Origin of the sequence: Corynebacterium sp. NML120713 (genome assembly GCF_001875735.1) — a bacterium.
GTDB lineage: Bacteria > Actinomycetota > Actinomycetes > Mycobacteriales > Mycobacteriaceae > Corynebacterium > Corynebacterium pseudogenitalium.
In genome coordinates this window covers 226,239-283,909 of record NZ_MLCR01000013.1, presented here as the reverse complement: position 1 = coordinate 283,909, position 57,671 = coordinate 226,239, and the positions used below count along the sequence as shown (strand labels likewise).

Here is a 57,671-nt window from a genome sequence, read left to right as displayed (position 1 = left end):
TCAACAGCACAAAGCCACCACCAATACCGACCCCCATCAATACAGCCCAAAGACCTGGCGCGCCGCTCACGGCCCCCCATGCCATCAGCGAGATGATAAGCAGCGCCAGCAATGCCAACGTTCCAAAGCGCAGTGCACGCAGCAGCGGCCGCCGTTGGTTCTCATACTGCTCAGTGTCTGACACTTCCAGGTTCGGCGTCACAGGGTTCTTTGGAGTATCCACGATTGGACATCCTACACAGATACAGGGCCAATCTTGCCTTTCAGCCATGGAATGAGCGTCGCAACAAAGGCCACCACCAACGAAAGGACGGTAAAAGCTACAGCAAATCGGGTGGGGACGATCGAAAAGCTCACCGCACCGAGGGCTACTGCAGAAATCCACATATAGAGGACCAAAACAGTGCGTCTGTGTGTATGCCCGAGGCGAAGCAGTCGGTGGTGAATATGTCCGGCGTCTGCCTCCCACGGTCGCTGTCCACGAATCACCCGTCGAATAACCGCCCAAATCAGGTCAAGCAACGGCAAGGCAATTGCAGCAAGCACAACGATGATTGGGCTCACTAATGCCACCATGTCCGCAGCCCCATAGAGTGACATGTTGATCTTGCCCGACGCTGACGTCGACGCGGCTGCCAGCAGCAATCCAATAAGCATCGCGCCTGAGTCCCCCATGAAAATTCGGGCAGGCTCGAAATTATGCGGCAAGAACCCGGCACAAATTCCGACGAGAATCGAGCAAATGATCGCCGGCGGGTAGGCCGAAACAGCACCACCCTGGTCGTGGAGCACAGTGAGGGAGAAGAGAAGGATAGCTCCCCCGGCGATCATCCCCAGGCCAGCAGCGAGTCCGTCAATGCCATCAACAAAGTTCACAGCGTTGATAATCAACACAGTGAAGAACGCGGACAACAACATACCCTGCACTTGATCGAGGATTAGCGTGGTCCCCTCCCCAAACGGGACGTAAAAGACGGTAAAGACCAGTCCAAGAAAGCTCATGAGGCCAGCTACCAAGAGTTGTCCGCACAGCTTTACGACGGCCCCAAGCTCGTAGAGGTCGTCGATAATTCCAAGAATCACGATGCCGCTCGCACCAGCGAAGACTGCCGTCATCTCGGGCGTCACCGGTGCGAACCCACGTGTGAGCGCCGGGAGCTGCTGCGCAAGAAAAAGGGCGCACACGAGCCCTGTAAACATGGCAAGGCCACCGACAGAAGGCGTCGGCTGGGTATGCACATCGCGTTTGCGGATCTCTGCCACCCTGCCCGTCCGAACGAGCGCTGTGCGCACCACGCCTGTGAGCAGGTAGGTGATCGCTGCGGCAACAAGCAGAACCAAGCCCAATTCACGCAGCGGGACTCCGGCGCCGCCCATCTACTTCCTCCGCAACTGCTCTGGGTCAAGTTTTAGGACTTGAGCAATGCGTTCCGTGCTGATAGCTCCCTCTCGCAGGATGACTGGGCTAGGGCCAGAAATATCGATAATCGTTGACGGGGTGCCAACTTCGGCGGGCCCACCCTCGAGATACACGCCGACTGCCTCCCCGAACTGCTGGCGTGCAGCAGCCGCGTTGAGCGCTGGTGGATTGCCCGTCAGGTTCGCCGACGAGACCGCCATCGGGCCAGTTCGCTGCAGAAGTTCAAGCGCCAGGGGTTGATTCGGCATCCGCAACAACACGGTGCCACGAGTGTCGCCGAGATTCCAGGGAAGGCTCGGGGCTTCCGGAACGACGATCGAAAGCCCTCCCGGCCAAAATGCTTCAACAAGAGTTTTAGCGGTGTCCGTGAACTCCCGCACGAGCCCCTGGATAGTAGTCCAAGACCCTACCAACACTGGCACCGGCATATCGGGGCCCCGCCGCTTCGTTGCCAGCAGTGTCGCCACCGCCTGGTTATTAAATGCGTCGGCGCCGATGCCGTAGACGGTGTCAGTAGGAAGGACGATGCAACGCCCCTCTTTCACTGCGGCTTCTGCTGCCTGCAGTCCTTGTTCGCGTTCTTCTGGTTCGAGGCACTGGAAAACCCTACTCGCCATAATGCTCCTCGTCTCCTTTGTTCAGTACCGGACTAGCTTACTCGCTCCGCTTCCGGGCACAGACAAAGCGGTGCTTTCCGGTGAGGTCCGCTAACCGCTCCACTCTTTCGAACGTGCCGGATGCTGTAACGGCGTCGACAGTCAGGTCAGAAGTTGCGTCATCATGCTCAACTGCAAATACTCCGCCCGGTTTCAATAGCGTCGCAGCCACCGGCACCAGGCCACGTATCGCGTCCATACCGTCGTCTCCGGAAAAGACTGCCTCCGGTGGGTCTACGTAGACCTCTGGGTCCAGACCGTCGGTATTGGGAACGTACGGCGGGTTGCTTACCACCATGTCTACGGTGCCATGCAGCGTAGACAACAAGTTGTGATCAGTCATGTCCCCTTCGACGATCCGGACGTTCAGGCCGAGTTCATCGCGATTTCGTTGGGCATACTCGCGAGCAGCTTCGGACCGCTCCACCGCGATCACCTCGGCGCACGGTACCGCATTCGCGATGTAGAGCGCGAGCGCGCCCGAACCAGTGCCCAGATCCACGACAGTGGGCGCCTGCGAAGTGGCGGACTGCTGCAATGTCTTCACTGCCCAATCGGCTAGGACCTCGGTCTCCGGCCGCGGGATAAACACACCCGGTCCGACACGCAGCGTCAAAGGCCCAAACGGCGCGACTCCAACGATGTGCTGGAGTGGTTCGCGCGATGCCCGGCGTTGAATCGCTGCTTCAAACGCTGTTTCAAACTCCTGGTCAACGTCGAGGAACAGTACGTTCATCGGGGTGTCGTCGAGAAGCCAGGCAGCGATCAACCTCGCGTCGACTGCTGGCGTGGCAACGCCCGCGGCCGCAAGCATCTGCGCGCCACGGGCGATGACCTGTTGAGCGGGGAGTTTACTCGGCTTCAAGTCGTTCCTGCCGCTCGTGCGCCTGAAGCGCTGTAATCAGATCGTCCATGTTTCCGTCAAGCACGGTGTCAAGGTTGTTCGCCTTGTAGTTGATGCGGTGATCCGAGATACGATTCTCGGGCCAGTTATAGGTCCGAATGCGCTCGGAGCGGTCCATCGTCCGCACCTGGGAAGCGCGTCCCTCGGCGGCTTCGGCCTCGGCCTTCTCGCGCTCGAGCTGGTCAAGGCGAGCTTGCAACACCTGCATTGCGCGGGCGCGGTTCTGAATCTGCGAGCGCTCGTTCTGACAGGTCACCACGATATTCGTCGGCAGGTGGGTAATACGCACGGCGGAGTCAGTGGTGTTCACACCCTGGCCGCCCTTGCCGGAGGATCGGTAGACATCAACGCGAATGTCTTTCTCATCAATATTTACCGACGCCACTTCGTCCGGCTCCGGGAACACATATACACCCGCGGCCGACGTCTGAATGCGGCCCTGCGACTCGGTGACTGGCACGCGCTGCACACGGTGTACGCCACCCTCAAATTTCAGCTTGGACCATGCACCGTCACGTGACGGCGTCTTCGCCTTCACCGCGACGGTCATATCCTTTACGCCGCCAAGGTCCGACTCAGACAAGTCGAGTACTTCCCAGGTCAAGCCGTGCTTCTCGCAATACTTTTGGTACATGCGGGCGAGGTCACCAGCAAAGAGGGCCGCCTCTTCACCGCCAGCACCGGCCTTGAGCTCCATGATGATGTCATCACCATCGTGCTCGTCGCGAGGTGCGAGCAGGTCCGCGAGTTCCTCCTCAAGCGCGACGATCTCTTTCGCAAGGCGTTCAGCTTCTTCGGCGAACTCTTTGTCTTCGTACGCCATCTCAGCCGCAGCTTCGTGATCTTCCCTCGCCTGGTTCAGCGCGTCGTTGACCTTGATGATCGGCTGCAGTTCGGCGTAGCGCTTTGAAAGCTTCCGGAATTTATCCTGGTCGCCCGCAATATCTGGGTCGCCCATCTGGGCCTGAATGCCCTCGTATTCGGCGACGTAGTCGTCGACAAGCGAAACTTCGCCAGCCATTAGATGTACTCCTCTGCGTCTTGATCAGCCACCATTGGTGCCGAGTTGGCAACGCCCATCAGGAACTCGCCGTTGCTCTTCGTCTTCTTCAACTGCTTGATCAGCATGTCGATGGACTGCTGCGGGTCAAGTGCCGACAGGATTCGACGCAACTTGTGCATCACGCGCGCTTCATCCGGCCCCATGAGCAGGTCATCCTTGCGGGTACCGGACGGGTTGACGTCGACAGCTGGGAAGACCCGGCGTTCCGCGATCTTACGATCAAGCTTCAGCTCGGCGTTACCGGTGCCCTTGAACTCCTCAAAGATGACGGTGTCACCAGCGGAGCCCGTCTCCACCATCGCCGTAGCGATGATCGTAAGCGAGCCACCCTCCTCGATGTTGCGCGCAGCACCCAGGAAACGCTTCGGCGGGTACAGTGCGTTGGAATCAACACCACCGGACAGGATACGGCCCGATGCCGGCGAAGAATTGTTGTACGCGCGACCCAGACGCGTGATCGAGTCGAGGAGGACAACAACGTCTTGCCCCATCTCAACGAGGCGCTTGGCGCGTTCAATCGCGAGCTCCGCGACAGCGGTGTGCTCTGACGGCGGGCGGTCGAAGGTGGAGGCGATAACCTCACCCTTCACACTGCGCTGCATGTCCGTGACTTCCTCAGGACGCTCGTCAACGAGAACGACCATCAGGTAGCACTCTGGGTTGTTCTTCGCGATTGCGTTCGCGATGTTCTGCAGAATTGTCGTCTTACCAGCCTTTGGAGGGGAGACGATCAGTGCACGCTGACCCTTACCAATCGGCATGACCAGGTCGATCACTCGCGTGGTCAGGATGTTTGGCTCTGTCTCCAGGCGCAGACGCTTATTCGGATACAGCGGGGTCAGCTTGTGGAATTGCTTGCGCTGCTTAGCGTCCTCTGGCGTCATGCCGTTCACGGAATCGACACGGACCAACTGGTTGTAGCGCTGGCGGTTGCGGCCAGAGCCATGCTGGTGACCCTGCCCGTTCGCGCGCACCTGACCGATGACCGCATCGCCGGAGCGCAACCCATTCGCCCGAACGAGGCGGTTGTTCACGTACACATCTGCGCTGCTCTGACGGTAACCAGTGGTGCGGATAAATGCAGCATTGTTGTCAATGACGTCGACGATGCCGGCTACTTCCTGCAGCTCTTCTGGTGGGATGTTCTGGTTATCCTGCTGGTCACGGTTGTTGTCACGGCCGCGGCGTCCACGACGGCCACGGCGTCCACGACGGCCTCCCCCGTCTTCGTCATGGTCGCGGTTGTTACGACCGCCGCGGTCATTGCGTTGGTTGCGGCCGCGGCCGCCGTTGCCGTCGTTGTTGTTTTCAGACTTCTCGTCGGCCGAGCCGTTACCGTGCTTTTCGGGCTTATCGTTCTTCTCGTCGTTCGAGTGCTTCTGTTCTGCGTCGGCATCGTGGGACTCATGATTGTGTCGCGCACGGTTTCGGCGAGCACGGCGTGCCGCAGATCGGGACTCATAGCGCCCCTCGTGCTGCCCGGACTGCTGCTCTTTGCCCTTTTCCTCTTTGCCCGTCTTGTCGCCTTGTTCCTCACTATTTTCAGCGGGATCTGCGGCCTTGCGGGTGGCGCGGCGACGGTTGTCGCTGTGAGTTTCCTCTTCTACTGCCTTCGCAGGTTCTACTGCCTTCGCAGGAGCCTTTCCAGGCACGGTGCCAGTAGTAATTGCTTGGATAAGCTCGCCCTTCCGCAGACCGGAGACACCTTTGAGGCCTTTTTCTGCAGCAAGTTTGCGCAGTTCAGGAATCTTCAGCGCTTGAAGGTCAGTTCCTGCTGCGTTTCCCGTATCTGTCACGGATGTCCTTTCGTCACTTCGCCAGCAAAGAGAGTGAACACTGATTCGAAGCTTTCGTGTGCATTGTGTCGTTTCGTTCACTGTGCGCTGCAACTTCGTTAGCAGTAACTGAATTGCCTGCGCGCTCCCCCATGGTCAGTGAAAACCATGTAATAAAACTACGCCACTGCACGTAGATTGCAAAAAGGGGAAGCGGATCGATGAGGTTGGCTGCGCAGCAAAGTTCGTGCGATGCGCATGATCCGCCTCGTATTGTATCGCATGATTGAATTGCGCGTGCTTCATTCGCGCTAAAGTGGTGCCCATGCTTTCAACGATGCAGGAAGTGCCGTTTTCCGTCGGTCGCATTTTGGAGTATGGGCGCACCGCTCACGCCTCGACGAAGTGTACGACGTGGGGGCCCACGGGCGCCGAAGAGTGCACGTTTGCGGACATTGGCGCGCGGGCCAGCGCTTTTGCCAACGCTGCGGAAAACTTGCTGGGCATTGACGGGGACCAGCGCGTGGCTACGTTCATGTTTAACTGCTCCGAGCATATTGAGGTGATGTTTGGTACCGCCGCGAAAGGCGCCGTCTTCACCCCACTGAATATTCAGTTGATGCCGGATCAGATTGCCTATGTGGTGAACCATTCAGAGGCGAAGGTCATTGTGGCTGATCCGCGGCTAGCTGAAAAGCTTGGCCGAGTGATGGAGATGTGCCCGCTGGTTGAGCACATTGTCTTTATTGGCGCTCTGCTCAGCGACGACGTCCTTGGGTTGTCGTTCGGAGCTGCCAAGGTGCATAGCTACGAGCAGCTTCTCGACGGCCAAGCAACACGGTACTCGTGGCCGGAACTGCCAGAAAACACTGCAGCCGCACTGGTGTATTCGACAGCAACGACTGGCGCGCCAAAAGGCGTGGCGTATTCGCACCGCTCTCTTTGGCTCGAGGCGATGACGCTTCGCTCAACGGATTCACTAGCGATTACGCACGGCGAGTCTTTCCTGTGCTGCATCCCCATCTATCACGTGTTGAGCTGGGGCGTACCGTTCGCAGCGTACGTCACCGGCGCACCGATGGTACTACCAGGTGCCGACGTTTCCGCACCGACGCTTGCAACGATTATTGCCTCGACGCACCCACGCGTAGCGCACGGCGTACCGACGCTGTGGATCCAGCTAATGGTGCACTATCTGCATACGCCGCCTGAGCGCATGAGTTTGCAGGAGATCTTCGTCGGAGGCTCTCCTGCCCCGCCTGCACTGATCAAGGTGTGGGAGGAACGCTACGGTGTCGACGTCGTCCACGTGTGGGGCATGACGGAAACGTCTACTGTCGGCACGGTGGCACGCCCGCCATCAGGCGCTTCAGGCGAAGCTCGCCAGGCGTATCGCGTGTCCCAGGGACGGTTTGTGCCATGGCTGGAATACCGCGTGGTCAACGATGGAGAGGTGATGGCATCAACAGACCTTTCACAAGGCGAGATGCAGGTACGAGGAAATTTGGTTGCCAACGGCTACTACCACTCGCCAACCCAAGAAAAGGGCGAGTTGGCCTCGACGTTCCGCGGCAAAGAGATCAATGACGCCCGCCACCACTTCACTGAAGACGGCTGGCTGCGCACTGGTGACGTCGGAACAGTCACCGCCGATGGCTACATGACGTTGTACGACCGTGCACGCGACGTTATCCGATCTGGCGGCGAATGGATCTATTCCGCACAGGTGGAAAACCTCATCATGGAAGCCGAAGATGTCATCGAGTGCGCTGTGATTGGCTTCCCCGACCGCCAGTGGGGCGAGCGCCCACTGGCTATTACCGTGCTTTTGGACGATATCCCGCGCACCGCGGAAACAGCGGAGCGGCTGCGAAAGAATCTCGCCGATGTGTTACCAACATGGATGGCACCTGAGTATTGGACGTTCGTCGACGTGATCGACAAGACTTCGGTGGGCAAGTTTGACAAGAAGGACCTAAGGAAACACCTCGCCAAGGGCGACTATGAGATTATCGCGCTACCTGGCCCCGGTAACCGCGGAAGGAAGGCACAAACACCCGAGCAATAAATACGGGTTTTTCACTGCTAATTCTTGACCTGGCGTAATTCGTACTTATTATTGACAGCACTATGCCCATTCACCTTCCTCTTGCATCGCCGTTAGCGTCCCGCGCAGCTTCCGACGGTCCGCTCGCACCAAACGCCAGCTTGGACCCAGGTGAGCAGCCCGCCCCGCGCACGCTCGACGATCGTTTTGGGCGTACGGCACGAGACCTCCGGGTCAGCCTTACCGACCGCTGCAACCTGCGTTGCACGTACTGCATGCCTGCAGAGGGCCTTGAATGGATGCCAACTGAAGAGGCACTCACCGACGAGGAGACTATCCGGCTGATCCGCCTGGCTGTGGAGCACCTCGGCATCCGCCAGGTGCGTTTCACAGGGGGCGAGCCACTGCTGCGGCGCTCGTTGGAACGCATCATCAGTGAGACGAAGACCATGCGCACCGACGAGGGCGTCGCACCCTCAACTGCGGTCACCACGAATGCCCTGGGCCTTGCGCGCCGGGCGCAGGGGCTTGCCGACGCCGGCCTCGACAGAGTGAATGTTTCGCTCGATACCACGGATCGGGAGCTTTACGCACAGCTCACCCGCAGAGACCGCATCGACGACGTGTTTGCGGGCATCGACGCCGCAGTGGAAGCAGGCCTTCAGCCGGTGAAGGTCAACGCGGTAGTGATGCCGGGCATCAACGAAGACGGTGTCACAGACCTCGTACGCTTTGCGCTGGAACGCGGGCTGCAGCTGCGTTTTATCGAACAAATGCCGCTGGGCCCACGCGAGCAGTGGAAGCGCACCGACATGGTGACGGCGCATGACTTGGTTGAGCGTCTCCGCCACGATTTCACGCTTGCACCTGCCGTCGAGCCACGGGGTTCTGCACCCGCTGCCCTATGGGATGTCACAGACGGTACTCGCAGCGGCAAGCTTGGGATTATCGCGTCTGTGACACACCCTTTCTGTGGCGCCTGCGACCGAACCCGCCTCACGACTGACGGCTCCATCCGGTCCTGCCTGTTCTCGAAAGCGGCCGACGAGGTCTCGCTCCGCGACGTCATGCGTGGGGGCGCCTCCGACGCGGAGCTCGCGGACCTCTGGTCGAAAGCCATGTGGCTGAAGAAGCCAGGTCACGGCATTGATGACGAGGGCTTCCTGCAGCCGGAGCGCCTCATGAGCGAAATCGGTGGTTAAGAACTAATGAACACTCTTCCTTCTGTCAACGAACATTTGGCCCGTGTCCTGGCTGCGGCGCGGCCCCGCGTTAAGCGCGATGTCCCATTAGGTGACTGCGTAGGCCAGGTACTCGCAGCCGACGTCGTGGCACGGTTCCCAGTGCCACCTTTTTCAAACTCGGCGGTCGACGGCTTCGTAGCCCACGAGTCGGATCTATTCGGTGACGGGCCGTGGGTACTGCCTGTAGCTGGTGAGATCCCGGCCGGACATGACGCAATCGATTGCCCAGCTGGCCATGCAGTCCGAATCATGACTGGCGCACCGATGCCGCAACAGGACAGTCTTCATGTCGTCCCAGTCGAGCAGACGAATATCCCCCGAGGCCCTTATCCTCTCCCTAACGAGGTCCAGATCACTTCTGTTGACCTTGGCCGTTCCCACATCCGACACGCTGGTGAGAATGTCGGCGTCGGTGAAGTCGTTGCGCGAGAGGGAACACGGATTGATGCTGGCACACTCGCCGCACTTGTCGCCACTGGTGTCCGCACTGTGGACGTTTTCGAACGCCCGACCGCCGCAGTCGTCTCTACTGGCGACGAGCTCGTTGCCTGGCCCGGCGACATTCGCGGCGCGCAAATTCCCGATTCAAACCTGCCAATGGTGGCGACGCTTCTGCGCGAAAGCGGCTACGCCAAGGTATTCACGATGCACGCTGATGACGATACGCAATCGACCGAGGTCTTACTCCAGCAGGCCGCGCAGCAGGCAGACATCGTGGTCACTACCGGCGGAGTCAGCGCTGGAGCGTACGACGTAGTCCGCACTATCACAGCCTCCTCACCAGATATGTGGTTCGGCCATGTCGCCCAGCGCCCGGGAAGTCCTCAGGGCGTTGGACGTTGGTCTGACGCTGCATTTATTTGCCTGCCCGGAAATCCAGTTGCGGCGTTCGTCTCGTGCGCGCTGTACGCGATCCCGTTACTGCGTGCGAGTGCAGGAAACCACACGCGTTGCAGCATGGACGAGCGAACAATGGTGGAAGCGGACGTCGATACGCACTTCCCCGCCCCGCGTGCTGATCGTCATGTATTCGTACCTGTGCGCCTGCACACCGAACACGGTGCTGTCCGCGCTGAAGCCTTTGCCGGCGGACATGGCGGCTCCGGATTCGTTGCTTCCCTACCTGCAGTGGACGGAATCGCGGTCCTTGCCCCTGGAACCGACGCCCCCACTCGCATCCCAGTGATGCTGTTTTAAAGAAAGAAAGACTCAACATGAAATTTACCCATCTCAATGCTGCTGGCCAGGCCTACATGGTTGACGTTACGGAGAAGCAGCCAACCGTTCGGAATGCAACCGCGCAAGGTGAAGTCGCTTGCTCGCCTGAGGTGATGAAGGCACTGCGTGAAGGCACCGTGCCGAAAGGCGACGTGTTAGCCGTTGCACGCGTCGCAGGCATTTCGGCTGCGAAGCGCGTGCCGGACTTGCTGCCACTCGCCCACACGATTGGCGTACACGGTTGCGCGGTAGACGTGGAGTTGCGCGAAGACCACGTTTTCATCGAGGCCACCGTTCGCACGGCGGACCGCACCGGTGTCGAGATGGAGGCGCTGACCGCTGTCAGCGTTGCGGCACTTGCCATCGTGGACATGGTCAAGGGTGTCGACCGTTCGGCTTATGTGCACCGGATGGGGATCGTGGCAAAGTCTGGTGGCCGCTCTGGCGACTGGTCGCGCGAGCTTCCCGAGACATAGCGTGCGAGGCGTGCGAAGCGTGCAACACAAGTGGGAGGGTGTTGGCGTCATTGTGCTCGCTGGGGGACGCTCGACACGAATGGGCGCCGATAAAGCCCAGGTGAAAGTGAATGGCACCCGCCTCGTTGATGCGGTGTGCGCCCGCATTCCTGATGATGTGCCGCGCATCGTCGTCAGTCCGAAACCGCTGGGAATGCCTACGGTGAGTGAGGATCCGCCGTTCGGGGGTCCCGTCGCAGGGATTGCTGCAGGGCTCTCGCGTATCGACGCCCCCTTCGTCGCTATCGTCTCCGTCGACGCACCACGATCCCCTGAACTGATCCCGGTACTCTCTCGAGCCGCTCGCGACGGTGCGGACGTTGCGGTCGTTGAAGCTGCGGATGGGTATCTGCAACCGTTATGTGCGGTGTGGAACCGGGCCTCCTTAGTAGCTGCACTCGACGCTGCGGGCTCACGCGACATTCCCGCGAAGCGCCTCTTCGACGCGGTTGAGCACGTAGTACGAGTCCAGGGCACTGGCGCTGAGCGCGACTACGATACGCGGTTGGAACTCGACGAGCTTGGGGACGTCGAGTTTCCCGCTACCGAGTAGCGTCTGGTTAGCGAACCCACTCTGTCAGACTCGGCCACAGCGCAAGGATGACACCGAGGGTGTCTCGCACGCCACCGTGCGAACTCGGGGCGTTGACGATGAGGCTTGCACCAGGCTCCCGGGAAGTGAGACCAATGAGGCCTCGGCAAAGTCCGGCGCGCGGTGAATGCTCCAGCCCGTCGATCAGTACTTGGGTTTCGATGCCGTGGAGCCGTGTGGAGATGAACTCTTCGCTTACTTCCGGGGTGAGGTTTCGGGGCCCCAGTCCGGTACCACCACAGGTGAGGATGAGCGAGTTCCCGCCTTCCACCGCTTGTGCCATTGCATTGCGGAGCGCTTCGTCGCCTTCTGGAATAATCACGGGTTGTGCGACCTGAAATCCAGCTTCAGTGAGCAACCGACTAGCTTCGGGGGACGCTTTGTCTTTTCGCTCACCCCCAAAAACCCGGTCAGAAACGACGATAACTACCGCTGTAGGGGCCGTAGTTGATTCCATGAAGTGTTCCTTCCCTGCACAAACACCAGCATCTGTACAAATCACCGAATTACGACACACATATGTTGCGTAATAATACACGGCTTTTCTCGTGGATAAGTTGATAGTAGCAGTTCACTGCCACTATCCTTAATAGTAGTTTCGGGTATTTCTAACATTTTTATCCACCCGGACCACATAGACCTTTATCGTATTTTTGAAGAGGATTTCACCCCATGTCCAAGCTCGACACCTCCCAACGGGTACTCACCGGTTGGGACACTGAAGATCCAGAAAAGTGGGACGCCGGAATCGCATGGCGCACACTTTGGATCACCACAATTTCGATGTTCTTCGGGTTCGTCACCTGGTACATCGTTGCGGCGGTCGCGCCGCGCCTCAATGAGATCGGGTTCGACCTCACTGCTGCACAGCTTTACTGGCTGACTGCAGTCCCAGGACTGGCGGCTGGTATCTTCCGCCTGATTTGGATGTTCTTGCCACCAGTTCTTGGTACCCGAAAGCTCATTACGCTTTCGACAGCACTCTTCCTCATCCCACTGGTCGGCTGGTATTTTGCGGTCCAGAGTCCTGAGACTTCATTCGCGACGCTCATGATCCTGTCCTTTATGACAGGTATCGGCAGCGGTATCTTCTCAGGCTTTATGCCGTCGACGGGGTACTTCTTCCCGAAGGCAAAGTCCGGTACGGCGCTCGGCCTCCAGGCAGGCCTGGGCAACCTCGGCATGTCGTTCGTACTGTTGCTGGCGCCTTGGCTCATCGGCATCACGATGATCGGCACGATCGAGGCTTCGGATGGTTCAGGTACCGCGATCAACGTGCATAACGTTCCGGCCTTCTTCGTCCCTTGGGTCATCATCATGGTCATCGTGTCCTGGCTGATGCTGAAGGACGTTCCGGTGAAGGCAAACTTCCGCCAGCAGATCGATATTTTCGGAAACAAGAACACTTGGATCCTCACCATCATTTACGTGATGACGTTCGGCGCCGTCTCCGGATTCGGCGCTCAGCTCGCGCTCTTGATGAAGAACTCCTTCGGCGACAACGCGACGAAGCTGCTCGGTTGGGCATTCATGTACGCCCTGCTCGGGGCCCTGGTTCGCGCACTGTGGGGCCCACTGTGCGACAAGTACGGCGGCGCAATCTGGACGTTCGTCGCTGGTGTTGGCATGACGGTCACCACTGCAATTGCCGCAATTTTCCTTGCCCGTGGTGGTGACGCCGCGGCACCGTTCTTTTACACCATGCTGGCCATGTCTGTCTTCGCTGGCATCGGCAACGCTGGCACATTCAAGCAGATGCCAATGATTCTGCCAAAGCGTCAGGCAGGCGGCGTCATCGGCTTCACCGGCGCAATCGCCGCGTTCGGCCCGTTCATCGTCGGTGTTCTGCTCACGCTGATGAGCGCTCCAACGTTCTTCTGGGGCTGCGTTGTGTACTTCATCTTCGCAACAGCACTCGCGTGGATTTACTACGCCCGCCCGAACGCTCCGTTCCCGGGATAGCTTCTTCCCTCTTCACGACCCCGTTTTCTCACTTTCATTCAAGGAGATTGTGAACCATGACTGATGCGACACAGTCCAACCCGCTGTTCAAACTCGGTGGGTTCGTTCGCAAAGGCGACGTCACGCCTTCCGGCCAGCAGATTTTCCTCGAGGGCGGCCGCCAAGCTGACGTGTTTTACCGCAACCGTTGGTCTTTCGACAAGATGGTGCGCTCCACGCACGGTGTGAACTGCACAGGTTCCTGTTCCTGGAAGGTCTACGTCAAAGATGGCGTCATCACCTGGGAGTCCCAGGCTGTCGACTACCCCACCACTGGTCCTGACTTCCCAGAGTACGAACCTCGCGGATGCCCGCGTGGCGCTTCATTTTCCTGGTACACCTACTCACCGACGCGTATCCGCTACCCGTATGTGCGCAGCGCGCTACTGGAGATGTACCGCCACGAAAAGAAGCAGCACGACGGCGATCCAGTACTTGCCTGGCGTGCGATCCAGGAAGACCCGGTCAAGCGCCGCGCATACGTCGGCGCCCGTGGCAAGGGCGGTTTGGTGCGCGTGGCCTACGAAGAGGCTGTCGAGATCGCGGCAGCAGCGCACGTGTACACCATCAAGCAGTGGGGCCCAGACCGCATCGCTGGCTTCACAGTGATTCCTGCGATGAGCCAGGTCTCCTACTCTGCCGGTACCCGTTTCTTGGGTCTGATCGGCGGCGCGATGCTGTCCTTCTACGACTGGTATGCGGACCTCCCGCCTGCCTCCCCGCAGACGTTCGGCGACCAGACTGACGTGCCAGAGTCCGGCGACTGGTTCAACTCTTCCTACCTGATGATGTGGGGCTCCAACATCCCGGTGACCCGTACTCCGGACTCCCACTTCATGACTGAGGTGCGCTACAGGGGCACCAAGATCGTTGTGGTTTCTCCGGACTACAACGATGCAGCGAAGTTCGCCGACGAATGGATGCGCATGTCGCCGGGCACTGATGGCGCCCTCGCCTTCGCGATGGGCCACGTCATTTTGAGCAAGTTCCACGTTGCGCAGCAGCCGCAGTACTTCATGGACTACATGCTCAAGTACACGGATGCACCGTTCCTGGTGGAGCTTGATCAGCTCGAGGACGGCACCTTCACTCCAGGCAAGTTCCTCACCGCAGACAAGCTTGATGACGCCGCCCTGGCCAACAGCGATAACGCCCAGTACCGCCTGCTCAACATTGAAGCAGACGGCACTGTTGTCGATCCAGGTGGCACCATCGCGGACCACTACAAGACCGAACCTGGCAAGTGGAACTTGCGTCATGACAACGCCAACCCGGTGATGTCCATGGCCGACACAAACTCCTTCGGCACCGCCGAAGTATGCTTCCCACGCTTCGACATGGATGCTTCGCGTGAGGCATTGAACTCGGATGGTCCTATCGGCGCTGGCGTATACCGTCGCGGTGTCCCAGTCCGTAAGATTGCTGGCCGCACCGTCACCACCGTGTACGACATCATGCTTGCGCACTACGGCGTGAACCGCCCGACGCTGCAGCTGCCAGGCTCCTGGCCGGCTGACTTTAACGACGCCTCCGAGGTCGGCACCCCTGCTTGGGCCGAGGAGTTATCCAATGTTCCAGTTGCGCAGATCGAACGCATCGCCACCGAGTTTGCGCAGAACGCACTGGACTCGAAGGGCCGCTCCCAAATCATCATGGGCGCAGGCGTGAACCACTACGTCCACGCGGATTCCATCTATCGCACCTTCCTCGCACTGACTTCTATGTGTGGCACCCAGGGTGTCAACGGTGGTGGTTGGGCGCACTACGTGGGCCAAGAGAAGCTGCGTCCGCAGTCGGGCTGGAGTCAGTACGCGTTCGCAAATGACTGGAACCGTCCACCGCGTCACATGATCACCACCGGGTTCTACTACCTGACTACCTCCCAGTGGCGCTACGACAACTCGAAGGCCTCCAGGATGGCCTCGCCTCTGGCGCGTAAGGGTGCGTCGGAAGATAAGTTCTTGTCGGAGACGCTGGTCGAGGCCATGAAGCGTGGTTGGATGCCGTCGTACCCGCAGTTCAACCGCAACCCACTGCTGCTCGCTGAGCAAGCCAAGGAGGCGGGCATGGATGTGAAGGACTACATCGTCGACCAGCTCGAGTCGGGTCAGATGGAGTTCGCTGCTGAGGATCCGGATGCCCCGGAGAACTGGCCTCGCATCCTGCTGAACTGGCGCACGAACCTGATGGGATCGTCGGCGAAGGGCACCGAGTACTTCCTGCGCCACATGTTGGGCGTTGATTCGGATGTCTCCGCGGAGGAGCTGGCCGAGGGTGAGCGCCCGAAGTCGATTCGTTGGCGCGACGAGGCACCGATGGGCAAGCTCGACCTGATGATGACTACGGACTTCCGTAATACCTCCACCACCCTGGTGTCTGACATCGTCTTCCCTGCGGCTACCTGGTACGAGAAGAACGACTTGTCTACGACGGATATGCACCCGTTCATCCATACGTTTAACGCTGCGATCAACCCGCCGTGGGAAGCCCGCAGCGACTGGGAGATCTTCCGCGACATGTCCGACGCTGTTTCCCGCATGGCCGGCAAGTGGCTGGGTGTGCAGACGGACGTCGTCACTGCGCCTATCTCTCACGACGCTCCGGATGAGATCAACCCGAACATGGCAAACGGCGTGGTGCCCGATGTCAAGGAAGTCGGCATGGTTCCGGGCCAAACGATGGCAAAGTTGGTTCCAGTTGAGCGTGATTACACCAAGATCTTCGAGAAGTGGATGTCTTTCGGCCCACTGACCGAGAAGGCTGGCACGAATGTACACGGCACGCCGTTTAACGTCGAAAAGCAGGTTGGTGAACTCTTCGGCATGAACGGCGTCGCTGAAACTGCCTCTGCGGGTGACCGGCCTGCACTGAACTCCGCCGTGAAGGCAGCACAGGCGATCCTTCACCTTTCGGGTGTGTCCAACGGTGAGGTTGCGCGCAACGGCTTCGAGAATCTGGGCAAGATGCTCGGCTCGGACACAAGCGAGTTCTGGGAAGGCACCGAGGACGCCCAGATCGTCTGGGACAAGGTCAAGGAACGCCCGCAAGAAGTCATTACCTCTCCTGAGTGGTCCGGCGACAAGCGTGATGGACGCCGCTACACCGCGTTCTCCCTGAACCTGGCGATGGATAAGCCTTGGAACACGCTCTCCGGTCGTATGCACTACTTCATCGACCACGACTGGTTCATCGACTACGGCGAGCAGCTTCCTGTGTTCAAGCCACCGCTTGACCGCATGCGTCTCAACGGCGAGACTCGCCCAGGCGAGGTCCTCAAGGGTGAGGACGGCAACCCGGAGATCACGGTGCGCTACCTCACCCCACACAACAAGTGGTCGATCCACTCCCAGTACTTCGACAACCTCCACGTCCTCTCCATCTCCCGCGGTGGGCAGGTTGTGTGGATGTCTGACACGGATGCACAGAAGATCGGTGTCAAGGACAATGAGTGGGTTGAGCTCTACAACCGCAACGGCGTTGTCTCGGCGCGTGCTGTGGTCACCCACCGTATTCCGGAGGGGACGGTCATCATGAACCACGCGCAGGAACGCACAGTGGGCACACCGCTGAACGAGCGCTCCGGCCGACGTGGCGGCACGCACAACTCGCTGACCCGCATCACCATTAAGCCACTGCATGTGGCTGGTGGCTACGGTCACTTGACTTACGGATTCAACTACATTGGCCCAACCGGCAACAACCGCGACGAGGTTACCCGCATCCGTCGTCGCTCCCAGGAGGTGCAGTACTAATGCGAGTAATGGCGCAAATTGCCATGGTCATGAACCTGGATAAGTGCATCGGATGCCATACGTGTTCGGTGACCTGTAAGCAGGCATGGACCAACCGTGAAGGCACGGAGTACATCTGGTTCAACAACGTTGAAACCCGTCCCGGCGTGGGCTACCCGCGCTCGTGGGAGGACCAGGACAAGTGGAAGGGCGGCTGGAAGCTTGACGGCAGCGGCAAGCTCAAGCCACGCCAGGGTGGGCGTATCAAGCGTCTGGCCACTATTTTCCACAACCCGAACATGCCGACGATCGAGGACTACTACGAGCCGTGGACCTATGAGTACGAGAAGCTCATTAGCGCCCCGGCTGGGCAGAAGACGCAGCCGACTGCGCGTCCGAAGTCGCAGATCACCGGCAAGCCAATCGACACAATCTCCTGGTCTTCGAACTGGGATGACAACCTTGGTGGCTCGACTGCGACCATGGACGAGGACCGCGTCCTGGAGAAGATGAACCTGGAGGTCAAGAAGGAAATTGAAGAGTCCTTCATGTTCTACCTTCCGCGCATCTGCGAGCACTGCCTGAACCCAACGTGTGTGTCTTCCTGCCCGTCGGGCGCGATGTACAAGCGCACGGAGGACGGCATCGTCCTGGTCGACCAGGACAGCTGCCGTGGCTGGCGCATGTGCGTCTCGGGCTGCCCTTACAAGAAGGTGTACTTCAACCACAAGACAGGCAAGGCCGAAAAGTGTACGTTGTGCTACCCGCGTATTGAGGTTGGCCAGCCGACGGTGTGCTCGGAAACCTGCGTGGGCCGCCTGCGCTACCTTGGTGTGCTGCTCTACGACGCGGACCGTGTTGCCGAAGCGGCGTCGACACCCGATGAGAAGGATCTGTTTGAGGCGCAGAAGTCGCTCTTCCTCGACCCCCGCGACCCTGAGGTCGTCCGGGCTGCGACCGAAGAGGGCATCCCTCACTCTTGGATCGAGGCTGCGCAGAACTCCCCGATCTACGATCTGATCTTCACGTACGGTGTGGCGCTGCCGCTACACCCAGAGTTCCGCACACTGCCGATGGTGTGGTACATCCCGTCGCTATCGCCGATCGTCGATCAGGTGACCAAGACTGGCGCTGACGGCGAAGACCACAAGGTACTGCTCAGCGCGATCTCCAACATGCGTATCCCACTCGAGTACCAGGCTGGCCTGTTCACTGCAGGTGACACCGTCCCAGTCGAGCTTTCGCTGCGTAGGCTCGCCGCGATGCGTTCCTACATGCGCGACATCAACCTAGGCCAGCCGACGAACGAGGCGATTGCGAGCGCAGTCGGTATGACTGGCAAAGACCTGGAAGCGATGTATCGCCTGCTGGCGATCGCCAAGTACGACGACCGCTATGTCATCCCGACCACCTCGCCGGAGACCCCGCGTGGTGTTTCCTCGCTGGATCCGTTTGGTGGCGTCGACCCTGCCAGTGGCGACCTGATGGCCAACCTGGGCATGGGTGCGCCGAGCGCCTGCCACGAAGAGGCCGACAACGCGCAGCCTGGCAAGGTGTCCCTCATGTCGTGGACCGGCGACCGTCCTGACGCGATGTTCCCTACCGCGTTGAAGACTCGCGAGCCGAAGACTGCAAGCGAGAACTACCGCCCTGCTGCTCCGGAAGCATCGACTCCAACGCCGAACCCGGTCGAGGAAGGACCGAGTGCTGACGGCAACGTCGCGCGACGCGAGGGTGAGCAGTAATGAGCACCCGAACCCAAATCGGGGTTGTACCCGAGGAACTAGTGGCACCAGTGGCGTGTGATACGCAGCAGCGTCAGATCGCAGCGATGGCGCTCAGCCTCACGTTGCGGTACCCAGAAGAGGAGTTCTTCTCCACGTTGGAGACCATCGAGGAACAGCTCGGGCTGCTTCCAGGCCCTATTGCTGCGGAAATCGCGGAGTTCATCGGCAGGGCACGTAGCCTCGGACTTCTGCCACTCCAGGAGCACTACGTCGAGACCTTCGACCAGCGGCGTCGCTGCGCGCTGCACCTCTCCTACTACTCGGTTGGTGATACCCGCCAGCGCGGTGCCGCGATCTTGGCGTTTCGTCAACAGTTGGAAGGTCTAGGGATGGAAGAGATCTCGGAGGAGCTGCCGGACCACCTTTGCGTCGTCCTGGAAGCGCTTGCGTTCGCTGACTCCGACTCCCAACAGCACGCGTTAGAGATGATTGCCGCGCACCGAGACGGCCTCGAGGTGCTGCGTCACGCTCTGGTCGGACTGGGTAGCCCGTACGCTCACTTGCTCACGGCTGTGTGCATGTTGCTGCCCAGCATCGACGAGGAAACTATCGCTCGCTACATCAACCTGATTCGCCAGGGCCCTCCTGCGGAGATGGTCGGTATTGAAACTACTCCCCTGCCGTTTCCAACGGCATCTCCCAACCACAGTTAAAGGACTGAACTCACTATGACTGGTATTGAAGAATTCCTGTGGGTGGCCTTTCCCTGGTTGGCCATCGCTGCGTTTGTCATCGGCATTATCTGGCGCTGGCGCTATGACCAGATGGGCTGGACTACCCACTCGTCACAGATTTACGAATCGAAGTTGCTGCGGCTCTCCTCGCCACTGTTCCACTGGGGCATGGTCTTCGTGGTCATTGGCCACCTCATGGGTCTAGCGATTCCGAAGACTTGGACCCGAGGCATGGGTATCAGCGACCATGCCTACCACCTCATCGCAACGATTCCTGGCACGATTGCGGGTATCGCCGTGGTGTTGGGGTTGCTCGGCTTGCTCTACCGTCGTGTGGTCAACCGTTCGGTGTTCTTATCGACGGCCACCTCCGACAAGTTCATGTATGTGTTCTTGACAATCGCGATCTGCTCCGGCTTTATCGCGACTGTCTCGACGCAGGTCTTCGGTGTGCCCGGCGGATACGATTACCGCGAAACGATTTCGCCGTGGCTGCGCCAGCTGCTGATTTTCAACCCGATGCCGGACCTGATGGTGCAGGCTCCGTGGCAGTTTAAGGTCCACGTGCTTGCTGGCTTCACATTGATTGCATGTTGGCCATTCACCCGCCTCGTCCACGCATTTTCTGCACCGGTCGGCTACTCCACCAGGCCGTACGTGGTCTACCGCTCGCGCGGTGAAGAGGTCCAGGGCCGCCGCTCTGAGGCCCAGTGGGAGCCGATCCGCTCGAACGGACGTCAATTGAAGCGTTAGTGCTTCAACCCGCTCGCCAGTGCTGCCCCCGGAGCTCTTCTTCCGGGGGCATTCTTCGTGTCTACCCCTTTTTTAAGATAATTTATATTCATATTCAAACCAGTACTCGAAGGAGTTCTCATGCGCTCTACTCGCCTTGCCACATTGTTCGTGGCTGCCCTGGCCGCGACCGGTCTGACCGCCTGCGCCGGTGGCACCGATTCCGAAAGCGCCGCCTCAAAAGCACCGACCGCTGAGGCACCCAGCGACCTCATCGTGATGGGCGCGGCTTCCACGCGCGTACTCAACGAGGACCTTTCGGAAATGTCGGAGAGCAACCTCGAGTTCGTCAACGCCGGCTCTTCTGACCTGGTGCAGCAACTGAAGGAGGGCGCACCTGGTGACGTGTTGATCACAGCTGACCAGAAGAATATGGACAAAGCTGTCGAGGCGGGCGTCGCAAAGAATCCGAAAGTCGTGGCGACGAACTCGATGGTGCTCGTGGTGCCGAAAGGCAACCCAGCGGGCATCAAGAGCGTCGAGGATGTCCAAAAAGAGGATGTGAACCTGGTTGTGTGTGATGCGCAGGTCCCATGTGGCTCGGTGACCAACGAGCTTGTCGCGGCGAACAATCTCACCATCAACCCTGTATCTCTGGAACACAGCGTCTCCGACACCCTGGGCAAGGTTGTCTCCGGCGAGGCCGACGCTGGCTTCGTGTACCGCACCGACGCTGCTGCAGCTGGTGATGGCGTTGAGGTTCTCAATATCCCTCACGCTAATGAGAAACCGAACTCCCTCGTCGCCGCTGTAACCACCAACACCACCGACGAGGCTGCCGCGCAGAATCTCTTCGAACTGCTTGCAAGCCCAGAAATGGCCGTGGTGTGGGAGAAGTACGGCTTCACCCCTGCTGCGCAACAGTAACCACCGGGTAGAGTCCGTATTCATGCAGCAATCAACGCTTCGCCAGGCCCCACGCCAGACACCAATGTTGGTGTGGGGCCTGGCGCTTCTTGCACTCGCCGCCATTGTGCTGCCGATCCTGGCGCTTGGTGCACGTGTGCCATGGGACCAGCTCGGTGAGATCCTTGCCTCCGCATCGACACAGCAGTTGCTCCGCGTCACGCTGCGCTCCGCTGTCCTGGCGTGCGTCATCACACTCCTGCTGGGCACACCGCTTGCGCTATGGATGCAACACTTGCGACGAGGTGCAGGCCTTGCGCGAGTACTCGTGCTACTTCCGCTAGCGATGCCGCCGGTCGTCGGTGGTTTGGCGCTCAGCGCGTTTCTCGGACGCCGAGGCTTGGCTGCGCCGCTGTTGGACGCGCTGCATATTCAGTTCGCGTTCGCGTTTCCGGGTGTCGTCGCTGCACATGTGTTCATTGCGCTGCCGTTCGTTGTCATCACACTTGACGCGGCGCTGCGGCAACTCGATCCGGAGATTACATACTCGGCCGCAGGCGTGGGGCTGAGCCCCTCGACGATTACTCGTAAGATAATCCTGCCTGCAATCGCGCCCTCACTCGTCTCTGCGGCCGGGCTGGCGTTTGCGCGCTCGCTCGGCGAGTTCGGCACCACGTTGACCTTCGCCGGCTCTATGCCTGGCACAACGCGCACCATGCCGTTGGGCATCTATATTGCCCGCGAAGTAGATCAGGACGTCGCGTATGGGCTATCAGCCATCCTCATCGCACTGGCGGTGCTCACACTTACCGCATCGACGCTACCGACGGTCTTCCTCTCGCGTACGCGCTCCCGTGAAGTCGCTCGCGCCACCCACGAGGTGGACACGGAACGGCTGCGCCTACTGACAAGCCCCGAGGACGGGGGCGTACCCGTCGTCATCGGTGAAACAACGTTCCCTGCGAACGCCACGACGGCGCTCATAGGCTTGAACGGCTCGGGAAAGACCACTCTGGTCGGCAGGATTGCAGGGCGCCTCGGCGGTTTGCGCACCTTGATCGGCGACCGCGTGGTTGATGCGGGCACGTCGTCGAGCAAGCTTGTCCCGGCGCACAAACGCGGAGTTGTGTTGCTTACCCAGAACCCCGGTCTGCCACCTACGTCGACCCCACTGAAGGCTGTCGCGATGGTCACTGGCAGCAAACAGCGCGCACTTGAGCTGCTGACCTCAGCGGGCCTGTGCGACCTTGCCGACGTCCCCGTCCGTGCTCTCTCTGGCGGTCAAGCATCGCAGGTGTCGCTAGTACGAGCGCTCGCCCCGCGCCCCCGCGTGCTAATTCTTGACGAGCCACTCGCTGCGATCGACGTGAACTCTGCGCATCACTGGCGCCAGGTACTGCGGGCTACAGCGCACGACCGCACCACGATCGTGATTACGCACAACCCATTGGACGTGGCCAACCTTGCGGAATACGTTGCGGTAATGGACCGAGGCAACGTCATCAGCCTGCGGCCGACGGCCGAGGAGCTCAAAGTTCCGGCGACGCAGTTTTCTGCACGGCTCGCTGGCGTGAACTGGTTGCCCGCTAGCGTGAACTGGATTCCAGCGCACATGGTGGGTGCCGCGCACCAAGGTTCCGTTGCGTGCGTGGCAACCACAGTCGGTGAGCTCACCGGTGTCGCCTCAGAGCAGTGCGAACAGCATGAGCATGCCGTCGTAGTCTTCGCGCCGCAGGACGTCTCGCTGCACGTCCCAGCCGGAGCAGCGCCGGGAGATTACAACTCGCTGGAGGCCACCGTGGCCACAGTCGATGTCAGTACCTCGGGTGGCCTCACTGTGGAGCTCGACGTCCACGGTGCGGTTGTGGCGCTCCCAGTCCAGCGTCAGGAAGCACTCGATGCGGGCATTGAGCCCGGCGCATCTGTGACGTGCTACGTCAAAACGGATGACATCGCCATCTACCCAAAGCCGACGGATTAGCCCCCAGCGAACGGTGGCAAGACATCAACGCGCTCAGCGGACTCGAGCGAGTCAGTCTGCTGGGCGCGTTTTCCGTCGATCAGGAAGGTGCAGCGCGCCAGGATGTCTGCGAGCGTTTGGCCTGCGTCGGTGGTGCCGTTGTGGCGCGAAGCGGCGTCGGCAAGCAGTTCCTGCAGTGTGGCAAAGTTCCCAACTTCTTCCTGTGCGACGCCTGTGGCCGCGCGTGCGGCGGCAAAGTAGTGAATTTGCATGTCGTCCATGGTAGCGAACTGGTGGTGGCGCGTAGAGTAGGCGCCATGACACGAACTACTGAGGAGCACCTGAATGCGGTGCGCGAGGCCGTCGGCCCTCGGCTTTCGGAGCGCATCAGCGTCGTTGAAGCTGGCAAGCAGCAGCGTGTGCTCGCGGCCGATGTTGTTGCCGTGCGCAAGCAACCGACCTTCGACAACTCGCAAATGGACGGGTACGCGTTGACGCAGGTGAAAGCGCACACAGCGACGATCGGCCCGACGATTGCCGCAGGCGCTGACCCCGACGAACTGTATCCAGAAGGCCTGCAGGGCGTTGTGGCGCCGATCATGACCGGCGCGAAACTTCCTCGTGGCACGGTAGCAGTCGTCCCAGTGGAGCGTTGCACCCCGCCGACGTTCGGGGCGACTGGTGAACCTGTCAAGATCCCTGAGGTCAAGCGTGGTCAGTTCATGCGCCTTGCGGGCAGCGATATCCAGCCCGGGGCTTGCATTGCACATCGCGGTGATGGGGTGACACCGGCGCTTGTTGGCGCCGCGATCAGCCAGGGAATCGAGACCGTTGAGGTCAAGCGCACTGCTCGCATCTTAGTGATCACGGGTGGCGCTGAGGTCTCCCCGAGCGACCAGGCCACAGGCCCCGCGACAATTCCGGACTCGAACGGTCCGATGCTTGAGGCGCTAGCCGCGCGCCATGGCATCGAGGTTGTAGCGCGCCTACTGACCAACGACGATCCTGAGGCACTCGAGCGAGAGGTCGCAGCAGCGGTCGAGGAGTACCAACCGGATGCGATTGTGACCTCAGGCGGGATCAGCCACGGCAAGTTCGAGGTCATCCGTCAGGTGTTTACGGATGGCTGGTACGGACATGTCGCTCAGCAGCCCGGCGGGCCACAAGGCATCTCTGCGTTTCACGGTGTGCCTGTGCTGAGCCTGCCAGGCAACCCGATTTCCACCATCGTGTCATTCGTCCTGTACGTCGCACCAGTGTTGGGACGCGCGCCGGCTCCCGTACGCGTTGCTATAGATACAGAGGGCGTTGGAATCGCCGGCAAGGATCAGTTCCTGCGCGGTGAAATTCGAGAGGGCCTTGTGCATCCGTACCACGGTACAAGCTCGCACCTGCTTACCCAGGGTGCCACCGCGACCTGCCTGATCCGCATTCCCGCCGCGGCTACGGTTCCCGCGGGTACACCAGTCATGGTCTATCCGCTGTAGATTGTGCCTATGAATACCAATCAACGTACTGCACGGGTTATCGTGGCTTCTACGCGAGCAGCCGCAGGTGTCTACGAGGACAAGTCAGGTCCGATCGCGGTCAGGTTCCTGCGGGAAGCGGGGTTCGACACTCCAGACGCCACCATCGTGGCCGATGCCGACCTTTCGGATGCGGTCCAGGAGGCACTCGGCGCTTCCCCGTCGGTACTGCTGACCTCGGGCGGAACCGGCATTACACCGGATGACCAAACGGTTGATATTGTGGAGCCTCTGTTGGACCGGCAGCTGCCAGGTATCGTGCACGCGTTCTGGGCCTATGGCCAGCAGCAAGTCGCGACGGCAGTGCTGTCGCGTGCTGTCGCCGGAGTGGCGGGTCGCACGTTTGTCATGACACTGCCAGGTTCACGCGGCGGGGTGAAGGACGGGTGTGCCGTACTCGCTCCCCTGCTCGACCACATCACTGCACTCATAGAAGGATCACATGAGCACTAGTTCACAACCAGCCTCTACTTCGGACCCACAGTTCGTCGCCGAGCAGGTCAATACCGTCATCGACGCACGCATTACCGAAACGCCGCTTGAGCAGTTCGCTGCGGATGCGGCCACGGCTACAATGACGCGCTCCATGGGTGCGCTCGTCCGCTTTGAGGGCGTTGTCCGCGACCATGACGGCGGGCAGGCAGTGCGTTCGCTGACGTACGAATCGCACCCCAGCGCCCAAGACGAGCTCCGCGCGATTGTCGAAGACATCGCCCAACAACACCCGGTGCGAATCTGGGCCGCCCACCGAGTCGGCTCCGTGCCGATCGGCGAGATGGCGTTCCTGGTCCTCGTGGCCAGTGCGCACCGCGCCGAGGCATTCGCCGCCTGTGAAGAGGTCACCAACAGAGTGAAATCACAGGTCCCAATATGGAAAGAGCAGTCCATGGCGGACGGCGCAACGCAGTGGGTTGGTATCGATGACGCTCGATGAGCGCTACCTACGGCAAACCACACTCATCGGTGAGAGGAAGCAGCAACAACTTTTCGACGCCCACGTCGTTGTTCTTGGCGCCGGAGGCTTGGGGTCTCCGACCCTGCTGTACTTAGCCGGTGCTGGCGTCGGCACGATCACTGTCATCGACGACGACCGGGTGGATCTGTCCAATCTGCACCGGCAGGTCATCCATACCACCGCTGCCATCGGTACCGCAAAGACGGCGTCGGCAAAGGCACAGATGCTGGCGTTGAACCCGGATATCAACGTCCGCACTGTATCCGACCGCCTCACCTGGGATAACGCACTGCAGCTGCTCAGTGACGCTGACATCATCGTCGACGGCACTGACAACTTCCAGACTCGCCACATCGCATCGCACGCGGCCACGCGCTTGGGCGTGCCGCACGTGTGGGGGTCAATCCTCGGGTTTGAAGCACAGCTCACGGTGTTTTGGGCAGGCCACGGGCCAATCTACGAGGACCTCTTCCCCGTTCCACCAGCACCAGGCAGCGTGCCCTCTTGTTCCCAGGCAGGCGTGGTCGGTCCACTTGTAGGCGTTGTCGGGTCCGCGATGGCAATGGAAACCATCAAGCTCATCACCGGACTCGGTTCGCCACTAATTGGCCAGATTGGCTACTTCGACTCACTCACAGGTATGTGGGAGTACATGCCGCTTGTCGCAGACCCAGAGGTCACTGAGCGCGTGCGTACGAGCGCACCTCCACAAGGACCGGCGGAAGTCACCACCATTCCGGAAGGCGCCACGATTCTCGACGTCCGCGAGCCCGAAGAGTTCGCTGACTTCCACCTTGACGGCGCCATCAATGTGCCGCTCGGCACCATTATCGATGGCTACACACCGCCAGAAGCGCAGCCCGGCACCATTGTGGTGTGCGCCCGAGGGGCGCGCTCAGCGCAAGCTGTTGCAGCGCTCGATGCGCGCGGTGTGACCGGCACAGCGAGCCTGCGCGGGGGCGTCGAACAGTTCCGCCCCCTTTCAGGCCTGTAACAGCCAGGACGGATTAAGCGCGGGTCAGCTCGCCGCGTACCGGACCCGCTACCTCGAGCTCGATGACGCGTAGTCCGGCCTCGCGGGCGTCGTCAAGCAACTCCTCGTCAACGTCCGTCGTGGTCAGAACCAGCGCGGTCGGGCCCGCACCAGAGACGAAGGCTGCGTAGCCGCGGTTGCGCAAGCGGTTGACCCACTCAGCGGTCACCGGCAGCACGTCGGCACGGTACGGCTGGTGCAGGCGGTCGCGGGTGCCCTCCCAGAGCAGCTCGGGGTGGGACTGGATGGCAACCGTCATCACCGCGGTACGCGACACGTTGAAACGCGCATCCGTGTGCGTGACGTGGCTCGGCAACACCTGCCGCACCGCGTTGGTCGAGGCGTGGAAGTTCGGCACCAGCGCCACCGCACGAATCGAGGGATCCACGGGGACCCCGACAGCCCGGTAGACCGGATGCGATACACCATCGACAGGAATCTCGGTCCAGGAGACAACCGCCCCGCCGAGCACAGATGCGGCAGCATTATCAGGATGCCCCTCGAACGCCGAGGAAAGCTGCACAACTTCCTCTGTGGAAAGCGGGTTACCAGCTAGTGTGTTTGCCGCTACAACGCCTGCGACAGCCGCAGAGGCCGACGAACCAAGCCCACGAGACTGCGGGATGTTGTTCGTGCACACCACGCGAAGGCCTGGAACAGAAACATCAGCGGCCTTGAGGCCAGAACGAATCGCTTTGACTACGAGGTGGGAGCCGTCGCGCGGCAGGTCCTCGGCGCCTTCGCCGAAGATCTCCACCTCAAGCCCGGACTCGATGACCTCAACCTCGACAGTGTCGTAAATGGAGAGAGCGAGCCCCAACGTATCGAAGCCCGGTCCTAAATTCGCCGACGAACCCGGCACCGTCACAGTCGCCTTCAGGCCTACTTCAATGTCTGTCGCCATGATGTGCTCCTTGTCTGTAGGTATCTCAGCTTAGGCGTCTAGGCGGATCACCGAGTTGATTTGCTGCACATCCGGGTGCTGCGAGAGGCGCTCCACGATGTCACGCAAGTCCTTCTCCAGCGCCTTGTGCGTCACCACGATCAGGTGCGCCTCATCGCCGGACTCCTCCTGGCGCACTGCGGAGAGCGACACGTTTGCCTCCGCAAACTTTCGGGTCAGCTCCGCCAGCACACCAACGCGGTCGTTGACGGTCATGTTCACGTGGTAGCGAGTCGCCACCTCGTCGAAGCCGACCACTGGGTAGTTCGCGTACGGGTTCTCCGCTGGTGCACGGCCGCCGTGCACCTTGTTGCGGGCTGCACCGACCAGGTCACCCAGCACTGCAGACGCGGTAGGAGCGCCACCAGCACCGTTACCGTAGAACATCAGGCGGCCAGCGGCCTCAGCCTCGACGAAGATGGCGTTGTACGACTTATCAACGCTCGCCAGCGGGTGCTCATTCGGGATGAGCGTCGGGTGAACGCGAGCATTAACGGCAGTGGTCTTGCCGTTTTCGTCGTAGAGGCGCTCACAGATCGCCAGCAGCTTAATCGTCTGGTTCGACTGCTTCGCCGCAGCAATATCCTCAGCAGTAATCTTCGTGATGCCCTCGCAGGACACATCGTCGAACGTGACTCGTGTGTGGAAGCCCATCGAGGCAAGGATCGCTGCCTTGGAAGCCGCGTCGTGCCCCTCAACGTCGGCAGTCGGATCAGCCTCTGCGTACCCCAAACGGGTCGCCTCAGCGAGTGCTTCCTCGTAGGTCGCTCCAGTCGAAGCCATCGCGTCCAAGATGAAGTTTGTCGTACCATTCACAATGCCGGAAATGCGCTGAACCTGGTCACCGGCCAACGAGCGACGCAACATACCAACAACTGGAATCGCCGCAGCAACCGCTGCCTCATAATAGAGATCGACGCCTACTTCATTCGCGGCGTCGGCAAGCTCGGAACCGTGCGCTGCAACCAGCGCCTTGTTTGCCGTAACAACGGACTTACCTGCCTTCAGAGCAGACAACACCAGTTCACGTGGGTAGTCGATGCCGCCGATGACCTCGACTACAACATCAACGTCATCGCGAGTGATCAGCGAGCGAGCGTCATCAGTCAGCTCAATGCCTTGCACCTCAGGCGCATCCTTGTGCTTTTCCACGTTGGAGACCGCAACACCGCGCACCTCAAGTGGGCCGCCGATACGCTGCTCAAGATTGTCAGAAAACTCCCGAATGAGGCGAAGCACCTCACTGCCCACAGTGCCTTTCCCCAAAATAGCGACACCGACCGGTTGACCAATTCCCTTACCTGGGTAATTACCGTTACGGCTCTCTGCAGATTCGACCGACATCTCTAGATTCTCTCCTACTTCGATACTGGTACGTTCAGCTACGGCGCAGTGTACCGCTTTGTCTATTTCGCACAGAATACATTCTTATTTATATTCACGCGAGAGAATGTCTTCAACAGTTTCTCGCCGCACCATCGGCTTGATCTTTCCAGCCCGGACCGCAACCACGGCAGGGCGCCCAAATGAGTTGTAATTCGAGCTCATCGGGTAGCAATACGCCCCTGTCGCGGGCATCGCGATCAGGTCGCCGCTGACGATGTCGTCCGGCCACTGAGCATCCTCGATGAGAATATCGCCGGATTCACAGTGGGAACCCACCACACGAGTTGCCACCGGCTGGCCGCCTGTAAACCTGTTGACCACCCGGCCCTCGTAGACGGCGTCGTAAAGCGCTGGACGAATGTTGTCGCTCATGCCACCGTCAACGGAAATGTAGCGACGCGTCTTGGTGTACGAAATCTCGACGTCTTTGACCACGCCCGCGCTGTATAGCGTAATGGCGGATGGCCCGGCGATCGCACGGCCAGGCTCGACAACCACGGTCGGCGACGAGATGCCGAGTTCACCGGCAACCTCGTCGACGGCAACCAACAGATCTTTCGCAACCGCAGCAACGTCCAATGGCGCTTCTTCCTCAAGCTGCGCGATGCCATATCCGCCGCCAAGGTCCAAGTACTCAAGCGCAACGCCGCGCTCGGTCCAAATCTGCGCATACAGCGCAAGCACACGTTCCGCGGCGAGCTTGAACCCCTCTGCATCAAAGACCTGGGAGCCTACGTGGCAGTGCAGGCCGGTCAGGCGCAGATGCTCCGCATCGATCGCGGCACACGCCGCCTGATAGGCAGAGCCAGACGCCAAGGAAATACCAAACTTTTGGTCCTCGTGGCTCGTCGCGATGAATTCGTGTGTGTGCGCGTCTACGCCTGGCTTCACGCGGATAAAGACCTCTTGGGTGGTCCCCATTTCCCCGGCAAGCTCATTGAGCTCTCGAAGCTCCTGGTGAGAATCAAGGACGACGTGCGCTACCCCGGAATCGATGCACAGCTGCAGAAAGCTGCGCGACTTATTATTCCCGTGCACCGTAATCCGCTCTGGCGGAAAGTTTGCAGCAAGCGCAATGCGAAGCTCATTTTCGCTCGCAACATCAAGCGCGAGGCCTTCCTCGTCAACCCAGTGGGCAATGTGCGTGGTCAAGAACGCCTTCGACGCGTAGTGCACATGTGCTGGGTCACCGAACGCCTTTGCCATATCGCGACACCGCGAGCGGAAGTCGTCCTCATCCACCACCATGACGGGCGTACCGTACTCTTCGGCAATCTCTGGAAGGGGCACGCCAGCGATAGTCACGACCCCGTCTTCTTCTCGTTTGGTGTTGCGTGGCCATACGTGCGCGGGAAGCGCATCAAACGCTGCGGTCATGTACTTCCTCCTACATCCGTTCCGGCGCGCTCACGCCGATCATGCCGAGTGCGTTTGCAAGTACCTGGCGCGCCGCCATCGCCAGTGCGAAGCGGGCGGTATGCAACGGCTCAACTTCCTCGCCAGGCTTCGGCAGGATCTGGCAGGCGTCGTAAAACTTGTGGAAGGAGCTAGCTAGTTCCTCCGCGTAGCGCGCGATTCGGTGCGGTTCGCGCAGCTGCGCGGCGGTGCTCACTACCTCTGGGAACTCACCCAGGGTACGAATGAGGTCGCCCTCCTTTTCATGCTCAAGCAACGCAACGTCCGCGCCGTCGGTAGTGACGCCAGCTTCCTTCGCCTTGCGAGCGATGGAGCACAGACGCGCGTGACCGTACTGCACGTAGTACACGGGATTGTCGGAGGACTGCTTAGTCCACAGGTCAAGGTCAATGTCCAACGTGGAATCCACAGAGGAGCGCACGAGCGAGTAGCGAGCCCCGTCAACGCCGATAGCGTCCACGAGATCATTGAGAGTAATGATCGTCCCGGCGCGCTTCGACATCTTGACTGGCTGGCCATCACGCACAAGGTTGACCATCTGACCAATGAGCACCTCGACAGCCTCAGGGTCATAGCCAAGAGCCTGCGCTGCGGCGCGGAGGCGCGCAATGTAGCCGTGGTGGTCCGCGCCAAGCATGTAGATCGCCAGTGTGTGACCGCGGTCAAACTTGTCTGCCACGTACGCGATGTCGCCCGCGATGTAGGCGGCGTCGCCATCGGACTTCAGCACGACACGGTCCTTGTCGTCGCCAAACTGGGAAGAGCGCAACCACCAGGCGCCCTCGTTTTCGTACAGGTTGCCGTTGTCTTTGAGCGTTGCAATCGCCTTATCGACGGCCCCACTCTCAAACAGCGAATTTTCGTGGAAGAACACGTCGAAGTCCACGCCGAACTCGTGTAGGGACTCCTTGATCTGAGCAAACATCATTTCCACGCCTGCGGCACGGAACGTTTCCTGCACGTCTTCGGGGCTGCCATCAAGCGCATTCGGCTGCTTCGCCACAATGTCGGCGGCAATGTCATTGATGTAGGAGCCGCCGTAGCCGTCCTCTGGAGTCGGCTCCCCCTTTGCCGCTGCTACTAGTGAACGTGCGAAGCGGTCAATTTGGCCACCGTGATCGTTGAAGTAGTACTCGCGGGTCACCTCGGCACCGCTCGCCTCTAGCACGCGGCCAAGCGAGTCGCCCACAGCTGCCCAGCGGGTCCCGCCAAGGTGGATCGGGCCGGTTGGGTTCGCCGAGACGAATTCGAGGTTGATACGCTGGCCGTCAAGAAGAGATGAATTGCCGAAGGTCTCGCCTGCCGCCAAGATGTCCGCAACCAGCTGTCCCTGCGCGTCCGTGGCGAGGCGCAGGTTCAAGAACCCTGGGCCTGCGACGTCAGCTTCTGCGATTGCGGGGTTTTCCAGGAGGGCGTCGGCAAGCCACTGTGCAAGCTCGCGCGGGTTCGTACCGGCTTTCTTCGCCACCTGCAGTGCGATATTCGTCGCGTAATCGCCGTGCTCAGGGTTGCGCGGACGCTCGACGGTCACTGCATCGGGCACGACGGATGCGTCGAGATTGTGGTCGGAAAGCACCTTGACGGTCGCTTCATGAACTGTTGTAGCGAGATCAGCTGGAGTCATGGGCAAACAGTCTAATTCACGTGCCGGACATTCTCCCTATTCCCCCATAAATGCCGCGCGACCCCCATTTGACTACCCCCACCATAGGTACTGAAAACGCTACTAGCTTGAACTTCTACAGACCTCATCCATTTGTGTGACCTAGCATACTTTTTGGTTTTCTCATTGCAGATGTCACCACAGTACTTTGGGGAGGTATTTTGTGTAGCCCTCTGACTCCAAGGAGTGTCTCAGTGGACAAGTTTCAAATTATTACCGACGCAGTAGGGGGAAGCCTCGGGCTTTCTGCGCTCGTTTCCACGATTCCCCTTCTCACATTTTTCTTCATGCTGCTCGCGGTCAAGGCCCGCGCGCACACATCCGGCGCAGTAGCGCTGGTCGCAGCTATTGCAGTCGCCGTCTTCGGCTTCAACATGCCAACCGAGATGGCACTTGCGACTGCACTACGCGGCGGATTGTTCGGACTCTTCCCAATCGTGTGGGTGATCTTGACCGCGATCTGGTTTTACCAAATTACGGTTGCATCGCGTCGCTTTGAAGATCTTCGCCTGGTCTTTGACAAGATGGGCAGCGGCGACGTCCGCATCCAAGCAATGCTCATTGCATTCTGCTTCGGTGGCCTACTCGAGGCCCTCGCTGGATTCGGCGCACCCGTCGCGATTACCGCGACGATGATCCTGGCGCTCGGCATCCCACCTTTGAAAGCCGCAACGGTAGTCCTGATTGCAAATACAGCGCCTGTGGCATTCGGCGCCGTCGCCATCCCCATTACCACCGCGGGCGAGGTCGGTGGCCGCACCCTCGAGCAAACGCAGAACATCGCCGCGATCGTTGGCCACCAGACCCCTCTGCTCGCATTCTTTGTTCCTTTCATCATCGCAGCAATTATCGACGGCTGGCGAGGCATCAAAGAAACCGCACCTATCGCGGTGACGATCGGACTGAGCTTCGGCATTGCCCAGTGGTGGACATCGAACCACTTCGCCTACCAGCTCACGGATGTCGTAGCCTGCATCGTTGCCCTTGGGGCTGCCTTCGTGGCGCTTCACTTCTGGAAGCCTTCGACTACCGCCGCTCTCCGCGAACGCCTCGGCTTGCCTGAGTACGAGGACAATACTGAACTGCCTGGCACCCGAGTCTGGATGGCGCTGATGCCGTACGCAGTCGTGGTTGTCGTCTTCGGTCTAGCGAACCTGGGCACAACCATTCCGCAGTGGCTGAGCTCGTTCAAGATCAGCCTGACATGGCCTGTTATCGAGCGCGGACTGCTCTTCAACCAGCTGGGTGAGCCAATCAACACCGACTACACCTTCGCCTACATCAACAACCCCGGCACGCTCCTGGTCATTTCTGGCCTCATCGTCGCTATCGCCTACATGATCTTTGACGGCAACGGTCTCTACCAGCTCAACTGGGCACAGGTGGGACGTGAGTTCGTCGATACTTTCTGGCGCATGCGTTGGTCATCCACCACTATCATGTTGGTGCTCGCGTTGGCCTACGTCATGAACTACTCGGGCCAGACCGTTTCTATCGGCGAATTTTTCGCCAACATGGGCGGCGTATTCGCATTCGCTGCCCCAGTGCTTGGTTGGGTCGGCGTGGCAGTAACAGGCTCCGACACATCCGCCAACGCGCTGTTCGCTAACCTCCAAGTCACCGCTGCAAATAAGTTGGGCCTCAACCCGGACCTGATGTTGGCGGCAAATACGACCGGCGGTGTCGTCGGAAAGATGATTTCGCCGCAATCCCTCGCTATTGCCGCGACAGCTGTGAATTTGGAGGGCAAAGAGTCCGAACTCTTTAAGAAAGTTGCAGGCTTTTCCGTGGTCTTCTTGGTTGCGGTGTGCCTGATTGTCTTCCTACAAACCAACCTACTGAGTTTTCTAGCTCCAACTGTTGTACCGTAGACGTATTACCATTATCTGTATCGTTCACGACCATCAAAGGAGTCCACATTGCGAGTAGCACTGTTTTCTACTTGTATCGGTGACGCCCTGTTTCCTGACGTCCACAAGGCCTCAGCACTTGTTCTCTCTCGTCTGGGCTACGACGTAGTCTTCCCTGAGGGACAAACCTGCTGTGGCCAGATGCACGTCAACACGGGCTACCAGGAACAAGCTGTGCCAATCATTCAGACATATGCCGATGCGTTTGCTGACCCATCCATCGACTATGTTGTGGCCCCTTCCGGCTCGTGCGCTGGTGCAGTTCGCGAACAGCACGTACGCCTCGCCGAACGATACGGCAACAAAGCACTTGTCGACGGTGCTACGCAGGCAGCGAAGAAAACCTACGAGCTCACGGAGTTCATTGTGGACGTCGCTGGCGTGACCAACCTCGGCGCGTTCTTCCCACACAGGGTGACTTACCACGAGTCTTGTCACTCTCGCCGCTTCCTGAAGGTCGGCGACCGCCCCTACAAGTTGCTAGAGGCCGTCGAAGGCATCGAGCTTGTGGACCTGCCAAACGTCGAAGAGTGCTGCGGATTCGGCGGCACGTTCTCGGTAAAGCTGCCCGAGGTTTCCGCTGCGATGGTCTCCGACAAGGTGCGCCACATTAAGGACTCGAAGGCAGAGTTTGTCACCGCCGGCGACTCGTCGTGCTTGATGAACATCGCTGGCGCGATGAGCCGCCAGCACAACGGCATCCGCGCCCTGCACATTGCAGAGATCCTCGCATCCACGAAGGAACACCCGTGGACGCCTACGACCGCTGCGTACTCGAAGGAGAAAATGCTGTGAAAGTTGCACTCGGCAAACCAACGATGCCCCCAGTGGCACACGGGCCGAGCCACCTGCGTGGCTCGGAGCGCTTCGGACAGGCTGCACACCATGAGCTCGATAACGTTACGAAGCGTCGCAACCTCAACTACGCGACTACGGCTATTCGCGTAAAACGTCAAAACGTTGTGGACGAACTCGACGATTGGCAAGAGCTTCGCACCGCTGGCTCCACCATCAAGCAGGATGTTGCGGCCCGCATGCCTGAGCTGCTCGAGGAGTTCGAGCGCAACGTCACCGCTCGCGGTGGCCACGTTCACTGGGCACGCGACGCCCAGGAAGCCAACGACATCATAGCTTCGCTCATTGAGGAGACAGGCGAGACTGAAGTCGTCAAGATTAAGTCGATGGCGACGCAGGAAATCGCGCTCAACGAGGAGCTAGAAAAGCGCGGCATCCATGCACAGGAAACCGACCTTGCGGAGCTCATCGTTCAGCTCGGCGAAGACTTCCCATCACACATCCTGGTGCCAGCGATCCACCGCAACCGCGAAGAGATCCGAAACATCTTCGTGGACAAGATGCCCAACACCGACGACTCGCTGACGAACAATCCGGCAGAGTTGGCCGAAGCCTCTCGCATTTTCCTCCGCGAGCAGTTCATGAAGGCCAAGGTGGCTATCTCCGGTGTCAACTTCGGTATCACTGAGACCGGCACGGTCTCCATCGTCGAATCCGAGGGCAACGGTCGCATGTGTCTGACGCTGCCGGAGACACTGATCTCCGTCATGGGTATCGAGAAGTTGCTGCCGAAGTTCGAGGACTTGGGCGCGTTCTTGCAGTTGCTCCCGCGCTCCTCCACCGGCGAGCGTATGAACCCGTACACCTCACTGTGGTCAGGTGTGACGGAGGGCGATGGCCCGCAGAACTTCCACATCGTTCTCCTGGACAACGGTCGTACCCACGCGATGTCGAACGAGATCGGCCGCGAAGCACTGAAGTGCATTCGCTGCTCCGCATGCCTCAACGTGTGCCCGGTCTACGAGCGTGCTGGTGGTCACTCCTACGGCTCGACATACCCTGGCCCAATCGGCGCGATTATCACGCCGCAGCTGACCGGCATCGAGTCTGCCGAGGACCCGAACGCGTCGCTACCGTTCGCATCTTCCCTGTGTGGGCGCTGCAACGAAGTGTGCCCAGTGAAGATCCCGATCACAGACATCCTGCTTGAGCTTCGCCACCAAAAGGTAAAGGAGCACAAGCCGTTCCTGGAATCCACAGCCTTCGGCGCTATTTCCCTACTGTGGGGCAAGCCTGCGCTGTGGAACGCTGCTATGCATGTTGTTTCACTAGGTCGCGTACTCGGCGGTTTCAAGGGTGAGATTTCTTCAATGCCAGGCTTCGTTGCGGGCTGGACTGACTACCGCGACGTGGCAGTGCCACCGAAGAAGTCGTTCCGCCAGTGGTGGAATACGGACGAGGCGAAGGACCTCCTCGCTGAGGCTCGTCGCGAAGGGATCCCAGCTAATGTCAGGAAGGATGGCTAACAATGTCAAGCACCCGAAATGAAAGCGCGAAGCGCGAGATTCTTGACCGCATCCGCACTGCACAGAAGCTCTCCCATACCCCAGAGCACGTCGAACCAGTGCGCGAGTACCGCACCACCAGCGACCACACTCCCGAGCAGTTGCGCGAGATTCTCATCGATCGTCTCCTGGACTACAAAGCGACGGTTGTAGAGACAACCGAGGAGACCCTTGCCGCAGACATCGCCGACATTCTTGCGAAGCGCGAGGCAACCGACATTGTCTACGCACCAGGTCTTGACGCCGCGCTGTTCGAGAAGTTCGACGGGAGTGCCCGCCCTGACGATCCGTCAAGTGACCCGCGGGAACTCGGTCCCATCGGTGCCGCGGTGACCGACTCGCACGTCACGTCAGCTCAGACCGGCTCGATCGTGCTTGAAGCTGGCGAGCTGTGCGGACGCCGTGCGCTGTCGCTCGTCCCCGATCGCCATGTGGTCATCGTCCGTCCAGAGTCAGTGGTCTACGGCGTGCCGGAAATGATCGCTCGCATCGATCCGGAAAAACCCGCTACCATGATTTCTGGTGGTTCAGCGACCTCAGATATCGAGCTTGTTCGTGTCGAGGGCGTCCACGGGCCCCGCGACCTGATCGTGATGGTTGTGAAGTAGAAACACACCGTCGACATTCCCTACCGATCAGCGCATCGGTAGGGATTTGTCTTTTCGCACCCCAACGGAAGGAATGCAATGCGCACCACAGCTTCAGTAATTGCGGCGCTCGGACTGCTTGGCATGGCCGTCGTAACGCCTGCTACTGCGCAGCCAGCACCGGCTGTGCAGTGGACCAAATGCCCGAAAGAAGTCAAAGATTCAACAGCGCAGTGCGGACACATCGACGTCCCCATGCGCTACAACCAGCCGAACGGCAAAAAGATTCAAATTGGATTCGTACGAGTCCCAGCGAAAACCCAAGCGCGCCGAGGCGCACTGTTTACCAACCCCGGTGGCCCAGGTGGCGACGCCTACGCTTACGCAGCCGGCAACATTCTTGATTTCCCGAAAGAACTCAACAACGAGTGGGACATCATCGGTGTGCAACCCCGTGGCCTGCCCGGCTCGACTGCACTTGAGTGCGCAATTCCCGATGTGAACGATCCTGGCCAGATAGCCAAGCTCACTGCTGACAGTCTCTTCAACGCAGGAGGTTTCAACCGTTCGGCCTGCCAAGGCGACAAGCCTGGCTACCCCGAAACCATCACCACGGAGAACACCGCGCGCGATTGGGAGGAAGTTCGACGCGCGCTGGGCTACCAGCAGATTTCCATCCTCGGTGTCTCCTACGGCACGTACCTTGGTTCCGTATACGCGACGCTATTCCCCCAGCACACCGACAAGGTTGTGCTTGACTCCGCAATGGATCCAACCCGTTCCTGGAACGGCATTGCCGCCGACCAACAAGCAGCGTACGAGAAGGCGCTCAACGAATACTTCGCGTGGGTAGCACTCAACGACGCCAAGTACCACATGGGCAACACTCCCCTGAAGGCGTACCAGTACTGGTCGCGCAAGGTAAGCGCGCAAGCGGGAACTAATCCCACCGTCACTCCCCCGCCTGCACGCGTTGGCGATCTGCCAGCGGGCCTGGAGTTCGCCGGACAGGCTGGCGCGGACGCCATGACAGCAGTCGGGAAAACCCGTGTCGAAGGTGAAGGCGTCATCAGCCGCATGCTGAACCCTGGTGCTGTACAAGCTAAGTCGCCGCTCCTGCAGGAGACCCGCGCTATGCTTCCAACCCCAAAGATGTGGGACTACCTGGCAAGGTCCACAAACGGCACCCTGACCGCTGAAGAATCGAAGCAGCCGTCCAAGGAAGAGATTCAGCAGGCGGTGGATCAGATGATGGCGGTCGAGCAGCTGCAGGCTGCCCAGTGGTGCAATGAGAACGTTGTCCCCGGCGACCCAACGCTGCTCCCCTCATTTGCATGGTCACAGCTCACGGGAGACCCGTTTACGTTCTTCAACGCTTCACGCGGCTCAGGGTGGTACTGCAACGGCGCCGGCGCAGTCACCGGAATCGCGCCACTCAACGGGGCGGCATTAAAGACTCGCCCATTGCAGCTGTCCGCGACCCGTGACCCCCAGACGCCATACTCAGGCCACGGACAACTCGCCCGCAGAATGGGAACCCAGGTAGTCACGATTCACGGCCCGGGCCACGCGCACTTCGGCACCGGCAATAAAGTTGTCGACGCCACCGTCATCAACTACCTGCGCACCGGCAAGGCCGATCGCACTGATGCACCAGGCTACTGGGAGGCCCAATAGCAGCTACTTTCCGCAGTCTTAGGCCAGTTATGTGCCCAGCATATCTGGTGCTAAGATTGCGTCATTGCTTGTGAATAAGCAGTGAGTCTCCGTAGCTCAGCGGATGAGAGCATCGGTTTCCGGTACCGAAGGTCGCAGGTTCGAATCCTGTCGGGGACACAATTTTTCAACCCCCGCTACCTGGTGAAATTCCTGGTAGCGGGGGTTTGTTGGTTTTGACTGATTTTACCTGAAATCGTCTCCCCTACGCTTTCAGAACGCAATTTCGTGCTAAAACTCCGGGGGAATCACAATCCAGGCCACTATATACAGGATGAACAAAGGCACAAACGCCGTGCAGAGCCCAATCAACACCGTGCCGATTCGTACAATCGCAGGGTCGAGTCCAAAGTACTCCGCGATGCCGCCACAGACCCCGCCGATGTATTTGTCCACCATGGAACGCTGTAGCCGCTTCGGTGCCGGGTTCGGTTGGTAGTGAGGTTGGTTCGTCGGATAAGACATGGCGCCTCGCTTTCCTAGAGTCGTTACTTGTTATGCCCAGGGCCGGTTTGCGCACCGAGTACACCCTGAAAAAATCTGGTCAAAGCTGGGATGTCGGCGTCATCAAGGTGGTCGAACACCAGGCGTCGCACGCTTTCAACGTGGCCCGGGGCTGCAGCCTCGAGTCGCTGTAGACCGTCCTCGGTGAGCGCTACCAAGACGCCACGGGCGTCTCCCGGGCTCTTCTGCTTTGATACCAAACCGCGCTTCTCCATGCGGGTGACCTGGTGCGATGTTCGGGATCGGTCCCACTCCAGTGCACCGCATAAGTCACGCAAGCGCATCGTGTACCCATCCACTTCTGAAAGGCTGACCAGCACAGAGAACTCCGAAGTCGACAAGTTTGAGTCTGCCTGGAGTGTGTCGTCGAGCGCGCGCGAAATTTTGCGCGCAGTGGCAAGCATGAGCCGCCACAGGTCTTGCTCGGCATCGCTGAGCCAGTGGGGTGCGTCAGACATGCACCCCACTGTAGTAGATCAACCAAACAGTTTCATAGCATTAATTAATTGGTTTTTAGCTGCTCAATCTCGTATCGGTTGCTACTGGCAACGCCGTCGTACCGGTTGGGGTAACACGTCAGCACAATCACTTGAGCGTGCTTGCCCACCCTGTTAAACAGCGCGTTCATCAGTTGCAACCGGTGGGGGTCTGTCGCGCCGAGTGCATCGTCTATCACCACAGGTACCGGTGCTGTTCCATCACGGGCGACAAGCTCCGCAATGGCAAAACGGGTCAGCAAGGCGAGCTGCTCCTGTGCGCCACCAGAAAGCTCCTCGATCGGCAGAGAGACACCAGCAACGTTGCGGCGGGTGATTTGCAGTTGGTCGTCGAGCTCGAATTCCACATCTCTGCCAAACAGCGCCCCCGCGTAGCCCTCCAGCGCAGCAGCGAACGGCGCCGCATAGCGTGCATTCGCCTCTTCACGGTAGCGCTGTAGCGTGTCATACAAGAGCTTGGTTGCTTCAGCACGGCGGGTGGTTCGGCGGTACTCAGACTCAGCTGCGTCCAACAGCGCTTCGGCTCGGTCGACCTTTTCCGCAATACCAGTCGCCATTTCAAAAAAGCTTTTCAGCTCGGCAACGCGCCTATCGGCGGCATTGTAGCGGTCTTGCAAGTTCACGACGCGGGTTTGCGCGCTTTCGAGCAGCGCCTGTGCCATGTCCACGTTGGCCTCGTTTGCCGCCGTGGTGACCTCTTCAAGTTTTGTGCGCGCAGCGCTCAGTCCAGCCTCAGCAGTTGCTTGTGCCTCGCCCAAGTCTTCCGACGTTGTATGTTCCTGCTCTGTTCGCAACTCTTCATCGGCGTTACGTACTGCTTCCTCGTGCGTTGCGAGTTTGGTCTCCAGCACAAGCAGTGCCTGGCGGGCCTTTCGCTCCCGGTGCGGCTCCAGCGCAGCCACCGCCACTTCCGCGTCATGCTGGGCATTCTGTAAAGCAGCCTCTGCAGCAGCGGCCTCGTGCTCAGCAGCATCGAGATCCTTTAAAGCTACGCCTTCCCCCAAGGCCTCAGCGTGCTCTGCGTGTAGTTTCTGCAGCTTTAGGTGGCGTTCCTGTAGCGCAGATAGGTCTCTGCCTGCGAGGATGTCTTCCCTGCGTCGCTTGGCATCCTCCACGCGTTGAGCAAACGTCCGATGCTCATCGCGCTTCGCTCGCGCCTCCGCAACGTCAGCACAACCAAGCTCCGCGAGTAGCTCCTCAAGCGCGCGCTCCGCATCTTCCACCGCGCTGTACTGGTTCGCGCCGCTGGCGCCAGCACTGTAGGTCAGATGAAACTCACCGAATTCAAAGGTGGTGGCGTCGAAAAGCTCGATAGTGCGCTCGCCTTTGACGTGTGTGGGGGCGTCGTCGTGCACGAAGGTGGCGTCATCGGCATGCACGGTCAGTTTCGCGGTCGAGGCTGCACGGATGGTGCGCTGTACCTTTACTTCACTCGCAGCTTCTTCCACCCGAGTCACATCGGCGTCGGTGACGGGACGACTAGGGGCCTCAGCAACGAGTTTTTGATACTCGGCTTGCGCACCGTCAACCTGGTCAAGCACTGCCTGCAGATCTGCGAGTTCCTGTTGGCACAGCGAGTACTCACGCAGAGCGCTGGCACGGCGTGCCTCCTCGCGTGCATTCGTCAGTGCAGCTTGACGCCGCTCCACGGTTTCGGTGAGTGTCGCAATGGTAGCTTCCTCTTCATCACTGGCTTGCTGGGCGGCGCCCTTCTCCTGCTCGAGCGCTGCCTGCTGCTCACCCAACAGAGCGACGCGCTGCTCCAACTTCTTCCTGTTTTCCACATCCTGCGCTGCGCGCTGTGCCGTGAGCTCTGCGTATTTCACAGCTGCTTGCTCAGCCTGAAGTTTTGCGGCAACCTCTTCGGCGCGCTTCGCCTCGGCTTGACTGGACTCAAGATCTCGCTGTGCTTCCGGCAGCTCATCCTGGATCTGCTGCATTTGCTGCTGCAAGCGCTCAACTTCTACGACTTCATTGTCAAACTTCCGCTTTTCCTGCAACAGCGATTCGTACTGTTGCTGCGCTTCTTCTGCTGCTTTCCGGAGCTTGTCGTATTCGCCACGCGGGCGACCTGTGGGTGTGAAGTACGCTGTGTATTCGTCGCTGATGCGCTGCATGAGCGCGGTGTCATCGTACGCAGCTTCCTCTGCACTGAGTCCGGCATCCCCGTCAAGGGTGCGAACAACGCTTGGGATACCAGCTGCGCTGATCCCTGCTGCGAACTGCCCCTGGCGCAGGAAGAGCGTCGAGGCGAGCTCCTGGTCAAGGTTTTCCGCAAGGATCCGAGCAAGCTCGTCGTCAGCCTCGCGGCCGGTGTACTGGCGCAGCTGCGGTCTGGTGATGTTGAGCTCCGAGTACTTCCCCTTCCCCCACTGTTTGGCAATGGTGAAGCTGTAATCGCCAACCGTCGCCTCAAGCTTTACCGCAGGCGAAACGTCTCTCCCGATCGGAGTGAGCACACCAATCTTCTTGCCTCCGGCAGTGTGGCGTTCGTTGAGCACTGTCGTCAGCGCGTCAAGGATGGTGGATTTGCCTGCTTCGTTATTGCCATGGATCACGATCACTCCGGTATCTGGCAAGTCACGAAGCTCTAGCCGCTGAATACCACGGAAGTTTTCAATGGTGATCGAATGGATGCGCATTTAGCTCACTTCCTTGGAGAATCGGAACAGAAGGTTCACAGCGTCACGTGCTGTCGCAGAGCCTTTAGCCTCATCATGCGCGGATGCCTGGGAAATCAGGTCCCGCATCGCCTCGGCCGCGTACCCGCTCAGCGGAAGGTTTTCGAGCTCTTCATCGCTGGGCGCCAGGTGCAGGCTCATGAGCCGTTCACGCTCATACAACGCAGCGAACACCGGCTCAAGCCGCCCGATCGCCTGCTCAAAGGTCGCCATCGCCGCAAGGCCAAGCGTGCCGCGGACGGAATACTTCACCACAGTGCGGTCCTTGTGCTCGTAGCGTTCAAGCTGCTCTACTATCCTTTCGACGTCACCTTCGTCACTGACCTCCCAGTCCAGTGCCTCAAATGTCCACGCTCCCGTCTCAACCGGTTCGACGTTTACAACGCAATCTTCCGTGGAGGACTTCGTAATCTCGACGACGAGCGTGTTACCGGAATCAACCTCGCCGCCGCCACCAGGGCCACCGATAGCAAAGTCGTGGAAATCAGTGGTTTCCGGGCTGCCCGAGAACCACACGCGCCCACTCGTGCCGAGTGACTGCGTAGAGTGCGTATCCCCCAACGCGACGTAATCGATCACCCCCGAGGCCAGCTTCTCCTCCAGCAAATCCAGATCGATGAGCGCTTCCGCCTGTTCTTTGCCGTAGCCATCCACTTGGCCGTGGCCGACAAGCACGCGAATCTCATCGGTCGGTTCTAAGTCGCGCACGGCGCGAGCACATAAGTCCTCAGAGGCATATCGGGCTTTGAGAGGCGCGCCGACAAGCTCAACACCAGGGACGACCTCTACAGGATCGAAGGAATCGAGCACGAGCACATTCTCAAGGTCATCGGTGGCGTGGAAAATAGAGTCCGCCACCAGCGGGTCGTGGTTGCCCGGGAGCAAGTACACCGGCACTGGCAGGCGCTTCAGCACCTCGAGTGCTCGACCAAGCGTCTCACGTTCGAGCGCGTTGTGCTCAAACACATCGCCGGCGATCACAATACAGGCTGCATCATGCTCCGTGGCTACTTGGCCGAGGCGTTCAACGGCGCGCAAGCGGGCGTCGTCAAACCTCGATTGGGCTTCGGAGCGCAGAAACTTCCGAGTCATGCCAAGCTGCAGGTCAGAGGAGTGGATAAATCGAAACGTGTTCACATACTCACTACTACCAAACGGCTCGGACATTAGTCATCGGTTTCAGTCAACGCATAGAACAGATCTTCGATATCGGAGACAGCCCGCAGCTGGTCGATGTTGGTAAAGGAAATTGTCTGCATCGCCTTGTGCAACATCGTGATGTCAGAATCTTCGATCATCGGAGCGACTTTCGGGGTAGGCAAATCAGGTAACGCGCCGCCTTCCCAAAAGTCCGGCTGCGGGCGCGGTGCAGACACCGTGACTTCGCCCGGCGCGTCAGGCTGCGCTGCCTCGTGCTGCACAGTCGGTGGCGCCATGCCGGTCAGTCGCGCAATCGAACTATCCCGGAGTTGGAGAATGAACTCGTGGTGTTCGCTCATGCGCTGTGCTGCCTGATACCCCACTGCGACGATGTGTTTGCAGGCTACGGCGGGGTCGGGGCAGCTACAGTGCAGCCGAAACTCCTCAGGACCGTTGGCGATCAAGGTGTCCAACGCCTCATCGGTATAGACGCCATTGCGCGCTTTCATCAATGCCGCAGAGTCGTGCGCGATGTCGGACAGCAGGCCACCGATGTCAGCAGCGGTGCGCCGTGGTAGCTCAATGACGGTGTGAAACGGCTCGATTTGTGAACCGGTCACAACCGCATCGATCCCACTAAGCCGCGGGTAGAGCTCGGCAACGTGGCCGCCGTTTGCGTACGCGATACCTCGCTTGATACGCCCGGCGTCGCTGTATCGCACGACTGCTTCCCAGATCCTGCGGCCTGCGGTATTCCACGTCGCAGGCACATCTTTGTACCGCGATCGAGTCTCAGAAGCTTGCTTCGCCTGCTTCTGCTCCGTGGAGCGCCGACGTGCGCCGAAGTTTGCATAAATAACGTTGTCTTCGCGTGGTCGCTGAGTGCTCATAGGTTGCGCTCGCCCCCGTTTCCTCGGTAGCTCATCAGCTGTGCCAGATCGTCAGCGTCGAGTTCCGTAATCCAGCCTTCGCCCTCGCCAATCACCGCACCTGCCAGGTGCATCTTGCCATCCAAGATGTCTTGGATCGATTCCTCCATGGTTCCGCGCGTAATCATCTTGTACACCGTGACGTCTTTCTTCTGGCCAATGCGGAACGCGCGGTCCGTCGCCTGGTTTTCCACGGCGGGATTCCACCAGCGGTCAAGGTGGATCACCATCGATGCAGCAGTCAGGTTGAGTCCGGTACCACCTGCTTTGAGGCTCAGCAGCATCGCGCGCGGCCCGTTCGGCTCCTGGAAACGCGCAACCATTGCGTCTCGCGCGCTCTTTCCTACCCCACCGTGGAGGAACGGAATGATCTCGCCGAGGTAGTCGCTCAGGTATGGCTGCAGGATGTCACCAAACGCTTTGTACTGGGTAAAGATCAACACTCGTTGGTCGGTTCGCACTGCCTCATTGAGCAGCTCCACAAGGCGGGCGACCTTGCCGGACCTGTGGTGGCCGTCGGCAAGTACTGGTGATCCATCGCCCAGGAAGTGAGCCGGGTGGTTGCAGATCTGCTTGATGCGAGTAATCGTGGCAAGCACCAGGCCTTTACGCGCCATACCCTTGCGTTCCTGCAGTTCGCGCTGCATGCGGTCGACGAGTGCCGTGTAGAGCGCCGCTTGCTCCGCAGTCATGTCCACTGTCAGTACATGCTCAGCCTTGTCCGGCAGGTCGTCAATGATCGCGGTGTCTGTCTTCAGCCTGCGCAGGATGAACGGTGCGGTAAGGCGCTGCAGCCGCTCCCCCATCTCGTCGGCGAGGCCCTCGTCCCGGCGCGACTCAATTGCTCGGGCGAAGTGGTTTCGGAAGAAGGACTGCGAGCCGAGGATGCCGGGGTTCACGAAGTCGAGGAGGCTTCGTAGCTCGGAGAGCTTGTTTTCGATCGGGGTGCCTGTCAGCGCGATGCGGTGGCGAGCTGGCAGCGCTCGCACGCTTTTCGACGCCCTCGTCCCCGCATTCTTAATCGCCTGGGCCTCATCGAGCACTACATGATCCCATTCGATGAGAGACAAGTCGATGACGTCGCGCGACGCAATCCCGTAGGAAGTAATGGTGATGTCATGTTTCTTGATGGCATCCCGGAGTTCCTCGGCCTTGTATCTGGCGCTGCCGTGGTGGACATATACGGAGAGGTGCGGGACGAACTTCGCCGCCTCACGGGCCCAGTTGCCTACCACTGAGGTCGGCGCGACGACGAGAGTTGGGCCGGTGCGCTGCCCCCGTTCCTCTTCGACGGCAAGCAGCGTGAGCAGCTGGAGCGTCTTGCCGAGTCCCATGTCATCGGCAAGCACCGCACCTAGATGGTTGCGCGACATGTAGTACAGCCAGTCCACGCCGCGGCGTTGGTACTCACGAAGCTCGGCGTGCACGGTCGTTGGGATGTCGACGCGCTCCGGCGCAGGTCGGTCCATCCCACCAACCAGGGAAGTAAACCACCGGGAACCGGTGAATTCGAGCGGCGACTCCGACCCGCCCTCCAGCGCAAGTTGGCGAAGCTCCGCGGCGGTGACCGCGCCGTGTTCTTCTGAGGCTTCGAGCTTTTGGTACTCCTCCTCAAGCTGATCTGCGCGAGCAGCAAGGGCCTCCGCATCGTCTGCTCCCGCATCTGCTGCGAGCTGCGCCGTCATCCGTGCCTCTTCAGCTTCACGCTTTGCACGCGCAAGCGCGGTCCCATGAAGTTTTTCCATGTAGCGCTTCGTGCGCTCGAGGTGGCGCGTATCGGCAAGCACCCACTCACCGCGCAGTTTGATCAGACCGGACTTGGACTCGACGAGTCGTTGCATCTCATCGTCTGTCAGCTCAGTGCCACCGATGCTCACACGCCAGTCGTAATTGATCAGCTGGCCGAAGCCCAGCCTCGTCACCGCGGTTGCGTCGTACGGATTCTTCGCCTCCGAGAGATGCAGCTTTGAAGTTGTCTCCGCTGTGGTCCAGGCACGTGGCAGCATCACCGCGTAGTTAGCGAGTCGTAGCTTGCTCACTTCAGTCTCTACGAACTGCACAATCTCTTCTGCAGACAGGTACACGTCCCAATCCCCGTCGAGCGCGGAGCCCGGCGTCGTCGTCGCGCGCCGGTGCGTTGCTGGATCGATCAGGTCTGAAACGTTGATGGCGTCGCGAAGCACGGAGTGCAACTGCTGCACGGTGTAGGCGTCGTACTCCGACAGTCGGATAGGGCGGGGCGACTCGTCCCCGGAGCGCACGTTCACCCGAATCGGCCACTGCGTGAGCGCCTCGTCAACCTCTTCATCTGGGTCTGCGGGCTGCTCCACAATAAACACCAGCTGGAAGTTCGTCGCAGTAATCGATCCGTTCCACTGACTCATCTGGCGTGCGAGTGCACTCGAGCCTCGCCGCAACGGCGTCCCGTTGAGCAGCGACTGCACAAAGTCGTGCCATGGGAAAGGGCGCTCGCCACGCAGCATCGAGGAGTTGCGTAGCTGGGCAGAGGCGATCCAGTGCACAAAGGTACGCGAGCAGTCCTCGTCAAGCCTTCTGTTGTTTTCCGTCAGCACGCCCGGCGCGGCCGCAATCATGTCTGCGAGCCAGCCGCGTTCCTCAACACCGGTGCCCAGCTGCCACTGCGCGTACCACTGAAAATCCTGGGAGGGCACGTGGATGGATACTCTCCCCGCACGCACGAACCGCTCCAGGCCAAGAAACATCTGAATCAGCCACAGAAGGTCCGGGGCTACCGACGCTCGCTGCTGCTCAGTGAGCCCCTCCGGCGCTTCAGCATCCGGGCTCATGAGGAAGGACATTGCCTTAAGAAACTGCACGGCTTCATCGGGAGCGAATGCCGCCGTCGGCACCCGAAGCCGCAGGAGCTTCCCCTTCGGCGTGCGCAGAAGCACCTTGCCGCGGTGGCGAAACTTCACCCCTTCCAGCAGCGTATGGACCGGTTCGGGGAAGGTCCCCTTCGGCACTTCATCAAGAGTGATGATCTTGTGGCCCGCCACCTGCTCGACCCAGACCTGCAGGCCAGAATCTGGCAGCCACAGCCCGTGAAGAAGGAATTTTGGCATGCCCACCCTTATACCATCCTTGATTTTGCTACATCGACTACGGTTTTAACGGTAATCTTTAAAACTCTACTCGCTTATCTTTTCTATTGCTTTAGGGAGGCAAACATGGCCGATAGCTTCTGGCTTGTCCTTGCCATCGTGTTGTACTTCGGAGTCATGGTTGCCATCGGGTTCTATTCGTGGATCCAGACAAGTAAGTACGACGACTACGTCCTCGGCGACCGTGGCCTGCACCCGTTCGTGGCAGGCCTATCGGCCGGCGCGTCAGACATGTCGGGGTGGCTGCTCATGGGGCTGCCTGGCGCATTGTTTGTCTCCGGCATGAGTGAGCTCTGGATCGTCATCGGGCTCCTGGTTGGTTCCTGGGCAAACTGGAAGTTCGTCGCCCCTCGCCTCCGGGCGTATACGGAGGTATCGAACAACTCGATTACCCTGCCTTCCTTCTTCGAGAACCGCACCCGAGACTCCTCGCACGTCCTGCGCTTTGTTGCGGCCGTGATCATTATTTTCTTCTTCACGTTCTACGTCTCCTCCGGCATGGTTTCGGGCGGCCGCTACTTCGAGTCCACCTTCCACGGTGACTACCTCACCGGAGTGTTGATCGTGGGATCGATTACGGTGCTGTACACGTTCATCGGTGGCTTCCTCGCGGTCAGCTACACAGACGTCGTGCAGGGCATCCTCATGTTCCTAGCACTGGTCACAGTGCCATTGATGGCGCTGATCTCCCTCGACAACCCGGGTGACATCTTCTCGTTTGCGTCCCACAACGCCTACGGCCCATGGGAAGACGGAAACCCTGACTACTTCAACATGATCGCCGGTGTCTCGTTAGCAACCATCATCGGCAACTTAGCTTGGGGCTTCGGCTACCTGGGCCAGCCACATATTGTTACCCGCTTCATGGCACTGCGCTCCCCTGCTGAGGCGTCCAGCGCACGCCGGACCGGGATCAGCTGGGTCACCATCTGCTTCGCTGGTGCGGTATTCACCGCACTCGTATCGACGGTCTTTTTCGCCGAAACACCGCACAGTGTCACTGACCAAAGCGGCTTCGAAACCATCTTCCTGGACCTCGCCCGCATCCTCTTCCATCCCCTGATCGCAGGCATTGTCCTGACCGCGGTACTCGCAGCAATCATGTCCACCATGTCCTCCCAGCTACTGATCACGTCCTCTGCGCTCATCGAGGATATCTACCGCGCCGTCGCGAAACAGAGCCCAAGCCAGACCGCTCTGCTGGTCCTTTCGCGCACGATGGTGGTGCTGGTCGCCGCAATTGCGATGGTGCTGGCAATCAACCCATCGGATACGATCCTGGGCCTCGTCGCCTTCGCCTGGGCTGGTTTTGGTGCGAGCTTCGGCCCAGTGGTCATCGCGTCGCTCTACTGGCGCCGCCTCACCGCGCCGGGCGCCATCGCAGGCATGCTCGTCGGCGCGATCACTGTGTTCGTGTGGGGCTCCTCCGACACACTGTCCGGGATCATTTACGAAATCGTTCCGGGTATCGCGTTCGCGTCCATCGCGCTCGTCATCGTCTCGTTGCTAACGAAGCCAAAACAGGGCGTGGAGGACGAGTTCACACGTGCGCTCGCCGTGACGGACTTCGCGCTTTCTATCCCAGACGCGACGTTCGAGGAGGCGCTCGAGGCAACTACGGGAACCGAAGGAGGCTCGCGCGCGTCTAACTAGACGTGCGTGTGTACCTGACTCTCCTTATAATCCTGACCATCGCGTATTACCCGTTTCCAACGGGGTTTTCGCGTATCGACGCCCCCACCGCCCGCGAACGCGTCACCATCGTGGGCTACAAACGCGACAACTTCGGACCTGGCTGGCAGCGCCACGGTACTGGGTGCACGACTCGGGAACATGCTATGGCCTACGCGTTCGAGCAGCCAGACTGCAGCGTGCCGCACCGACAGTGGGCACCTGTCGACGTCGTCGATCCGTATACGCGCAAGCGAATCAGCCCAGGGGATGTGGAGCTCGACCACCTTTTCCCGCTATCCGCGGCTTGGGACATGGGCGCGCATGCCTGGAACGATGAGCAACGCCTGCGATTCGCGAACGACCCTCATAACCTCATCGTGACCTCGCGTGAGGCGAACCAACAAAAATCGGACATGCTGCCGAGTGAGTGGATGCCTTCGTCTGTCCCGCAACGATGCGCGTACGCACGCCAACTCGCCCGAGTGGCAAACATGTACGGGCTGCGTGTGACCACCAGTGACCTTCGTACCATGCGGCGCGCCTGCCAAGGCTGGCGGGGCGTCGCCGCCCACCTCGCAGGCATCGGGTTGTTCCCTACTGCCAATTCACCTAGGTAATAGTGGACGTATCAAGTACAGTGGTTGCCTATGACTACTCTGTTAACTTTCCTTCACGTCGCAGCGACCATCCTGCTGCTGGGCCCAATCGTTGTGTCCACTTCGATGTTCCCCCGCCAGGCCGCCGAGGCGCACACAGGTGACGCAGCTGCTGCCGGCCGAGCGTCAATCCTGTACCGCATTTCGCGCACCTACGGCATCGCGTCCTCCCTCGTTCCGCTGCTCGGCGTCGCAATCCTCTTCGGTGACTGGGCTGCGTACAAGACGAACTACTTCCTGCACACCTCTATCGTGTTGGCGGTTATCGCCTGGGCACTGTTGCTCTTCGTAGTCATCCCGACCCAGCGCAAGATGGTAGGCACGCTTGGCGAGCTGGAGCCAGCCGAAGCAGACCCGGCCGACGTCACCGCGAACTTTGAAAAGGCGAAGGCGAAGGCCTCCGCCTTCGCCGGTGTGTTTAACCTGCTGTGGTTCATCGTGTTGGTGCTGATGTTCTTGCCAGCACCAACCCTCTAAGCCACTAGAACCTTATCGACGACGCCAAGCTGAGCAGCGCCAACACGATCGGCACTACGATCGCGGCAATCTCACCTGGCGACATATCACTTGACCCCTCTGTTTTGGATGAAGAGTCCCGCTCCGAACTCTTATCGGAGGACAACAGCCGGTCGTACAGGCCGGCTTCATTAATTCCGGCGGCCCCAAAAATCAGGTCCGACGCTTCGGACTGGCTGACCTTCTTCCCCTCAGCAATCGGGGAGGCCCACAGCCATTCTTTCCCCTTAATCTCGATGCCATTGATGCTGGCTGCACCAGCATTGCCAAACGCCGGACCCGCTGACAGGACGCCTGCAAACTTCTTTGTGCCGTCCTGCTCTTCTACCCAGATTGGACCGCCCGAGTCCCCTGACCTTGGCGAGCGTACTGTGGCAGAGAACCCACCCCCACCACGCGCCGCGCGGTGGAACTTCCCGCACGTGACATCGTTCGTTCCCGTATGTGATGTTTCCCCGTGGAAGCACGTCTTCACGCCACGTTTGATGGAAGTGATATCCGCTTTGATGTCACCTGAGTAGATGTTCTCCCCCATGGTGACACCGGGGTCCCACTCGATCCAGGCGAAGTCGTTCGAATACTGCTGATCGTAGCCTGGTGAAAGGTGCAGGGTACCGATGTTCCCCGTGATGGGCCGGTCCGTTTTCCTGTCGTACAACGCGATCCGAGCCCCATCGCCCCCACAGTGCGCTGCGGTGTAGCTGACACCAGTCTCGTGATCGTTAAATCCGAGCGTGCACAGACCACTGCCGGTGTAGATAGCGTCGCCCTGGGTAGGTTGGATTGGCGCCGCGGTAGCGCTTGGCGCAGCAATCGCTACCGCACACACGGTAACGGCCAGCGCCGATGTGTATTTCTTTTTCAACATGCTTCCATACTGACACAGTTCCAGGAAAAGGCCAGCTAGCTGTAATTCACGGCACCCGGCAAAAATCCGGCGAGTGCGCTAAACCCATCGGTCACAGCGCCACGAACCGCATCAGCAGCTGGCCCGACCGCCGAACCCGACGCTGGCATCACAAGGTTCTGCGCATACAGGCCTAACAGCCGCGACTCAGCAACACGAGGCCCATCAGTGGCGTGAACCCCGACGACCAAGTCGCGCGAACCCAACACTGGGACCTTTTGCGCGACCCACTGCGACGAAACCACGCCTACGAATCCGCGCCCGGGCACCCACAGCGGCCCGCCGGAATCGCCGGGACGGGTCATCGGCGCTTCGACGAAGAACGTGTTGCCTTCTGACCCACCGAAGCGTCCGCAAGTGGGAGCCCCCGTCGATCGGTTCGAAGTTTGCCCGTAGTAGCACACGCGCTCGCCGACGGCGATGCTGTTCGGGTTCACCCACGCGTCACCCGAGAAACGGTTGCCGCCGATCTGTACTGGAGCATCCCACTGGATCGCGGCCCAGTCATTGCCGAGGCGGCCGTCGTACGCCTTCGAGCGATACAGCGTGCCCAGCTGCGGCGAGGCAACCCGCGCGTTGTGGTCCACGATTCGCACCCGTGCGCCTTCCGGTCCGCAGTGCGCCGCAACCAGGCTACGCCTGCGTGAGGGCTCATTGAAACCAACGGTGCAGTACCCGCCGCCTTCAACCATCACGGCTCCGCCCTGCTCAATGCGCTGCAGGTTTTGTGCAGATGCGGACGGCATATTCGTTACGACGCCCACTCCAAGGGCAAGCGCCCATCCCAGCGTGAGCAAACGGCGATTCAACTTCATGCCAGTGGAGTCTACTGCACAACCACGCAATGAAAAACGCACCTACCAAGCAACCATTACTCGGCAGGTGCGCTCAGCTCCTAGGGAAACTAGTCCCAGTTGCGGTCGTTCCCGCGGCCACGACCACGACCACCACGGCGGTCATCACGATCGTAGCCACCGCGGCCACGACCACGGCCACGACCACCACGGCGGTCATCGCGATCGTATCCGCCACGGCCACGTCCGCCACGACCCCGCGGAGGTGCACCGTGATCGCGCTGGATATTGATCAATTGGCCCGAGATTCGGGTGTCAGTCAAACGATCAAGTACTGCCCTATCAAGGTTCTTCGGCAGCTCAACCAGCGTGAAATCCCCACCGATCGTGATACGTCCAAAGTCTTTCGAGCTCAAGCCACCCTCGTTGGCAAGTGCGCCAACGATTGCGCCTGGGCGGACATGCTGGCGCTTACCAACATCCAGACGGTAGGTATCGAAGTTCTCCGAGTCGTGTTCGAAACGGCTGCGGCCACCACGGCGGTCATCACGGTCGCGCCCGCGACCACGCCGATCATCGCGGTTCCACTGGTCGCGGTCGCGGCGATCGCGACGGTCCTTCGGCGGCTCCTTCATCAGGAACTCGTCGCCAGCCAGGGCCTGCGTAGCCAAAGCGGCAGCGATGTCGTCCATCGGCACATTGTTGGTGGCCGAGTATTCGCGGACCATCGACTTGAATACCTGCACATCGCTCGCTTCGAGCGACTCGGTGATGGAGTCCATGAACTTGGTCTTGCGGCTGTCGTTAACCTCGTCGACCGTCGGCAGGTCCATCTCCTCGATGGTCGCGTTGGTCACTCGTTCGATGGAACGCAGCATGCGACGCTCACGCGGCGTAACGAACAGGATCGCTTCACCGGTGCGACCTGCGCGACCGGTGCGGCCGATGCGGTGCACGTACGACTCGGTGTCGTTCGGGATGTCGTAGTTCAGCACGTGGCTGATGCGTTCGACGTCCAAGCCACGAGCGGCGACATCGGTAGCGACCAGGATGTCGAGGCGGCCGTCGCGAAGCTGATCGACGGTGCGCTCACGCTGCTGCTGAGCGATGTCACCGTTGATGGCAGCAGCGGAGAACCCGCGAGCACGCAGCTTCTCCGCGAGCTCCTCGGTCTCCTGCTTCGTGCGCACAAAGACGATCATGGCCTCGAATTCGGTGACCTCGAGGATTCGGGTGATCGCGTCGAGCTTATTGCGGTGCGCCGTGAACAGGTAACGCTGGGTGATGTTCGTGTTGGTGCGCGTCTTCGACTTGACCGTCACTTCGGTCGGGTTATCGAGGTACTGCTTCGAGATGCGGCGAATCGCGTTCGGCATCGTCGCCGAGAACAGTGCAACCTGCTTCTCTTCCGGCGTGTCCTCCAGGATGCGCTCCACGTCTTCCTGGAAGCCCATGTTCAGCATCTCGTCCGCCTCATCGAGCACGAGGAAGCGCAGGTTGGAAATATCCAGCGAGCCCTTCTCGAGGTGGTCGATGACGCGGCCCGGGGTGCCCACGATGATCTGGGCACCGCGGCGCAGGCCCGACAGCTGGATCCCGTATGCCTGGCCACCGTAGATCGGCAGCACGGAAATCCCGCCGAGGTGATCTGCAAACGACTGGAAGGAATCCGATACCTGCAGCGCCAGCTCGCGGGTCGGCGCGAGGATGAGCGCCTGCGGGTAGCGCTCCTTGCGGTCAATTCGGGAAAGAATCGGCAACGCAAAGGCCGCGGTCTTACCGGTACCGGTCTGCGCGAGGCCGACCACATCGCGGCCTTCCATCAACAGTGGAATGGTTTCAGCCTGGATGGCGGATGGCTGCTCAAAGCCCACCTTCTTCACAGCATCCACGACTTCTTCGGGCAGGTTCAGGTTCTCGAACCCGTTCGCTGGCTCTTCAGCGGTCTCGTCTGCCTCTGTGACCTCGTCCGTCTCGCTCCCAGCGAGGTCCGCCACGTCGCCACCGACGACGTCGGCGAGGCTCAAGATCTGCTCAGTCTCATTAGTTTCGGCATTGGCTGCGTCCTGCGCAGCGCCGGTTTCCTCAGAAACTCCCGCATCCCTGGTGTCTTCACGTGCAGCATCCACTGCGACATCCTGCGGGTTTTCCTGATTTTCCGACACATTCATATCCGGCTCTTTCTCGCCGCCGGTGGCGTTTTCGGAAGTGATCATTGTTTTCCCACAGTACGCCACCCTGCTGTGTTTTTCCTATTCGCCACTGGCAACGTCATGCACGCCACAAGTCCTCCACCGTCTTCAGCGGGTCGCGCCTCGAGTGTCAGCTCCCCATGGTGTGCTCGCGCGATCGTATCGACCAGCGCCAGTCCGAGCCCATGTCCCCGGCGCGCCCCAGATACTCGCGCGTTCGCTCTGCTGAAGGGTTCAACGAGCTGCCCGACTGTGGCTGGGTTCAACACATCGCCCTCGTTGACGACGACCACGTCGACGCCATCGCCAGAGTCGGTCCGGTGAGCGTGGACTGAAGCAGCCCCATCCGCACCGTGGATGCGGGCGTTGTCGATGAGGTTTTGGATCGCGTGGCGCAGCAGCACCTCGTCGCCGAGCACCTGGAGGTCTGGGGCGATGGTGGCGTCGATGCTGTCGGTGTTCATTGTGATGGAGGTGATGAGTTGCGTGAGGTCAATGTCTCGCGCCTCGAGCACCTTGGCCTCAGCCTGACTGAAGTTCAGCAGTGAGGTAACCATCTCGGCCGACGACGCGTTGACGGTGCGGATGTCGCGGATGGCGTCGCGTAGCTCCTCTACAGGTGCATTTGGGTCTAGTAGCGCTACATCTGCGATGGTCTGAATGGTGGCGATCGGGGTTTTCAGCTCGTGGGACGCATTTGAAGCAAAGCGTTGCCGTGCCGCAATGGAGTTGGCAAGGGATTCCAGCATCGAATCGAGTGCGTGCGCAAGGTCAGCAACGTCGTCAGCGGGGCCTTCGTAGTCAAACCTCTGGTCAAGATCGCCGGCAGAAACCAAGCGCGCAGTCGCAGCGATGGTGCGTACGGGCTTGAGCAACACACCCGCAACGAACCAACCGATGGCGCCGGCGAGAGCGGTCAGCACGCACAGAGCGACGAGCGAGGCACCGAGCATCACGTTGAGCACCTCGTGCGAGATAGGTACAGAGCCGTCGATGAACGCACCATCGACTTCGGGGCCTCCCCCGGCGCCTTCGATCACCGCTTGTACAGGCACTGGGGTCAGTCGAAGGTAAAGGTATACCACTGCGGTGAGGCTCAGCCCTGCAGTAAACACCGTCGCGACGAAGAGCCAGGACGTGCGGGCGCGAAGTGACAGACTCATTGGTAGGGCTCCTCAGCCACGTAATACCCAGCGCCCGGCATGGTCTGCACGATCCATGGCTGCCCCAGTTTCCGGCGCAGGTGAGAGATAGTAACGCGGATCGAGTTAGAGAACGGATCGGCGTTTGCGTCCCATGCCTCTTCCAGCAGCTGCTCTGCGGAAATAACGTCCCCCTGCGCGTGCATCAGCGTTGCCAGAACAGCAAACTCCTTCGGTGATAGCGCAATAGGTTGGCTGCCTCGACGAACCTGGCGAGTGCCTTTATCGAGCATGACGTCTCCGCAAGCGAGCACCGACGTTGGCTCGGACGCTCCGCGACGCAGCAGCGCCTTGACCCTGGCCAACAGCTCGGGAAGTTCGAACGGTTTCGTCAGGTAATCGTCCGCCCCCACCTCAAACCCCTCGAGGCGATCTTCAAGCGTTGCAGAGGCAGTCAGCATCAACACGCGTGTGTTCGGGAACGACTCGCGCACGGTGGCGCACACATCGTCACCGTGTACCTCGGGAATATCGCGGTCAAGCACGACCACATCAATCGGCTGCGAGTCAAGGCGTTCGAGCGCGGAGCGGCCGTCGTAACGTACATCGACAATCATGCCTTCGCGACCCAGTGCTTTGCCTAATGCATCAGCAAGCAGGGTTTCGTCCTCAACGACCAAAATCTTCGGCGGCGCAGCCATCACAACTGTCCCTTCCACGTTGGAGTTCTCTCATTCAGCTGTGATTCTAATTGGGGTTTCGTGCGGGGCTGCAATGTTAACGCTCTCGCAACATAGCGCTTCGTAGCATGGGCACCATGTCAAAGACTTCCACACCAGACTCACGCGTGAACGGCATTGATTATGCACGCGCAGTCGCGCTCGCAGCCATGATATTTGCGCACCTTACTCATTCGACTGGGGTCGCGGGACAACTACTTTATGGGTTTCCCGCAGCGACGTTCGCGTTCCTGGCAGGCATCTCGATGGAGCTGATGGCCCGCCGCGCCCAAGCAGTAGGTGGCGAGGCGGTCGCGCGCTGCCGCCATAGCTTTTACGTGCGCGGCACGCTACTCGTCGTGCTGCATGTACTGCTGGTGCCGTTTGCCGGTGACATCGAGGTCGTGCTCCTAGTCTTTGGCATCTGCTACCTCTGCTTGGCGACGGTCCCCCACTGGCCAACCCCACGTCTAGGGCTAATGCTTGCGGGGCTGCTCGTAGCATCAGCTGCAACGGCTGCGCTCGGGAATATTGTCGCCCTTCCGGCCGCAGTTTTCGGGGCTCCCTACCCAGTCTTCTCGTGGGCCGCACTCATGGTCGCAGGCATGGTGGCGTGGCGCGTTGTGTTGCACCATACGTGGCGCCGTTGGGCTGCAGTCGCCGTCGCGGCCGTTGCACTGCCTGCTGTCATTGCGGCCCGGCTGCACTTGGACACGGCGGGTGCGAACCTGCTCGTCGCCGCGATCAATCCGAACGGGCATACCGGAGGACTCATTTCAGTAATCGGGGAATGTGCCGTCGCTGCTGGTGTGACAGCCCTATGCATTATCATCTCGCAATTCGTGCCTTTCGGTTGTGACATGGGCCGAATGCCGCTGACCGTGTACTGCGCACACGTCATTACCGCGAACGGGCACAGCGGAGCAGTGTTCGCGACAGCCACAGTGATAGTCGCATTCGCATTCGCTGTGCTGTGGCGCAGTTTCTTTACCCGCGGCCCACTTGAAGCAGCGATGCGCACCATCGTGACCCGCGCGACCCGTACCGATCTCCCCGCACTCAAACACTAAAGAAAAGGAAAACCGATGAAACTACATACTTCCACCCGCATTATTAGTTCCTGCGTCGCTGCTGTGCTCGTAGCACTCCCAGCAGCACCTGCTTTTGCAATGCAGTCCGATACGTTTGCAGAGCCGTCAGCCGAGTCCAACGCCGTAGTCTCCGTCCGCACCGCCGACGACGATCCAGACACCGGCGTGTGCACCGGCACCGCAATTGCGTCGCATTGGGTGATTACCGCGCGCCACTGCATGGACCACCTTCCAAAAGCCGGTGGGTCCGTGCGTACTGGCCAGGGCGATGACCAGAAGTTTTTTGACGTCGATAAGTGGATGACCACCCCGAAGGGTGACATCGCGCTGCTACATACCAGCGAGGACCTCGGCCTTGATTCCTACCCCGAGCTTTCCGACGACATC

At 60.0% G+C, this 57,671-nt stretch carries 48 protein-coding genes, 1 tRNA gene and 1 pseudogene (2 of these 50 cut by a window edge); 27 read left to right on the top strand and 23 right to left on the bottom strand.

The annotated features are described in order from the left end of the window. The 6 genes in view from BJP06_RS07670 to rho are tightly spaced (at most 37 nt apart) and all read right to left on the bottom strand, a layout consistent with a single transcriptional unit that may run on beyond the window. Positions 1-223: the 5' portion of a hypothetical protein gene (locus tag BJP06_RS07670; RefSeq protein ID WP_255365815.1), read on the bottom strand. 239 nt of this gene lie to the left of the window's left edge; only the first 223 of its 462 coding nucleotides appear in the window; the start codon lies at positions 221-223; its stop codon lies off the left edge, out of view. An 11-nt stretch (positions 224-234) separates the two neighbouring features. Next, a complete protein-coding gene (locus BJP06_RS07665) occupies positions 235-1,377 on the bottom strand; it encodes an MraY family glycosyltransferase (protein ID WP_070362618.1) in 1,143 nt (380 codons plus the stop codon). Continuing rightward, positions 1,378-2,037, bottom strand: a complete 660-nt coding sequence (locus BJP06_RS07660; RefSeq protein WP_070362619.1) for an L-threonylcarbamoyladenylate synthase — start codon at positions 2,035-2,037, stop codon at positions 1,378-1,380. It lies immediately after the preceding gene. A gap of 37 nt (positions 2,038-2,074) precedes the next feature. Further along, positions 2,075-2,941 (bottom strand): peptide chain release factor N(5)-glutamine methyltransferase, encoded by an 867-nt coding sequence (gene prmC / locus BJP06_RS07655; RefSeq protein ID WP_177224283.1) that lies wholly within the window; start codon positions 2,939-2,941, stop codon positions 2,075-2,077. Beyond that, the gene (gene prfA / locus BJP06_RS07650; protein WP_071573404.1) at positions 2,928-4,001 is read right to left on the bottom strand and encodes a peptide chain release factor 1; all 1,074 of its coding nucleotides are present in this window, start codon (positions 3,999-4,001) and stop codon (positions 2,928-2,930) included. Before prfA ends, prmC begins: the two co-directional genes overlap by 14 nt. Continuing rightward, a complete protein-coding gene (rho, locus tag BJP06_RS07645; protein WP_083433234.1) occupies positions 4,001-5,839 on the bottom strand; it encodes a transcription termination factor Rho in 1,839 nt (612 codons plus the stop codon). The genes prfA and rho overlap by 1 nt, the downstream gene beginning before the upstream one ends. Positions 5,840-6,143: 304 nt before the next feature. Here rho and BJP06_RS07640 point away from each other — a divergent pair, with 304 nt between their 5' ends. From BJP06_RS07640 to BJP06_RS07620, 5 genes are all read left to right on the top strand, one after another. Beyond that, a complete protein-coding gene (locus BJP06_RS07640; RefSeq protein ID WP_070479523.1) occupies positions 6,144-7,886 on the top strand; it encodes a long-chain fatty-acid--CoA ligase in 1,743 nt (580 codons plus the stop codon). 62 nt (positions 7,887-7,948) lie between these two features. Further along, positions 7,949-9,067 carry a GTP 3',8-cyclase MoaA gene (gene moaA / locus BJP06_RS07635; RefSeq protein ID WP_083433233.1) on the top strand — a complete coding sequence of 373 codons (1,119 nt, stop codon included), beginning with the start codon at positions 7,949-7,951 and terminating at the stop codon, positions 9,065-9,067. Positions 9,068-9,073: 6 nt separating this feature from the next. Next, positions 9,074-10,306, top strand: coding sequence for a molybdopterin molybdotransferase MoeA (locus BJP06_RS07630; protein ID WP_071573402.1), 1,233 nt, complete (start codon positions 9,074-9,076; stop codon positions 10,304-10,306). A 17-nt stretch (positions 10,307-10,323) separates the two neighbouring features. After that, a complete protein-coding gene (gene moaC, locus BJP06_RS07625) occupies positions 10,324-10,803 on the top strand; it encodes a cyclic pyranopterin monophosphate synthase MoaC (RefSeq protein WP_071573401.1) in 480 nt (159 codons plus the stop codon). A 10-nt stretch (positions 10,804-10,813) separates the two neighbouring features. Continuing rightward, positions 10,814-11,395, top strand: a complete 582-nt coding sequence (locus BJP06_RS07620; RefSeq protein WP_255365814.1) for a molybdenum cofactor guanylyltransferase — start codon at positions 10,814-10,816, stop codon at positions 11,393-11,395. A gap of 7 nt (positions 11,396-11,402) precedes the next feature. Here the strand turns inward: BJP06_RS07620 and BJP06_RS07615 are convergent, their stop codons facing one another. Beyond that, positions 11,403-11,891: a molybdopterin-binding protein gene (locus tag BJP06_RS07615; RefSeq protein WP_071573397.1), complete on the bottom strand. Its 489-nt coding sequence runs from the start codon at positions 11,889-11,891 to the stop codon at positions 11,403-11,405. Between the two features lie 215 nt (positions 11,892-12,106). Between BJP06_RS07615 and BJP06_RS07610 the strand changes: the two genes are divergently transcribed. The 7 genes and pseudogenes from BJP06_RS07610 (at position 12,107) to BJP06_RS07580 (ending at position 23,246) form a co-directional block, all read left to right on the top strand. Then, complete coding sequence (locus BJP06_RS07610; RefSeq protein WP_071573395.1) at positions 12,107-13,396, top strand: MFS transporter; 1,290 nt, start codon at positions 12,107-12,109, stop codon at positions 13,394-13,396. A gap of 56 nt (positions 13,397-13,452) precedes the next feature. After that, complete coding sequence (locus BJP06_RS07605; RefSeq protein ID WP_071573393.1) at positions 13,453-17,187, top strand: nitrate reductase subunit alpha; 3,735 nt, start codon at positions 13,453-13,455, stop codon at positions 17,185-17,187. Continuing rightward, positions 17,187-18,767 (top strand): annotated as a pseudogene (narH, locus tag BJP06_RS07600) (nitrate reductase subunit beta); the annotation flags it as partial. The gene BJP06_RS07605 and the pseudogene narH, both read left to right, overlap by 1 nt. Before the next feature lie 143 nt (positions 18,768-18,910). Beyond that, on the top strand, positions 18,911-19,606 hold the full coding sequence (gene narJ, locus BJP06_RS07595; protein ID WP_071573392.1) for a nitrate reductase molybdenum cofactor assembly chaperone: 696 nt from the start codon (positions 18,911-18,913) through the stop codon (positions 19,604-19,606). A gap of 15 nt (positions 19,607-19,621) precedes the next feature. Beyond that, positions 19,622-20,380: a respiratory nitrate reductase subunit gamma gene (gene narI, locus BJP06_RS07590; protein WP_070362631.1), complete on the top strand. Its 759-nt coding sequence runs from the start codon at positions 19,622-19,624 to the stop codon at positions 20,378-20,380. A gap of 120 nt (positions 20,381-20,500) precedes the next feature. Further along, positions 20,501-21,286, top strand: coding sequence for a molybdate ABC transporter substrate-binding protein (gene modA / locus BJP06_RS07585; RefSeq protein WP_071573391.1), 786 nt, complete (start codon positions 20,501-20,503; stop codon positions 21,284-21,286). A gap of 22 nt (positions 21,287-21,308) precedes the next feature. Beyond that, the gene (locus BJP06_RS07580; protein WP_071573390.1) at positions 21,309-23,246 is read left to right on the top strand and encodes an ATP-binding cassette domain-containing protein; all 1,938 of its coding nucleotides are present in this window, start codon (positions 21,309-21,311) and stop codon (positions 23,244-23,246) included. Here the strand turns inward: BJP06_RS07580 and BJP06_RS07575 are convergent. After that, entirely contained in the window at positions 23,243-23,497 is a 255-nt protein-coding gene (locus BJP06_RS07575) for a MoaD/ThiS family protein (RefSeq protein WP_070363540.1), read from the bottom strand. The two genes, BJP06_RS07580 and BJP06_RS07575, sit on opposite strands and share 4 nt — an antisense overlap. A 45-nt stretch (positions 23,498-23,542) precedes the next feature. Between BJP06_RS07575 and BJP06_RS07570 the strand changes: the two genes are divergently transcribed. The 4 genes from BJP06_RS07570 to BJP06_RS07555 are packed head-to-tail and all read left to right on the top strand — an operon-like array spanning position 23,543 to position 26,700. Next, positions 23,543-24,712 carry a molybdopterin molybdotransferase MoeA gene (locus BJP06_RS07570; RefSeq protein ID WP_070362634.1) on the top strand — a complete coding sequence of 390 codons (1,170 nt, stop codon included), beginning with the start codon at positions 23,543-23,545 and terminating at the stop codon, positions 24,710-24,712. A 9-nt stretch (positions 24,713-24,721) separates the two neighbouring features. After that, positions 24,722-25,204, top strand: coding sequence for a MogA/MoaB family molybdenum cofactor biosynthesis protein (locus BJP06_RS07565; protein ID WP_070479507.1), 483 nt, complete (start codon positions 24,722-24,724; stop codon positions 25,202-25,204). Continuing rightward, a complete protein-coding gene (locus tag BJP06_RS07560; protein ID WP_070479506.1) occupies positions 25,194-25,685 on the top strand; it encodes a molybdenum cofactor biosynthesis protein MoaE in 492 nt (163 codons plus the stop codon). Before BJP06_RS07565 ends, BJP06_RS07560 begins: the two co-directional genes overlap by 11 nt. Beyond that, complete coding sequence (locus BJP06_RS07555; protein ID WP_071573389.1) at positions 25,672-26,700, top strand: ThiF family adenylyltransferase; 1,029 nt, start codon at positions 25,672-25,674, stop codon at positions 26,698-26,700. Before BJP06_RS07560 ends, BJP06_RS07555 begins: the two co-directional genes overlap by 14 nt. Before the next feature lie 13 nt (positions 26,701-26,713). Here BJP06_RS07555 and thrB read toward each other — a convergent pair whose 3' ends face one another. The 4 genes from thrB to argS form a co-directional block, all read right to left on the bottom strand. Then, the gene (gene thrB / locus BJP06_RS07550) at positions 26,714-27,643 is read right to left on the bottom strand and encodes a homoserine kinase (RefSeq protein ID WP_070362638.1); all 930 of its coding nucleotides are present in this window, start codon (positions 27,641-27,643) and stop codon (positions 26,714-26,716) included. A gap of 30 nt (positions 27,644-27,673) precedes the next feature. Next, positions 27,674-29,026 carry a homoserine dehydrogenase gene (locus tag BJP06_RS07545; RefSeq protein WP_070362639.1) on the bottom strand — a complete coding sequence of 451 codons (1,353 nt, stop codon included), beginning with the start codon at positions 29,024-29,026 and terminating at the stop codon, positions 27,674-27,676. A gap of 84 nt (positions 29,027-29,110) precedes the next feature. Then, complete coding sequence (lysA, locus tag BJP06_RS07540; RefSeq protein ID WP_071573388.1) at positions 29,111-30,445, bottom strand: diaminopimelate decarboxylase; 1,335 nt, start codon at positions 30,443-30,445, stop codon at positions 29,111-29,113. Positions 30,446-30,455: 10 nt separating this feature from the next. After that, on the bottom strand, positions 30,456-32,108 hold the full coding sequence (gene argS / locus BJP06_RS07535; RefSeq protein ID WP_071573387.1) for an arginine--tRNA ligase: 1,653 nt from the start codon (positions 32,106-32,108) through the stop codon (positions 30,456-30,458). Between the two features lie 233 nt (positions 32,109-32,341). Here argS and BJP06_RS07530 point away from each other — a divergent pair, with 233 nt between their 5' ends. The 6 genes from BJP06_RS07530 (at position 32,342) to BJP06_RS07505 (ending at position 38,840) form a co-directional block, all read left to right on the top strand. Beyond that, entirely contained in the window at positions 32,342-34,018 is a 1,677-nt protein-coding gene (locus BJP06_RS07530) for an L-lactate permease (RefSeq protein ID WP_071573386.1), read from the top strand. Between the two features lie 48 nt (positions 34,019-34,066). Then, entirely contained in the window at positions 34,067-34,852 is a 786-nt protein-coding gene (locus BJP06_RS07525; protein WP_071573385.1) for a (Fe-S)-binding protein, read from the top strand. Next, positions 34,849-36,378: a lactate utilization protein B gene (locus BJP06_RS07520; RefSeq protein WP_071573384.1), complete on the top strand. Its 1,530-nt coding sequence runs from the start codon at positions 34,849-34,851 to the stop codon at positions 36,376-36,378. The genes BJP06_RS07525 and BJP06_RS07520 overlap by 4 nt, the downstream gene beginning before the upstream one ends. A 2-nt stretch (positions 36,379-36,380) precedes the next feature. Then, a complete protein-coding gene (locus BJP06_RS07515) occupies positions 36,381-37,025 on the top strand; it encodes an LUD domain-containing protein (protein WP_071573383.1) in 645 nt (214 codons plus the stop codon). A 78-nt stretch (positions 37,026-37,103) separates the two neighbouring features. Then, positions 37,104-38,681: an alpha/beta fold hydrolase gene (locus BJP06_RS07510; protein ID WP_070479492.1), complete on the top strand. Its 1,578-nt coding sequence runs from the start codon at positions 37,104-37,106 to the stop codon at positions 38,679-38,681. A gap of 85 nt (positions 38,682-38,766) precedes the next feature. Next, positions 38,767-38,840 (top strand) — tRNA-Arg (locus BJP06_RS07505). A gap of 111 nt (positions 38,841-38,951) precedes the next feature. On the opposite strand, the gene BJP06_RS07500 is transcribed toward BJP06_RS07505, so the two are convergent. The 6 genes from BJP06_RS07500 to BJP06_RS07475 are packed head-to-tail and all read right to left on the bottom strand — an operon-like array spanning position 38,952 to position 47,554. Continuing rightward, complete coding sequence (locus BJP06_RS07500) at positions 38,952-39,185, bottom strand: PspC domain-containing protein (protein WP_070362646.1); 234 nt, start codon at positions 39,183-39,185, stop codon at positions 38,952-38,954. Positions 39,186-39,208: 23 nt separating this feature from the next. Further along, positions 39,209-39,682: a MarR family winged helix-turn-helix transcriptional regulator gene (locus tag BJP06_RS07495; protein WP_070362647.1), complete on the bottom strand. Its 474-nt coding sequence runs from the start codon at positions 39,680-39,682 to the stop codon at positions 39,209-39,211. A gap of 44 nt (positions 39,683-39,726) precedes the next feature. Continuing rightward, on the bottom strand, positions 39,727-42,363 hold the full coding sequence (locus tag BJP06_RS07490; protein ID WP_071573382.1) for an AAA family ATPase: 2,637 nt from the start codon (positions 42,361-42,363) through the stop codon (positions 39,727-39,729). Next, a complete protein-coding gene (locus BJP06_RS07485) occupies positions 42,364-43,569 on the bottom strand; it encodes a DNA repair exonuclease (protein ID WP_071573381.1) in 1,206 nt (401 codons plus the stop codon). It lies immediately after the preceding gene. Then, a complete protein-coding gene (locus tag BJP06_RS07480) occupies positions 43,569-44,432 on the bottom strand; it encodes a hypothetical protein (RefSeq protein ID WP_071573380.1) in 864 nt (287 codons plus the stop codon). Before BJP06_RS07480 ends, BJP06_RS07485 begins: the two co-directional genes overlap by 1 nt. Then, on the bottom strand, positions 44,429-47,554 hold the full coding sequence (locus BJP06_RS07475; RefSeq protein WP_071573442.1) for a DEAD/DEAH box helicase: 3,126 nt from the start codon (positions 47,552-47,554) through the stop codon (positions 44,429-44,431). The genes BJP06_RS07480 and BJP06_RS07475 overlap by 4 nt, the downstream gene beginning before the upstream one ends. Positions 47,555-47,659: 105 nt before the next feature. On the opposite strand from BJP06_RS07475, the gene putP reads away from it, so the two are divergent. The 3 genes from putP to BJP06_RS07460 are packed head-to-tail and all read left to right on the top strand — an operon-like array spanning position 47,660 to position 50,400. After that, complete coding sequence (gene putP / locus BJP06_RS07470) at positions 47,660-49,246, top strand: sodium/proline symporter PutP (RefSeq protein WP_071573379.1); 1,587 nt, start codon at positions 47,660-47,662, stop codon at positions 49,244-49,246. 8 nt (positions 49,247-49,254) lie between these two features. Continuing rightward, positions 49,255-49,884 (top strand): HNH endonuclease family protein, encoded by a 630-nt coding sequence (locus BJP06_RS07465; protein ID WP_255365813.1) that lies wholly within the window; start codon positions 49,255-49,257, stop codon positions 49,882-49,884. A gap of 30 nt (positions 49,885-49,914) precedes the next feature. Then, entirely contained in the window at positions 49,915-50,400 is a 486-nt protein-coding gene (locus BJP06_RS07460; RefSeq protein WP_071573377.1) for a DUF2269 domain-containing protein, read from the top strand. A 4-nt stretch (positions 50,401-50,404) separates the two neighbouring features. Here the strand turns inward: BJP06_RS07460 and BJP06_RS07455 are convergent, their stop codons facing one another. The 5 genes from BJP06_RS07455 to BJP06_RS07435 all read right to left on the bottom strand — a co-directional run bounded on the left by BJP06_RS07455 (position 50,405) and on the right by BJP06_RS07435 (position 56,175). Beyond that, the gene (locus BJP06_RS07455; protein ID WP_071573376.1) at positions 50,405-51,307 is read right to left on the bottom strand and encodes a trypsin-like serine protease; all 903 of its coding nucleotides are present in this window, start codon (positions 51,305-51,307) and stop codon (positions 50,405-50,407) included. A 35-nt stretch (positions 51,308-51,342) separates the two neighbouring features. Further along, positions 51,343-52,161, bottom strand: a complete 819-nt coding sequence (locus BJP06_RS07450; RefSeq protein ID WP_083433230.1) for a trypsin-like serine protease — start codon at positions 52,159-52,161, stop codon at positions 51,343-51,345. 89 nt (positions 52,162-52,250) lie between these two features. Further along, complete coding sequence (locus tag BJP06_RS07445) at positions 52,251-54,356, bottom strand: DEAD/DEAH box helicase (RefSeq protein ID WP_071573374.1); 2,106 nt, start codon at positions 54,354-54,356, stop codon at positions 52,251-52,253. Then, positions 54,353-55,495: a HAMP domain-containing sensor histidine kinase gene (locus BJP06_RS07440; RefSeq protein ID WP_071573373.1), complete on the bottom strand. Its 1,143-nt coding sequence runs from the start codon at positions 55,493-55,495 to the stop codon at positions 54,353-54,355. Before BJP06_RS07440 ends, BJP06_RS07445 begins: the two co-directional genes overlap by 4 nt. After that, positions 55,492-56,175, bottom strand: a complete 684-nt coding sequence (locus tag BJP06_RS07435) for a response regulator transcription factor (RefSeq protein ID WP_071573372.1) — start codon at positions 56,173-56,175, stop codon at positions 55,492-55,494. The genes BJP06_RS07440 and BJP06_RS07435 overlap by 4 nt, the downstream gene beginning before the upstream one ends. Before the next feature lie 116 nt (positions 56,176-56,291). On the opposite strand from BJP06_RS07435, the gene BJP06_RS07430 reads away from it, so the two are divergent. Together BJP06_RS07430 and BJP06_RS07425 are read left to right on the top strand one after the other, a co-directional pair. Beyond that, entirely contained in the window at positions 56,292-57,263 is a 972-nt protein-coding gene (locus tag BJP06_RS07430) for a hypothetical protein (RefSeq protein WP_143110586.1), read from the top strand. A 15-nt stretch (positions 57,264-57,278) separates the two neighbouring features. Next, positions 57,279-57,671, top strand: partial view of a trypsin-like serine protease gene (locus BJP06_RS07425; RefSeq protein ID WP_071573370.1) — the 5' end (the start) only. The gene runs 492 nt beyond the window's last position; the window shows 393 of its 885 coding nt (coding positions 1-393); its start codon is at positions 57,279-57,281; its stop codon lies off the right edge, out of view.

What these genes read in the sequence shown, in the direction of transcription:
- BJP06_RS07565 (WP_070479507.1), top strand. Translation starts at nt 24,722, where the DNA reads ATGAATACCAATCAACGTACTGCACGGGTTATCGTGGCTTCTACGCGA.
- BJP06_RS07560 (WP_070479506.1), top strand. Translation starts at nt 25,194, where the DNA reads ATGAGCACTAGTTCACAACCAGCCTCTACTTCGGACCCACAGTTCGTC.
- prfA (WP_071573404.1), bottom strand. Translation starts at nt 4,001, where the DNA reads ATGGCTGGCGAAGTTTCGCTTGTCGACGACTACGTCGCCGAATACGAG.
- BJP06_RS07490 (WP_071573382.1), bottom strand. Translation starts at nt 42,363, where the DNA reads ATGCGCATCCATTCGATCACCATTGAAAACTTCCGTGGTATTCAGCGG.
- BJP06_RS07660 (WP_070362619.1), bottom strand. Translation starts at nt 2,037, where the DNA reads ATGGCGAGTAGGGTTTTCCAGTGCCTCGAACCAGAAGAACGCGAACAA.
- BJP06_RS07665 (WP_070362618.1), bottom strand. Translation starts at nt 1,377, where the DNA reads ATGGGCGGCGCCGGAGTCCCGCTGCGTGAATTGGGCTTGGTTCTGCTT.
- BJP06_RS07630 (WP_071573402.1), top strand. Translation starts at nt 9,074, where the DNA reads ATGAACACTCTTCCTTCTGTCAACGAACATTTGGCCCGTGTCCTGGCT.
- BJP06_RS07430 (WP_143110586.1), top strand. Translation starts at nt 56,292, where the DNA reads ATGTCAAAGACTTCCACACCAGACTCACGCGTGAACGGCATTGATTAT.
- BJP06_RS07605 (WP_071573393.1), top strand. Translation starts at nt 13,453, where the DNA reads ATGACTGATGCGACACAGTCCAACCCGCTGTTCAAACTCGGTGGGTTC.
- BJP06_RS07460 (WP_071573377.1), top strand. Translation starts at nt 49,915, where the DNA reads ATGACTACTCTGTTAACTTTCCTTCACGTCGCAGCGACCATCCTGCTG.
- BJP06_RS07480 (WP_071573380.1), bottom strand. Translation starts at nt 44,432, where the DNA reads ATGAGCACTCAGCGACCACGCGAAGACAACGTTATTTATGCAAACTTC.
- BJP06_RS07435 (WP_071573372.1), bottom strand. Translation starts at nt 56,175, where the DNA reads ATGGCTGCGCCGCCGAAGATTTTGGTCGTTGAGGACGAAACCCTGCTT.
- BJP06_RS07515 (WP_071573383.1), top strand. Translation starts at nt 36,381, where the DNA reads ATGTCAAGCACCCGAAATGAAAGCGCGAAGCGCGAGATTCTTGACCGC.
- BJP06_RS07510 (WP_070479492.1), top strand. Translation starts at nt 37,104, where the DNA reads ATGCGCACCACAGCTTCAGTAATTGCGGCGCTCGGACTGCTTGGCATG.
- BJP06_RS07445 (WP_071573374.1), bottom strand. Translation starts at nt 54,356, where the DNA reads ATGATCACTTCCGAAAACGCCACCGGCGGCGAGAAAGAGCCGGATATG.
- BJP06_RS07555 (WP_071573389.1), top strand. Translation starts at nt 25,672, where the DNA reads ATGACGCTCGATGAGCGCTACCTACGGCAAACCACACTCATCGGTGAG.
- modA (WP_071573391.1), top strand. Translation starts at nt 20,501, where the DNA reads ATGCGCTCTACTCGCCTTGCCACATTGTTCGTGGCTGCCCTGGCCGCG.
- putP (WP_071573379.1), top strand. Translation starts at nt 47,660, where the DNA reads ATGGCCGATAGCTTCTGGCTTGTCCTTGCCATCGTGTTGTACTTCGGA.
- moaA (WP_083433233.1), top strand. Translation starts at nt 7,949, where the DNA reads ATGCCCATTCACCTTCCTCTTGCATCGCCGTTAGCGTCCCGCGCAGCT.
- lysA (WP_071573388.1), bottom strand. Translation starts at nt 30,445, where the DNA reads ATGACCGCAGCGTTTGATGCGCTTCCCGCGCACGTATGGCCACGCAAC.
- BJP06_RS07455 (WP_071573376.1), bottom strand. Translation starts at nt 51,307, where the DNA reads ATGTTGAAAAAGAAATACACATCGGCGCTGGCCGTTACCGTGTGTGCG.
- BJP06_RS07500 (WP_070362646.1), bottom strand. Translation starts at nt 39,185, where the DNA reads ATGTCTTATCCGACGAACCAACCTCACTACCAACCGAACCCGGCACCG.
- narJ (WP_071573392.1), top strand. Translation starts at nt 18,911, where the DNA reads ATGAGCACCCGAACCCAAATCGGGGTTGTACCCGAGGAACTAGTGGCA.
- BJP06_RS07495 (WP_070362647.1), bottom strand. Translation starts at nt 39,682, where the DNA reads ATGTCTGACGCACCCCACTGGCTCAGCGATGCCGAGCAAGACCTGTGG.
- BJP06_RS07485 (WP_071573381.1), bottom strand. Translation starts at nt 43,569, where the DNA reads ATGTCCGAGCCGTTTGGTAGTAGTGAGTATGTGAACACGTTTCGATTT.
- BJP06_RS07610 (WP_071573395.1), top strand. Translation starts at nt 12,107, where the DNA reads ATGTCCAAGCTCGACACCTCCCAACGGGTACTCACCGGTTGGGACACT.
- BJP06_RS07575 (WP_070363540.1), bottom strand. Translation starts at nt 23,497, where the DNA reads ATGCAAATTCACTACTTTGCCGCCGCACGCGCGGCCACAGGCGTCGCA.
- BJP06_RS07570 (WP_070362634.1), top strand. Translation starts at nt 23,543, where the DNA reads ATGACACGAACTACTGAGGAGCACCTGAATGCGGTGCGCGAGGCCGTC.
- BJP06_RS07640 (WP_070479523.1), top strand. Translation starts at nt 6,144, where the DNA reads ATGCTTTCAACGATGCAGGAAGTGCCGTTTTCCGTCGGTCGCATTTTG.
- BJP06_RS07475 (WP_071573442.1), bottom strand. Translation starts at nt 47,554, where the DNA reads ATGCCAAAATTCCTTCTTCACGGGCTGTGGCTGCCAGATTCTGGCCTG.
- narI (WP_070362631.1), top strand. Translation starts at nt 19,622, where the DNA reads ATGACTGGTATTGAAGAATTCCTGTGGGTGGCCTTTCCCTGGTTGGCC.
- BJP06_RS07450 (WP_083433230.1), bottom strand. Translation starts at nt 52,161, where the DNA reads ATGAAGTTGAATCGCCGTTTGCTCACGCTGGGATGGGCGCTTGCCCTT.
- thrB (WP_070362638.1), bottom strand. Translation starts at nt 27,643, where the DNA reads ATGGCGACAGACATTGAAGTAGGCCTGAAGGCGACTGTGACGGTGCCG.
- BJP06_RS07545 (WP_070362639.1), bottom strand. Translation starts at nt 29,026, where the DNA reads ATGTCGGTCGAATCTGCAGAGAGCCGTAACGGTAATTACCCAGGTAAG.
- BJP06_RS07580 (WP_071573390.1), top strand. Translation starts at nt 21,309, where the DNA reads ATGCAGCAATCAACGCTTCGCCAGGCCCCACGCCAGACACCAATGTTG.
- BJP06_RS07615 (WP_071573397.1), bottom strand. Translation starts at nt 11,891, where the DNA reads ATGGAATCAACTACGGCCCCTACAGCGGTAGTTATCGTCGTTTCTGAC.
- moaC (WP_071573401.1), top strand. Translation starts at nt 10,324, where the DNA reads ATGAAATTTACCCATCTCAATGCTGCTGGCCAGGCCTACATGGTTGAC.
- argS (WP_071573387.1), bottom strand. Translation starts at nt 32,108, where the DNA reads ATGACTCCAGCTGATCTCGCTACAACAGTTCATGAAGCGACCGTCAAG.
- BJP06_RS07440 (WP_071573373.1), bottom strand. Translation starts at nt 55,495, where the DNA reads ATGAGTCTGTCACTTCGCGCCCGCACGTCCTGGCTCTTCGTCGCGACG.